Source organism: Vibrio sp. R78045 (genome assembly GCF_042466085.1).
Lineage (GTDB): Bacteria > Pseudomonadota > Gammaproteobacteria > Enterobacterales > Vibrionaceae > Vibrio > Vibrio cyclitrophicus.
Window position 1 is genome coordinate 1 of the sequence record NZ_JAXHBS010000007.1, and the last position, 55,866, is coordinate 55,866.

67 protein-coding genes (1 of these 67 only partly in view) are annotated in these 55,866 nt (G+C 44.5%); 33 read left to right on the forward strand and 34 right to left on the reverse strand.

Features of this window, described 5'->3' with window-relative positions; genetic code table 11:
- The first annotated feature begins 142 nt into the window (after positions 1–142).
- The 7 genes from SJY39_RS01980 to SJY39_RS02010 all read left to right on the forward strand — a co-directional run bounded on the left by SJY39_RS01980 (position 143) and on the right by SJY39_RS02010 (position 4,214).
- Entirely contained in the window at positions 143–418 is a 276-nt protein-coding gene (locus tag SJY39_RS01980) for a hypothetical protein (protein WP_235612458.1), read from the forward strand.
- Between the two features lie 398 nt (positions 419–816).
- Positions 817–1,104: a hypothetical protein gene (locus SJY39_RS01985; protein WP_154723703.1), complete on the forward strand. Its 288-nt coding sequence runs from the start codon at positions 817–819 to the stop codon at positions 1,102–1,104.
- A gap of 498 nt (positions 1,105–1,602) precedes the next feature.
- On the forward strand, positions 1,603–1,983 hold the full coding sequence (locus SJY39_RS01990) for a hypothetical protein (protein ID WP_154723722.1): 381 nt from the start codon (positions 1,603–1,605) through the stop codon (positions 1,981–1,983).
- A 3-nt stretch (positions 1,984–1,986) separates the two neighbouring features.
- Positions 1,987–2,373: a hypothetical protein gene (locus tag SJY39_RS01995; RefSeq protein WP_154723702.1), complete on the forward strand. Its 387-nt coding sequence runs from the start codon at positions 1,987–1,989 to the stop codon at positions 2,371–2,373.
- Positions 2,374–2,458: 85 nt separating this feature from the next.
- Entirely contained in the window at positions 2,459–2,794 is a 336-nt protein-coding gene (locus SJY39_RS02000) for a type I restriction endonuclease subunit M (RefSeq protein WP_154723701.1), read from the forward strand.
- Positions 2,795–2,849: 55 nt separating this feature from the next.
- Positions 2,850–3,293, forward strand: coding sequence for a lytic transglycosylase domain-containing protein (locus SJY39_RS02005; protein WP_154723721.1), 444 nt, complete (start codon positions 2,850–2,852; stop codon positions 3,291–3,293).
- A 561-nt stretch (positions 3,294–3,854) separates the two neighbouring features.
- Positions 3,855–4,214 carry a hypothetical protein gene (locus SJY39_RS02010; protein WP_102332424.1) on the forward strand — a complete coding sequence of 120 codons (360 nt, stop codon included), beginning with the start codon at positions 3,855–3,857 and terminating at the stop codon, positions 4,212–4,214.
- A 27-nt stretch (positions 4,215–4,241) separates the two neighbouring features.
- Here the strand turns inward: SJY39_RS02010 and traI are convergent, their stop codons facing one another.
- The 19 genes from traI to SJY39_RS02105 all read right to left on the reverse strand — a co-directional run bounded on the left by traI (position 4,242) and on the right by SJY39_RS02105 (position 26,160).
- Positions 4,242–10,019, reverse strand: a complete 5,778-nt coding sequence (gene traI / locus SJY39_RS02015) for a conjugative transfer relaxase/helicase TraI (protein ID WP_390241240.1) — start codon at positions 10,017–10,019, stop codon at positions 4,242–4,244.
- Positions 10,020–10,136: 117 nt separating this feature from the next.
- Positions 10,137–10,295: a Hok/Gef family protein gene (locus SJY39_RS02020; protein WP_321166794.1), complete on the reverse strand. Its 159-nt coding sequence runs from the start codon at positions 10,293–10,295 to the stop codon at positions 10,137–10,139.
- Positions 10,296–10,507: 212 nt separating this feature from the next.
- The gene (locus SJY39_RS02025; protein ID WP_390241243.1) at positions 10,508–10,945 is read right to left on the reverse strand and encodes a hypothetical protein; all 438 of its coding nucleotides are present in this window, start codon (positions 10,943–10,945) and stop codon (positions 10,508–10,510) included.
- A gap of 134 nt (positions 10,946–11,079) precedes the next feature.
- Positions 11,080–13,122 (reverse strand): type IV conjugative transfer system coupling protein TraD, encoded by a 2,043-nt coding sequence (gene traD / locus SJY39_RS02030; RefSeq protein ID WP_390241245.1) that lies wholly within the window; start codon positions 13,120–13,122, stop codon positions 11,080–11,082.
- Positions 13,123–13,271: 149 nt separating this feature from the next.
- A complete protein-coding gene (locus SJY39_RS02035) occupies positions 13,272–13,715 on the reverse strand; it encodes a hypothetical protein (RefSeq protein ID WP_372195495.1) in 444 nt (147 codons plus the stop codon).
- Positions 13,716–13,805: 90 nt separating this feature from the next.
- A complete protein-coding gene (locus SJY39_RS02040; RefSeq protein WP_154724104.1) occupies positions 13,806–14,342 on the reverse strand; it encodes a hypothetical protein in 537 nt (178 codons plus the stop codon).
- Between the two features lie 155 nt (positions 14,343–14,497).
- The gene (locus tag SJY39_RS02045) at positions 14,498–14,947 is read right to left on the reverse strand and encodes a hypothetical protein (protein WP_235612599.1); all 450 of its coding nucleotides are present in this window, start codon (positions 14,945–14,947) and stop codon (positions 14,498–14,500) included.
- 90 nt (positions 14,948–15,037) lie between these two features.
- A complete protein-coding gene (locus SJY39_RS02050) occupies positions 15,038–15,574 on the reverse strand; it encodes a hypothetical protein (RefSeq protein WP_390241248.1) in 537 nt (178 codons plus the stop codon).
- A gap of 152 nt (positions 15,575–15,726) precedes the next feature.
- The gene (locus SJY39_RS02055; protein WP_235612597.1) at positions 15,727–16,182 is read right to left on the reverse strand and encodes a hypothetical protein; all 456 of its coding nucleotides are present in this window, start codon (positions 16,180–16,182) and stop codon (positions 15,727–15,729) included.
- An 89-nt stretch (positions 16,183–16,271) separates the two neighbouring features.
- Positions 16,272–18,983 carry a conjugal transfer protein TraG N-terminal domain-containing protein gene (locus SJY39_RS02060; RefSeq protein WP_390241251.1) on the reverse strand — a complete coding sequence of 904 codons (2,712 nt, stop codon included), beginning with the start codon at positions 18,981–18,983 and terminating at the stop codon, positions 16,272–16,274.
- A gap of 21 nt (positions 18,984–19,004) precedes the next feature.
- Positions 19,005–20,369 (reverse strand): conjugal transfer protein TraH, encoded by a 1,365-nt coding sequence (locus tag SJY39_RS02065; RefSeq protein WP_390241253.1) that lies wholly within the window; start codon positions 20,367–20,369, stop codon positions 19,005–19,007.
- On the reverse strand, positions 20,366–20,791 hold the full coding sequence (gene traF / locus SJY39_RS02070) for a conjugal transfer protein TraF (protein ID WP_390241255.1): 426 nt from the start codon (positions 20,789–20,791) through the stop codon (positions 20,366–20,368). The genes SJY39_RS02065 and traF (SJY39_RS02070) overlap by 4 nt, the downstream gene beginning before the upstream one ends.
- Before the next feature lie 15 nt (positions 20,792–20,806).
- Positions 20,807–21,187, reverse strand: coding sequence for a hypothetical protein (locus SJY39_RS02075; protein WP_390241257.1), 381 nt, complete (start codon positions 21,185–21,187; stop codon positions 20,807–20,809).
- A gap of 142 nt (positions 21,188–21,329) precedes the next feature.
- Complete coding sequence (traF, locus tag SJY39_RS02080; RefSeq protein WP_390241259.1) at positions 21,330–22,142, reverse strand: type-F conjugative transfer system pilin assembly protein TraF; 813 nt, start codon at positions 22,140–22,142, stop codon at positions 21,330–21,332.
- A gap of 137 nt (positions 22,143–22,279) precedes the next feature.
- The gene (locus SJY39_RS02085; RefSeq protein ID WP_102332413.1) at positions 22,280–22,468 is read right to left on the reverse strand and encodes a hypothetical protein; all 189 of its coding nucleotides are present in this window, start codon (positions 22,466–22,468) and stop codon (positions 22,280–22,282) included.
- A gap of 135 nt (positions 22,469–22,603) precedes the next feature.
- Entirely contained in the window at positions 22,604–22,972 is a 369-nt protein-coding gene (locus SJY39_RS02090; protein WP_390241261.1) for a hypothetical protein, read from the reverse strand.
- Positions 22,973–23,050: 78 nt separating this feature from the next.
- Positions 23,051–24,793, reverse strand: a complete 1,743-nt coding sequence (gene traN / locus SJY39_RS02095) for a type-F conjugative transfer system mating-pair stabilization protein TraN (RefSeq protein ID WP_102332411.1) — start codon at positions 24,791–24,793, stop codon at positions 23,051–23,053.
- Complete coding sequence (gene trbC / locus SJY39_RS02100) at positions 24,786–25,475, reverse strand: type-F conjugative transfer system pilin assembly protein TrbC (RefSeq protein ID WP_102332410.1); 690 nt, start codon at positions 25,473–25,475, stop codon at positions 24,786–24,788. Before trbC ends, traN begins: the two co-directional genes overlap by 8 nt.
- Positions 25,476–25,566: 91 nt before the next feature.
- Positions 25,567–26,160 (reverse strand): hypothetical protein, encoded by a 594-nt coding sequence (locus SJY39_RS02105; RefSeq protein WP_102332409.1) that lies wholly within the window; start codon positions 26,158–26,160, stop codon positions 25,567–25,569.
- Between the two features lie 34 nt (positions 26,161–26,194).
- On the opposite strand from SJY39_RS02105, the gene SJY39_RS02110 reads away from it, so the two are divergent.
- Positions 26,195–26,707: a hypothetical protein gene (locus tag SJY39_RS02110; protein WP_133154278.1), complete on the forward strand. Its 513-nt coding sequence runs from the start codon at positions 26,195–26,197 to the stop codon at positions 26,705–26,707.
- Here the strand turns inward: SJY39_RS02110 and SJY39_RS02115 are convergent.
- The 14 genes from SJY39_RS02115 to SJY39_RS02180 all read right to left on the reverse strand — a co-directional run bounded on the left by SJY39_RS02115 (position 26,633) and on the right by SJY39_RS02180 (position 36,827).
- A complete protein-coding gene (locus SJY39_RS02115) occupies positions 26,633–27,205 on the reverse strand; it encodes a hypothetical protein (RefSeq protein WP_102332408.1) in 573 nt (190 codons plus the stop codon). The two genes, SJY39_RS02110 and SJY39_RS02115, sit on opposite strands and share 75 nt — an antisense overlap.
- 13 nt (positions 27,206–27,218) lie before the next feature.
- The gene (gene traU / locus SJY39_RS02120) at positions 27,219–28,220 is read right to left on the reverse strand and encodes a conjugal transfer pilus assembly protein TraU (protein ID WP_102332407.1); all 1,002 of its coding nucleotides are present in this window, start codon (positions 28,218–28,220) and stop codon (positions 27,219–27,221) included.
- Positions 28,221–28,230: 10 nt separating this feature from the next.
- Entirely contained in the window at positions 28,231–28,893 is a 663-nt protein-coding gene (gene traW / locus SJY39_RS02125) for a type-F conjugative transfer system protein TraW (RefSeq protein WP_102332406.1), read from the reverse strand.
- 124 nt (positions 28,894–29,017) lie between these two features.
- Complete coding sequence (locus tag SJY39_RS02130; protein WP_390241266.1) at positions 29,018–29,347, reverse strand: TrbI F-type domain-containing protein; 330 nt, start codon at positions 29,345–29,347, stop codon at positions 29,018–29,020.
- A gap of 37 nt (positions 29,348–29,384) precedes the next feature.
- Positions 29,385–31,922 carry a type IV secretion system protein TraC gene (traC, locus tag SJY39_RS02135; protein ID WP_102332404.1) on the reverse strand — a complete coding sequence of 846 codons (2,538 nt, stop codon included), beginning with the start codon at positions 31,920–31,922 and terminating at the stop codon, positions 29,385–29,387.
- A 2-nt stretch (positions 31,923–31,924) separates the two neighbouring features.
- Complete coding sequence (locus SJY39_RS02140) at positions 31,925–32,305, reverse strand: type IV conjugative transfer system protein TraV (RefSeq protein ID WP_102332403.1); 381 nt, start codon at positions 32,303–32,305, stop codon at positions 31,925–31,927.
- A gap of 7 nt (positions 32,306–32,312) precedes the next feature.
- Positions 32,313–33,716: a TraB/VirB10 family protein gene (locus tag SJY39_RS02145; protein WP_235612517.1), complete on the reverse strand. Its 1,404-nt coding sequence runs from the start codon at positions 33,714–33,716 to the stop codon at positions 32,313–32,315.
- A gap of 2 nt (positions 33,717–33,718) precedes the next feature.
- Complete coding sequence (traK, locus tag SJY39_RS02150) at positions 33,719–34,444, reverse strand: type-F conjugative transfer system secretin TraK (RefSeq protein ID WP_102332402.1); 726 nt, start codon at positions 34,442–34,444, stop codon at positions 33,719–33,721.
- On the reverse strand, positions 34,441–35,001 hold the full coding sequence (traE, locus tag SJY39_RS02155) for a type IV conjugative transfer system protein TraE (RefSeq protein ID WP_102332401.1): 561 nt from the start codon (positions 34,999–35,001) through the stop codon (positions 34,441–34,443). Before traE ends, traK begins: the two co-directional genes overlap by 4 nt.
- Complete coding sequence (gene traL / locus SJY39_RS02160) at positions 35,001–35,306, reverse strand: type IV conjugative transfer system protein TraL (RefSeq protein WP_102332400.1); 306 nt, start codon at positions 35,304–35,306, stop codon at positions 35,001–35,003. Before traL ends, traE begins: the two co-directional genes overlap by 1 nt.
- Positions 35,307–35,348: 42 nt before the next feature.
- Complete coding sequence (locus tag SJY39_RS02165) at positions 35,349–35,663, reverse strand: type IV conjugative transfer system pilin TraA (protein ID WP_235612515.1); 315 nt, start codon at positions 35,661–35,663, stop codon at positions 35,349–35,351.
- Positions 35,664–35,993: 330 nt separating this feature from the next.
- Positions 35,994–36,140, reverse strand: coding sequence for a hypothetical protein (locus SJY39_RS02170; RefSeq protein ID WP_154723720.1), 147 nt, complete (start codon positions 36,138–36,140; stop codon positions 35,994–35,996).
- A gap of 2 nt (positions 36,141–36,142) precedes the next feature.
- Positions 36,143–36,391, reverse strand: a complete 249-nt coding sequence (locus SJY39_RS02175; RefSeq protein ID WP_154723719.1) for a hypothetical protein — start codon at positions 36,389–36,391, stop codon at positions 36,143–36,145.
- Between the two features lie 247 nt (positions 36,392–36,638).
- Positions 36,639–36,827: a TraY domain-containing protein gene (locus tag SJY39_RS02180; protein ID WP_136987354.1), complete on the reverse strand. Its 189-nt coding sequence runs from the start codon at positions 36,825–36,827 to the stop codon at positions 36,639–36,641.
- Positions 36,828–36,992: 165 nt separating this feature from the next.
- On the opposite strand from SJY39_RS02180, the gene SJY39_RS02185 reads away from it, so the two are divergent.
- The 5 genes from SJY39_RS02185 to SJY39_RS02205 all read left to right on the forward strand — a co-directional run bounded on the left by SJY39_RS02185 (position 36,993) and on the right by SJY39_RS02205 (position 41,434).
- On the forward strand, positions 36,993–37,646 hold the full coding sequence (locus tag SJY39_RS02185; protein ID WP_154723718.1) for a S24 family peptidase: 654 nt from the start codon (positions 36,993–36,995) through the stop codon (positions 37,644–37,646).
- Positions 37,647–38,043: 397 nt separating this feature from the next.
- The gene (locus SJY39_RS02190; RefSeq protein WP_154723717.1) at positions 38,044–38,868 is read left to right on the forward strand and encodes a hypothetical protein; all 825 of its coding nucleotides are present in this window, start codon (positions 38,044–38,046) and stop codon (positions 38,866–38,868) included.
- Positions 38,869–39,980: 1,112 nt separating this feature from the next.
- Complete coding sequence (locus tag SJY39_RS02195; RefSeq protein WP_081324705.1) at positions 39,981–40,133, forward strand: Hok/Gef family protein; 153 nt, start codon at positions 39,981–39,983, stop codon at positions 40,131–40,133.
- Between the two features lie 201 nt (positions 40,134–40,334).
- Complete coding sequence (locus tag SJY39_RS02200; protein WP_102445868.1) at positions 40,335–40,703, forward strand: phage protein; 369 nt, start codon at positions 40,335–40,337, stop codon at positions 40,701–40,703.
- A gap of 164 nt (positions 40,704–40,867) precedes the next feature.
- Positions 40,868–41,434 (forward strand): recombinase family protein, encoded by a 567-nt coding sequence (locus tag SJY39_RS02205; protein WP_154723716.1) that lies wholly within the window; start codon positions 40,868–40,870, stop codon positions 41,432–41,434.
- Between the two features lie 255 nt (positions 41,435–41,689).
- On the opposite strand, the gene SJY39_RS02210 is transcribed toward SJY39_RS02205, so the two are convergent.
- Positions 41,690–42,016, reverse strand: a complete 327-nt coding sequence (locus SJY39_RS02210; RefSeq protein ID WP_086716329.1) for a hypothetical protein — start codon at positions 42,014–42,016, stop codon at positions 41,690–41,692.
- 145 nt (positions 42,017–42,161) lie between these two features.
- On the opposite strand from SJY39_RS02210, the gene SJY39_RS02215 reads away from it, so the two are divergent.
- The 20 genes from SJY39_RS02215 to SJY39_RS02310 all read left to right on the forward strand — a co-directional run.
- Complete coding sequence (locus SJY39_RS02215) at positions 42,162–42,401, forward strand: CopG family ribbon-helix-helix protein (RefSeq protein WP_102341036.1); 240 nt, start codon at positions 42,162–42,164, stop codon at positions 42,399–42,401.
- Entirely contained in the window at positions 42,391–42,675 is a 285-nt protein-coding gene (locus tag SJY39_RS02220) for a type II toxin-antitoxin system RelE/ParE family toxin (RefSeq protein ID WP_086716333.1), read from the forward strand. The genes SJY39_RS02215 and SJY39_RS02220 overlap by 11 nt, the downstream gene beginning before the upstream one ends.
- 285 nt (positions 42,676–42,960) lie before the next feature.
- Positions 42,961–43,248, forward strand: a complete 288-nt coding sequence (locus tag SJY39_RS02225) for a hypothetical protein (protein ID WP_154723715.1) — start codon at positions 42,961–42,963, stop codon at positions 43,246–43,248.
- Positions 43,249–43,890: 642 nt separating this feature from the next.
- The gene (locus tag SJY39_RS02230) at positions 43,891–44,520 is read left to right on the forward strand and encodes a site-specific integrase (protein ID WP_017086664.1); all 630 of its coding nucleotides are present in this window, start codon (positions 43,891–43,893) and stop codon (positions 44,518–44,520) included.
- A gap of 203 nt (positions 44,521–44,723) precedes the next feature.
- A complete protein-coding gene (locus SJY39_RS02235) occupies positions 44,724–45,467 on the forward strand; it encodes a hypothetical protein (RefSeq protein WP_102258076.1) in 744 nt (247 codons plus the stop codon).
- 50 nt (positions 45,468–45,517) lie between these two features.
- Positions 45,518–45,703, forward strand: coding sequence for a hypothetical protein (locus SJY39_RS02240; RefSeq protein WP_017086662.1), 186 nt, complete (start codon positions 45,518–45,520; stop codon positions 45,701–45,703).
- Positions 45,704–45,712: 9 nt separating this feature from the next.
- Positions 45,713–45,949, forward strand: a complete 237-nt coding sequence (locus SJY39_RS02245; protein ID WP_154723714.1) for a hypothetical protein — start codon at positions 45,713–45,715, stop codon at positions 45,947–45,949.
- Positions 45,950–45,963: 14 nt separating this feature from the next.
- Positions 45,964–46,173, forward strand: coding sequence for a hypothetical protein (locus SJY39_RS02250; RefSeq protein WP_017107329.1), 210 nt, complete (start codon positions 45,964–45,966; stop codon positions 46,171–46,173).
- A gap of 472 nt (positions 46,174–46,645) precedes the next feature.
- A complete protein-coding gene (locus tag SJY39_RS02255; RefSeq protein ID WP_154723713.1) occupies positions 46,646–47,335 on the forward strand; it encodes a ParA family protein in 690 nt (229 codons plus the stop codon).
- Entirely contained in the window at positions 47,332–48,522 is a 1,191-nt protein-coding gene (locus SJY39_RS02260) for a ParB/RepB/Spo0J family partition protein (protein ID WP_154723712.1), read from the forward strand. The genes SJY39_RS02255 and SJY39_RS02260 overlap by 4 nt, the downstream gene beginning before the upstream one ends.
- 55 nt (positions 48,523–48,577) lie before the next feature.
- The gene (locus SJY39_RS02265) at positions 48,578–49,165 is read left to right on the forward strand and encodes a hypothetical protein (protein ID WP_154723711.1); all 588 of its coding nucleotides are present in this window, start codon (positions 48,578–48,580) and stop codon (positions 49,163–49,165) included.
- Positions 49,166–49,774: 609 nt separating this feature from the next.
- Complete coding sequence (locus SJY39_RS02270) at positions 49,775–50,251, forward strand: hypothetical protein (protein WP_154723710.1); 477 nt, start codon at positions 49,775–49,777, stop codon at positions 50,249–50,251.
- A 15-nt stretch (positions 50,252–50,266) separates the two neighbouring features.
- On the forward strand, positions 50,267–50,719 hold the full coding sequence (locus SJY39_RS02275; RefSeq protein ID WP_154723709.1) for a hypothetical protein: 453 nt from the start codon (positions 50,267–50,269) through the stop codon (positions 50,717–50,719).
- A gap of 9 nt (positions 50,720–50,728) precedes the next feature.
- Positions 50,729–51,016: a hypothetical protein gene (locus SJY39_RS02280; protein WP_235612460.1), complete on the forward strand. Its 288-nt coding sequence runs from the start codon at positions 50,729–50,731 to the stop codon at positions 51,014–51,016.
- Entirely contained in the window at positions 51,003–51,299 is a 297-nt protein-coding gene (locus SJY39_RS02285; protein WP_136987297.1) for a hypothetical protein, read from the forward strand. Before SJY39_RS02280 ends, SJY39_RS02285 begins: the two co-directional genes overlap by 14 nt.
- Positions 51,300–51,336: 37 nt before the next feature.
- Complete coding sequence (locus tag SJY39_RS02290; RefSeq protein WP_154723707.1) at positions 51,337–52,689, forward strand: DNA sulfur modification protein DndB; 1,353 nt, start codon at positions 51,337–51,339, stop codon at positions 52,687–52,689.
- A gap of 67 nt (positions 52,690–52,756) precedes the next feature.
- Positions 52,757–52,981, forward strand: a complete 225-nt coding sequence (locus SJY39_RS02295) for a hypothetical protein (RefSeq protein WP_136987253.1) — start codon at positions 52,757–52,759, stop codon at positions 52,979–52,981.
- A gap of 199 nt (positions 52,982–53,180) precedes the next feature.
- Positions 53,181–53,666 (forward strand): DNA repair protein RadC, encoded by a 486-nt coding sequence (gene radC / locus SJY39_RS02300; protein WP_154723706.1) that lies wholly within the window; start codon positions 53,181–53,183, stop codon positions 53,664–53,666.
- Between the two features lie 162 nt (positions 53,667–53,828).
- Positions 53,829–54,125: a hypothetical protein gene (locus tag SJY39_RS02305; protein ID WP_154723705.1), complete on the forward strand. Its 297-nt coding sequence runs from the start codon at positions 53,829–53,831 to the stop codon at positions 54,123–54,125.
- 328 nt (positions 54,126–54,453) lie between these two features.
- Positions 54,454–55,866 carry the 5' portion of a ParB/RepB/Spo0J family partition protein gene (locus SJY39_RS02310; RefSeq protein WP_390241281.1) on the forward strand. It continues 303 nt past the right edge of the window, so 1,413 of the gene's 1,716 nt are visible here — the first part of the coding sequence; the start codon lies at positions 54,454–54,456; the stop codon falls past the right edge of the window.

Below are 55,866 nucleotides of genomic sequence, written 5' to 3' on the forward strand. Positions count from 1 at the left end.
TGCAAAAACATATTGCGAAACCAAAATGAATGGCAATAGGTAAATGCAATCAGGGAATTTTTGCTTAGCGTAGGATAATTTACTAATTCCCTACCTACCCCCCATTACAATATCCTTAATTGTAATGGATTAGGATATATGTGTGCTAAAAGTGGATGAATGGGTGTGTGAAAAAGGCGACGAAGAAGATTATATCGTCGAACGTTTTGAAATTAGGGTTAAAGGTAAAAAACCGCTCGTATTGAATGAACCCACTTTCTCTCAAATCGTGTTTGTGACGCAACAATATGTGAATTTGTCTTTGCCTTTAACAAAACAGATCGTCAGTAAGAGTGTTTTAGGCTCTGTTGAACCATTAGTTCTTAAAGACCATTGTGCATTAGTTAATTACCTGGAAGCCTCAATCGCTTCTCAATGAATTTAAACCTTTGGGCGTTCTCCCTTCGGTCGGCTCATTCCGTCGTTTCACTCCTCCCGCGATAACTTATGCCACCCATATCGAGCCAGCTCGATGTGGCATTAAGTTCCTGCGAACAATCACCCAACGCGTGGCGTGATACGCTTGTCTGACACCCTGATCTTTGGTGAAACGCTTTTGTTACTTCAACTTCATCAACAAACCCTTACGGTCAATGCCCTCGCTCTGTTTTCTTCTTGTTCACACTCTTCAAGCTAGGTCAAAAATAAGAGCTCTACAACTCACCACTCGCACACTCGCTAGGCAAGTGGTAGAACCCTGATTTTCAACCTTGAGCTTACGTGTAAACATGATGAAAAAAACACCGCTTTAAGGTATTATCCAATAAGGGAACGATAATGAAGAATCATATGAATCAAGATAACAATAACGACATCACTCAAAAAGACTTGCTCAAACTGTTGTTTGACCAAGCTCAACATAACGCCACGCGTGAAGAACTCATGGCGCTAGAGAATCGTACTAGTCAACGCTTTGATAAAATCGATGAGCGCTTTGAAAAGGTCGATGAGCGCTTTGAGAAGTTAGAAGCTAAATTCGACAAGAAGTTTGACCGTATGAACTGGTTGCTTGTCACTACCCTTGTCGGTGTTATTGCTAGCCTTGCTATCCAAGTTCTTAAATAAACTATTATCCCTGCCTTTTTAAAGGTGGGGATTTTTTGTTAAATCCTCATTTTGAACTTTTGAACTTTTGAACTTTTGGGCGTTCTCCCTTCGGTCGGTTCATTCCGTCGTTTCACTCCTCCCGCGATAACTTATGCCACTCATATCGAGCCAGCTCGATGTGGCATTAAGTTCCTGCGAACAATCACCCAACGCACTTCACTCACTGCGTTCGCTGCGCCTCGTCATTCTTCCTCGTTGCCGTTCGTCGTGCCTCCTCTCAAAAGCTTTCACTGCCGTCAATTAAGTTCGAGTAAGGGCTTGTTGTCTTATGTGCCGATTTCCCTTTCGACTCGCATCATTTGATGGCGCTCGCAGGCTGTTAACCCTCCTCAAATCAGAACCTTATCTGCAAGGGTAAATGAACGCTACGCGCCCCTGCAGAGAAGAACCATGTTTGAGGGATGGACAGCCAAGCGGCTCCATAAAAGTGATACTCAAACAAAAAGGAAACTCCAGATGGCACAACGACAATCAAACCCAACTCTCCCTAAATTGCCGACCAGCGACCAGCGTTTCGCCGCTGGAGACGAAAGCTCACCAAAAAATGATATCTCTTGGCGTTTGTTGCAAAAACTACCGTCTTATATTGAACCCTCGAAAGTGCTTAATTTGGTTTTAAGAGTTGAATATTTCGGCTCGTGGGAAACGCCTCGTGACCAGTGGAAAACCGGTTTTTCACTCATGGCAACCACTTCGAACGGTAGTGAAAAACACGTTAAAAATTACCTATTATCACAACATGCTATTTCAGCGATAAAACAAGAATGTGACGCGATAGCAAAAGCATTAAAAACGACTTTTATTGATACCACTCTTAATTTCAGCATTGAGGTTTAAATTATGAAATATCTATCTCATTACACCCAACAAGCTCAAACCGATTTATTCAATGAACTAGGCGCATTTTTCGCTTTCTCTAATCAACAGTTCAATGATGCTAAGAAAAAAGGTATTGAATATGTGTCGCTTGGAATGGGAATGATTGTGCCTGAAAGTAACGCTAAAAACTTAGTGGAGCGTTTAGGTCAAATCCAAAAAGAGGGCATTAAACAAGATATTGAAGAAAACGGCAAACAAGGGATTATCCGACGCGAGTTATTCAATCATGAATGTTTTTATACTAATGATATTTGTGATTGTGTCGAAAAGCTCGAAGAGTACGGTTATTCATACGATGATATTTATGAAGTGTTTAATCATATTCGTAAAACTGAAGATGTCTACTAATCGCAAATAAAAGCGCCTTGATAATAGCACTAACTAATATCAAGGCATATCCATTTAAACTAAACAGTAACAATGAGTGAATAAAATGAACACATTAAATACTACCCTAACGAAAGAAGATTTAAAAGCGAAAACTTACGTTTGTACGGCTGTGCCGTTCGAATTAGGAAAAACAGTAATGACACAAGGTGTAGCTTCATTACTAAACCGTAATATTGGTGCGAGTCTTAATGTTTATTTGCATCGCCATAAAAACGGTGATTGGGGCGATACTCCCATTGAAGATAAAATTATGAATGATGAGGCAACCAAAACAGGCGAGCGTATTATGTCGAGTTATCATTTTTGTGATGATAAAATTTGGATTATTACCGAACGAGATAGAAGCGTAACAACTGTTTTACTACCGAGTGAATATTAATCACTTTCAATATGCGATAGAATGGAGTCCTTGTTAGGACTCCATTTTTTTGATTATGAAAAAGTTATCTTTGCTACTGTTATTGTTTCCAACCGCTGCGGGCGCATTCTGTTTTGATGAGGCCGGATCTCATTATAATGTTGATCCAAAATTGTTACGGTCGATTGCACAAGTTGAAAGCAGTTTTGATCCCAACGCTTACAATGAAAATAAAAACAGGTCGGAAAAAATTGTAAGCCGTGATTTTGGGTTGATGCAAATTAACTCTAGTTGGTTCTCTCGACTCGCTGAATTTAACCTAAACGAAACAAACATATATGAGCCGTGTTTTAATGTTTCATTAGGCGCATGGGTATTAAGCTCTAACTTTGCCAGTCATGGTTATAACTGGAACAGTGTCGGGGCATATAATGCCGGTTTTTCTAAACGTACCGAAAACGCTAGAAAAATATACATCCAAAAAGTGCAAAGTGTTTATTATTCCTCAACCCTTAAATAACTAGCTGTGCACTAATTTGGTGCAATGCTAGATCCTTAGCCTTCTTCCTTTTCCGCTTTCCATTCCTTCCCAAGTTTAGATATAGACTCCCGACTCAATCGCCAACGGTTCGGCTTTAGGTCTTGCGAACGCCCCAAACCCTGAGCTAAAAACGTAAGATAGCCTGGAGTTCTATTGACTTGTTCGCACTCTTTAAGATTCTTCCACACACCTCGCTAAATCGAAAATCGATTTAAATGGTTGTCTGTAAAAATATAAAACCAATAGAAACAAGAGCTTAAAACCTTCCCAACCATTAAAAGTAACCTCAAAAAAATTTTCAAAATCTCAACTAATTAGCCGCTGAAATCTCAATTGGTAAATATGCAATCTCAATTAAATGGCATTTATCCCTTTTGTAGTAAGGCTCTGCGGGGTGTTTAAATGGGTTTTAAATGAGTTGTCATTCAATTCTTATTTATCCCTTTTGCAGTAAGGTTTAAAGTGGGTGTTTTGTTGATTGCTTCAATGTGATTATATTGATATATTATTGAGATTCATTGAACTAAAAAGGAGAGGATAATGGCCCGCTCTTACCCTTTACAAAGCACTTTACGCGGCAAGTTAGAGCAAGACTTCATTAAATTTAGAGATCAGGAGCGTCTGAGTGATTCTGAAGCTACTCGTCAACTGTTGACGTTAGCACTGCGTATTAAGCTCAACGATAGTGACGATGGTAGACCGTCGAATCGAGAGTTGATGGAAGAGATTTATCGTGTGGTTCGCAACACATCAGCGGTCAGTGATGTGACTCATGGTCAAACCTTTGATGGTGAAAAACTATTTCGAGTCAAAGACGAAGCGAAAACATTTAGGCAACAAGTTAAAGCCGATGTTAATAACAAAGTGGATACCTTTCTTGCAGGCGAAAAAAAAGGATAGCCTGTTAGGGCTATCCTTTTTATTGTTTTATCTTTCTAATTCCCGCTCGATTTCTCGACCCATCGGCTCGTGATGTTTATTATCAAAGTCGAGTCCTTGTTGCTTTGATGACTCTTGTGGCTCGAACTGCTCTAATGCTTTACTGTCTTGATCTTTACCATATTGTGAAATAACGCTCTCTTTTTTATCATTGAGTGTGTCAATCGGTAGCGATTCTTGGTTTAATTCTTGCCTTTCATCGACACCTTGATGGTGGTATTTATCCATACACGCTTGGATATCAGTGAGCATGTTTTCAGGCGAGACGAATTGTATGTCTCGACCTGCAAAGTTGGCCATTATTTTTTCAATGTTATTGGGGTTTAAATCTGTATTGCCGTGGCTAAGAGCAATGATGATTTGTTGGCGAAGTTCATCGGTTGATATATTTTGAATGTCATTCTTATGATTCACATTGATTATATCGTATTGGCCTTGATGCGCCTGATTAATCGCAAACGAATTTTCAATTGATGTGCTAATAATCGTCGTGTGCAAATCATGGCCTTGATGAAATTGTGTCAGGTGTTTGGATTTTGTGCCGAGGGTTCTAGGGTTAATATCAAGTGTGTCGTCTTTATTTCCTTGAAAATCCAAATAGGTGACTTCAATCGCTTTGGTGTCTCCGTCTTTATTGTGGATGTTGGTTATCATGGCAGGGTGCAAGCTTTTATCTTCGGATGAATAAACGCTTTGATGAAAATGGACGTGCTCGCCTTGTGGCTGTTCAATACCCAACTTATTCAAGTAGGTTTCAGCTAAGGTTCCTTTCAGTGGTTGGCTCGTCTGTACATATTCTTTCGCCCTTTCTTCAAATTGCGCAATATGTTTTGGTGTGGTTTGCAGTAATTTGTCATGTTTACTGTTTTCCTCTAGTTGATATTTATTTGGCTCATTAAGCATATTATGGGCTTCTGCCATGGCTTCTTTGTAATTCATCTCTTTATAACTCATTACTAGGTTAATCAATGAGCCTTTTTCGCCAGTAGTGTAGTCTTTAAAATACCCTCGATGTTCGCCCGTTAATGACACTTTTATGGCTGATTTGCCAATGCCGAAAGTGAGGTAGTCACGGTCAGACTTTGACTTGTTTGGCTGTCCAAGTAGGTTGATGGCTAAACTTTCCGTATATTTTGGTAGCTCCTTATTGATGTGCGTTTTAAATTGGTTGTAATTAAAGTCCCCGTTATTATCTTGATAACGAGTGTCCTCATGGGGCAGGGCGTTGTGATTAAAATACGTCGTTGATTGGGGCGGTATAGTATTGAGCGTTTCGATGGCGCTGTGTTTATTGACCTCTTTTGATAGCCAGCTTTTCATCATGGCTTTAGGGTTATCGGTAAAGAGTTTAACGTGAGTGCTCGCACGACTTAAATCAATGTAAGCCCGTCTTAAGTTGGTCAATGCCCCCATTCCCTTAATCGCTGCTATCACGTGTTGATAGGTTGCCCCTTGCGCCATATCAGCGGTGCGAGTGTAAGCGTAGTCCCAATGGCCGTCTTTTAGGGCTTGAGGGTTGATGGCTAACGTTTGTCCGTCTTTTGATTGGGCGGTGATTTCCTCGTTTGTGGCACTGAGGATGTGGTATGGCACATTGGCTTTGATGCCCCGCTCTTTATCGGTAAAGCGAGTCATGATTTTATCGCCCGTTGAGAGCGGCTTTTCCGATTTGGCAAAGAGACTTGTGAACTTATGGTCTTTGTTGCGTGGTAAGAATGGCTTCTCAATACCGCTCTCTTGGTCTTTGACCATCACCACACCATGTTCAGAATCGACCTTGGTGATAGTGCTGTACTCCCCTGGCTTGGTGCTCAGTATGAGTCCTTTTTGATACGGCATCATGGTCGAGAGTTCCTCTTTGCTGTTGCCCGTTGAGCGTAGCCTTGTGGTGGTGATGTTCTCTTTGCCTATCTCTGTATTTTTCATCAGGCCAGCGCGAATGTGTTCAGTGATTTTGTCACGATCATTGTTTGTGTAAGCAATGATAAGGGTGTTGTCTCGCGTTTCTGGTGTTCGTGCTAGGTAATCTTGCGCGACCGCGTAAGGCAGCTTCTCTGTCGCAGTGAGTTGCGCTTTGGCTTTGTCTTTCGCGCTCTCATCCAGTGTGGAGACAATATGTTGCGTGTTGCCTTGTGTATCGGGAGCTTGTTTAGCCAATTTATCGAGGGCGCTGTCAGGCTGCTTATCAACGATGTTGTGTACTGCCCCAAGCAACGTTTCGCTTTTCTGGCGGATAATGTCGGTCATATAAGCGATGTCGATACGCCCTTGGCTCATCGCAAGTTCGAATGGCTTACCAGCACTGAGTGAGAGAAGCTGCTCTTTATCGCCAAGCAGTACGGCTTTGGCGTCGCTTTGCAAGACAAGATCACTTAACTCTTTGGCTTGTCTGTTACTGACCATCGAGCTTTCATCGAGGAAGAATAGGGTGTTCTTGTAGTCCTCTGGTGAGGTTGTGCCGCGTCTTAAATCCGACAGTAGGCTTTCAAGGGTTTGGGCGTTAACGCCTTTGCTTTTCAGTTCGCTGACCGCTGCGTGCGTTGGCGCAAGACCTATCACCTGTGAGGGTTGGTTTCTGCTTGTTTGAGTCGCCTGCTGAATCAGTTCAATGTTGGACTCAAGCATGGTGGATTTACCCGTTCCGGCTAACCCTTGCACGGCCACAAAGCTGTCTTTGGTGGTTGAGATAAGCATAATGCTATCTCTTTGACCTTGGGTGAGGCGTGGCTGCGTATCAAGATAGTCTTGGACTTGTTTTGATGACGCGTAAGGGGTGTGTTGGTCTTTACCTTGATCAATGTTCCGCAATATATGCTTTTCTGTCTCTAGCGCCGCTTGGGTTGTCCAGCGTGTGCCATCGCTGTATTCGGCAGAGAGGACGTCACTGCGTTTGGCGAGCTCTGTTTCAATTTGCTCTTTCACAATCGGTTGATTGGTCTCTTCAAAGGCGTAGCGAATGGCTTCGACCACCAGTTCTTTTTGCGTGAAAGCGGCCTCTCGCTCAGAGAGGTGATTAAGAGCAAAGTTCACCGCTTTTTCTTGTAGGGGTGACTGTTGCTCTTTCGTCAGTATGGAGAGCGCATACTTGATGTCGTGCTTGAGGGTGGTTTCGGTGGTACTCGATAGATACCGGTCATTGATGCCTTGTGTGTGCATCACTTGCTCAATAGCTGAGAGTTTCACTTCGCTTTTTTCGAGCATGGTTTGCGCTTTGTCAGGCTTATCAGTAAATACATCGATGCGCGCGCTTTTTTCGCTGAGGTCATGAAAGAGCTCTTTTGAGAGCGTAAAGGCTTTACCTGAAATCAGGGTGTGCGCTCTTGGCTCAATATGGTTGGTCGATTGCACGTAATCGTATTTCAGTGGGGCCTCTTTCAATGACTCCATGGGTAAGGTTTTCGCCTCGCCTTGTGTGTCGGTGAGGGTGAGCGCTTTTTGAGATATGTCCGTGACCACGTAACGCTCGTTGGCATTTAAACCGGCAGGAAAGTGTTTGCCTGTGGTCGTGATGCGTTCACCTTGGTTAATGTGCAAGGTTTCGGGTTTAAAAACCTGCATGTTGAGCGCTTTAAATTCGGCCGACGATGGATTAAGCGTGTATTCCTCGCCATCGTTTTTGCTCTGTACATGCACGCGGTTTTCTGCGATGTCAGACTTTGATACGACTAACTCTTGAGGTTTGCCGTCTTCCCAATGGCGAAGCGTCATGCCAGGTTTGTAGTGCTGCGCTAATTCTTGTTGTGGCGCTGATAAGTAGTGAGGCTGGCGCGTAGACAAAGTGATGCCTGTACGGGCGAGTTGGCCATCGTTTTGTAGAGAGGTGCGGATAGCCTCTGTCAATCTACGCTGCTCAAGGTTAGAGCTTGCCAGCACTTGTGTTGCGTCTTTGTTTGAGAGGTAGGTGTAGGCTCTTGCAATGGTGCGCGTGTCATGTTCATGTAGGGCGACTTTGCTGTCGCTTTGTTTGCTGTTGACCCAAGAGTGCGAGACGACGTTACCTTTGCTGTACAGGTCTATCGCGTTATACGCTTTAAAGCCTTGGCGACTGGAGGTGTTGTTTAACAAAATCAGCTTACTGCCGGACTCATTGGCTTTCTGGCTTAATGCTATCAATTCATTGGCGCTCATTTTATTGGCACTGTCGACCAAAAGCACATCTTTGTTGGTCATGGGGGTATCTGAGTGCAATAGGCTATGAGCAGAGTGGCGTTGCTCAGGGGTGAACAGGTGCTTTATCCAAGTGGCCACGGTGTGACTTTCACGCTCAATGGTTTGGCTGTGTCGTTGTTTGTCTTTGGCGTTTTGCGAGATAAGGTGAACTCGTTTACCCGCATGGTTGCCCACATTGAGTAGGTTTTGGGCGATTTGCTCACTGTGGCCATAGACGTTGACCACATGGAACTGCTTAGTGGACTCGTAAATACCGGCGACTTTCTCACGGTTGCCTTGGCTTAGGCTCAGCTTGTCGAGCGTTTTATCACTCACAGGCGTTCGCATATGGTGCGCCCGTCCTTTGGTGACGTCCATCAGTGTTTTCTCATTATCTAGCATGGACTTTGTGGTGTACTGACCTTTTTCAGCCAGAGGGATAAGTGCGCCGTCTTTCACCCATTGGTCGGCAACGACTTTAAGGTCAATGGCATTCGCTTGTACGCCCCCTTTGGTAAAGTCAGAGGCCGCCAGTTCAATCACTTTTTCTAACTTCAAAGCGGTGTTGATTTGGCCTAGGTGCTCCACAGCGCGGTGAAAGGCTTCTTTTGTTACTTGTTCAGGGTTGTGCTCTTTCCCTGCGACACTCAGTGCATTTTGTACCAGTTCTTCGGGTTTATAACCGTTGTCTTTCACGGTTTGCTGCCAGCGAGCATTGAGCGTTTCATCACTCTCAAAGGTTTTGGCTTTGCGAGTATCGAGGTTCGCCACGTCTTTTGCTGCGCGGGAATCAAAACCTAAGTCCAGAGTTTGTTGGTCGATTTGTTGTGAGCGAGTGGAGAAGGCATCAACGAGCACTTGAGGAACGCCTTCGATGTCCATTTGTCCATTGCCGAGGGAGCGTGTTGTATACCCCAGTTCTTGAGTTGTTTTGGCTAATTGGCTCTGGTATAAAATCCCGTAGTATTTTTGGAAGTTGTAGATGCGTTCACCTGTGCCATTAATGACGCCGCCCTTTTGTTTGAGACTAGAGGCAAGGGCGCGTAACTCTCCTTCCTTATCACGTGTCATGTTAGCGGCGAGGGTGTGGGAATGGATTTGTGGATCGTTTTCGCGGCTGGTTTTATGGCGCACCACGGCGAAGGCCATGTTCTCGGTGTTTTCAAACTCTTGAGTGCCTTTCTCATGAGTCACTTTGACTTGAGCAACGTCTTTTTCAATTTGGTCTAAAACAAATTTAACCGCGTTATCATGCGCATCAATAAGGCGAGTATCTCCACCAACAAGTGCAAGTGTGCTTAATCTTTTGGGTGCTGAAAAAGTGAGGTCGATACCAGGGCGATGAGTGTTCTCCCGTTTCCCTTTGATGGTTTCGTCGCCAAGGTGTCCAGATAGTACGGACTCAAGTGTTTTTTGGTCAACAGGCTTGCCGAGTAATCCGGCTTCTTCGGTCAGTTTGCCGTGCCAAAACGTGTTTTCACCTTGTTCTTTTTCTTTGAGGTAATAATTATCACCGTTATTGTCGAGTGAGAGGGTGGATTGATTGAGGTCTTGCTCTTCTTTTAGGTAGTATTTTGAAGCGCCAGAGGCGGATTTTAGTGGGCTGATGGACATCATATTTAGTGTTTTCCTTGTGTTGGAAATCACCAAAAGTAGCTAGGGGAATGGGGCGCTTAGACGTATGCAGGCGACAAGAAAGGTAGCGGCAAAGGCTAAAGCCTTTACCGCTTGACCTTAACGTCTTACTTCGTAGGCAAATCTTATTTGAAGGTCATTGTTTGCCCCCTTGTAATGAAATTCACACAGTGAATCTCGAAAGAGAGCGGTTAATAACACAGTGGTCACGCAGACCACCAGTAACGCCCCAAGGACGGTTTTCTTCGGCATAATCATTGCCTCCTGTAGAGTTAAGAGGCTATTATCAAGTTGCTAAACATGGATAGGGCCTCGTTTGAATTTATAGTTCATTCGGGGCTTTTTCATATCTGCGGTTTGGCAAACGCTTAAACACAGATAGTCTAAGCGCCCAGAGGCCTTGTATCAGAATGGGGAATGGTGGCTACGTTTGGTGAGTGATTAAATTTATTTAGATATTAAGTGCTTATTTAGGTTGTGGGATCTTTGATGCTGCCTGAAGGACAAGCCAGTGTTAATTTGTGTTGGATCCGTAATAATATAAGTTCGCCTTCGTCCAAAGAAAACAACTTTTCATGCTGGAAAGTGTCAAGTGGCTCGCTTTTAAAGCCTGTGTCATTTGAGCGTAAAATGGATATGTATTTGAGCGTGTACTCGCACGTCATCTTTACCTCTTGAAAATCGCGTGTTGTACCAATTTTCCCTAATGAACTTAAGTGTTGCGCGTAGTCGGATAACCACATGACATCGAATCCCTCCTGTGGATCTTTGGGGTCATATTGGCCAGAGTATGGGCTGTGCCGACGAAGGGCGGTAGAAACGTCAAAGAGGTGCGATAGCAACTGTGTAAATTCGACCGTTAAATCGATAATTTCAGTTCTTTCTTGTTTTAAGGTGGTATTACTCATGTTAGCAATTCCTTTTAAAAATCATCGAAAGGTAGGAGGTATGGGGAATAATATTGGCATCCAGAGCGTCTTCTAGCGGTGGTGACTTTTATGAGTGTACCGTCAAGCAAGTGAGGGGTTTTGTTCAGCATTGATTAATCATCGTACATCTCTCCAGTATCTTGTTGTGTAATGGACGCTTCTTCGGTCTCTCGTTGCAATTCGTCTTGAGTTTGCTCAGCCAGTTGTTGGTTCTGCCCCTGTTTCAATGGCGGTGTGGATGACTTTGACGTTTTCGTCATGGTTTGTTTTTGGCTTTCTCTTGCTTGCTGCTGCTCGGTTTCGTTCTCATAAGTGCTTTGTTGGATAGCCAGTAAGCGTTTTCTTTGCGTTTCATCGAGTTCATGCAATGCAATTAACTCATGAAAAATCAAGGCTTGGTCTAGGCTCTCCATCTTTTCACCACCAGGAATAACTCGCTTCATAAACGACGGCTGAATGTTGCTCATTCGGTCGTACTTTAGTTGGAGCTTAGTGATTAACATGGAGTTCGGAGTGCGCAGGTAACATTCCAAATCATCCAGTCCTTGGATTTCAGCGGGGGAGACGACAGGGCGCGTTTTGTTTTGATGGCCCAATGACACACCATCACGCAGTGCATTTGCGCCGTAAGAAATATTTTCTCGAGATATGTCAATCTCTTGCTCACCCAAGTCGTCAGAGGCGACGGTTGCCATGGCTTTTGAGGGTGCGCGGAAGAAAAAGCGCGTATTCAGTAAGTCAAAAATAACTCTAGCCGCATTGTGGCCATAAGTCGTTTCTAGTTGAGCATAAGACTGCAATCCGAGTAGATAACAGCCACCAAACTTACGCACTTCTGAAATGATGTGCGTAAGCTCTGGTAGCTTATGCAAGGTTGGCATTTCATCGATGATGACCCAGATACGACGGTCTTCGTCAGGCTCCATCCCCAAGATGGCGTTAGAGGCAATGGCAAGCCACATCGATATCAGTGGTCTGAGCGCAGTGTGCTGTCTTGCGTTACTGGAGAGAAACAAAAAACCTTGCTGCGATTCATCTTGTACCCAATCAGTGATGGAAAACCGCGCCCGTTTACGGTTTCCTTGACTGTCTTTTTCATCGAGACCATGCAGGTAGCGCAAGGACTTAATGTAAGTTGCCAAAACCGACTTGATGGAAATGGCGGTCTTCTCGATGCTTTTCGACACAAGAGAGCTGGCTTCCGTGCCTTTTAAGTGCTCATCCAGCTTTGAGAGCTCTGACATTAAGATGAGATGGAGGAGATTTTCGACGCTGCACTCGTGTTTGTCATCGAGCATCATCTGGTACGCAGTGGCTGAAAAAATCGTTCGCGCTGAGTCTACCCAAAACGGGTCGCCTTCGCCGTGTTGCGGTATTAACGCTGCCGCCAAACTCTCAAACTCAGGGGCATCTTTGGCATCACTCCAAATATCCCAAGCCGCGCAGCGTTCATCAAACGGATTTAAGATGACGTCTTTGTGCGGATCATAAAACTTACTCACAAAATCGCAGCCTTTATCGTAGATGATGGCTTTGTCGCCGCGTGCGCGTATCCAACGCAGAAGTTTACGAATCGCCACTGACTTACCCGCGCCCGTTGTTCCGTCGATTAAAAGGTGTTTAACCTCAAATTGAGAGACAAAAAGTTTATGACCGTCCAAAGCGAAAGGAGACATTTTTTTCTTCTTTTTAAGTTCAGCGGTGACGTCTTGTGGCTCTGCCAGTCTAAACCCTCGAATGTGATTATCTTCGCTTTGCTCTTGTCCTTTCTTCCTAAACCAGTTGTTAATCAGGACGAAAAACAGGGTTGATGTAATGAGGTAAACCAACATTCCAATGAATAACGCTTGTAGAAACTCTTGGTGACTCTGTGCAAGTGTTGGGTTATGGATTTGCTGTCCAAGGGTACTGCTGTAACGCTGTCCCTCCCACTCGACCACGACGTTACGGTTTTCGCTAAAGCCGAGTTTGTTAAATAGCCAAAAAAGCGTGTAGTAGTACGTACCGGTTAATGTGTTGGCTGAGGTAATGATGTAGGTAGTGATAAGTCCGAGCAAGCCTGCAATGACATTGACGTACTTGATTGTGGTCACGTTCACTTGCCACCACATACGGATGTTATGGAAGGTGATTTGACCGCCACGAGTGGTAGACATAGAGATATTCCTTATGGATAGGCATAGAAAAAGCGCCCACTGAAAGAGTGGGCGCTTTTGGTTGGTATGATGAATGAGAATGAAGACGGTGGCTTGGAGGGGCCAGTTAAGAAAGAAGCGTCTTATTCTATGGATGCACTAGGTTGTCATTACCACTGCTTTTGTACAGGGCAAGGGTATTGCTCTTTAAGAGCCGCCGCGAGATAGCTTGCGATCGAGCCACTAACAGTTCCATATTTTTTCATGCGAGGGTCGAGATCAATACGGTTATTCATTAATGCCATGAGATCTTTGGTTTTCCAATTCCATAAGGTCTCACGATTGGCAGGGTCACTCATTGGTAAGCAGTAGTCAATGCGTTGGTTGCGGGCATCTAAACGCGTGGTGTAAAAATCTACCGCATCGGCAGCGGCTCGAACGCTCACTAATATGTATTTGTATTCTTGGCTGTCGGTGTTTTGATAATGTTTAATGTAGTAACGCATCGAGGCGGGGTTGTTTTTACTACTGATATTTTCATCAAAGGGGTTTGCCGCGAATCCTGAAAATGAGCACAGTGCGGTTAATCCTAATATGATCCATTTTTTCATCATTTACTCTCCGTCATTAACCTGTATATATTACCAGTAATTGTGCAAAGTGTCATCGTTTTTGGTGTCAGGATTCACCGTACTTTCGCTTGGTTAAGTTCGCGTCTGTTTGTCGGTCTCTTGCAGTGAAGCGGGCGCGTCCACATGAGCGCTGGTGCGCTCAAATTGCTCGCGCGTATCATCGACAATTTGTGTGTGCGTTTCAGGGGTATAGTATGTCTCCGTGCCACCCCGTTGCTCATGTTGGTTTAAAATGGCCTCACTGGTCTGACCAATCGCTTTCCCCTTGTATTGCTCGCCAACCATCTCCTGCCACTCGGCTTGAGTCGGCTCAGCATTAAAGTGATTGTCGTGCGCCTCTTTTGACGGCACGCTGGCCAGCACAAAGTCTTTAAAGGCGTCGGTCTGTTTAAATTCTTCCCACTCATTAGTGCGAGCTTGACGAGCTTCGCCGTTATTGCCAGTAAGAATTTGTTGCGCTTTTCCTTTTTGATCCTCGTATTGACCCTCAACAAACTCCTGAAACGGCACTTCCAGTTTCTCAGTCAGGCTGGCCACTTCGCGCTGCTCTAGGCTGTTGGCTCGGCTCAACGTGTCTACCTCTTGCTGCGATTTGGTGGTCGTATTCATCAGTTGCTACGTCTCACCAAAGGTAGACATAGAAAAAGCGCCCACTGAAAGAGTGGGCGCTTTTGGGTTGGTATGATGAATGAGAATGAAGACGGTGGCTTGGAGGGGCCAGTTAAGAAAGAAGCGTCTTATTCTATGGATGTACTAGGTTGTCATTACCACTGCTTTTGTACAGGGCAAGGGTATTGCTCTTTAAGAGCCGCCGCGAGATAGCTTGCGATACTGCCCCCAATACCAAATTTACCGTACTTTTTCATGCGAGGGTCATGTTCAATACGGTTATTCATTAATGTCATGAGATCTTTGGTTTTCCAATTCCATAAGGTTTCGCGATTGGCGGGGTCCCTCATTGGTAAGCAATAATCAATGCGTTGGTTGCGAGCATCTAAACGCGTGGTGTAAAAGTCCATACTATCCGCTGCTGTACGTACTGTGGCTAATAAGTATTTGTATTCTTGGCTGTCGGTATTTTGATAATACTCAACGTAGTAACGCATTGAGGCAGGGTTGTTTTTGCTTCCTGAAAGTTCATCAAAGGGGCTTGTCGCTAAGCTTGAAAATGAGCACAGTGCGGTTAATCCTAATACGATCCATTTTTTCATCATTTACCCTCCATTATTCACCTGTATATATTACCAGTAACTGTGTAAAGTGTCATCGTTTTTGGTGTAAGGATTCACCGCACTTTCGCCTGGTTAAGTTCGCGTTTGTTTGTCGGTCTCTTGCAGTGAAGCGGGCGCGTCCACATGAGCGCTGGTACGCTCAAATTGCTCGCGCGTATCATCGACAATTTGTGTGTGCGTTTCAGGGGCGTAGTATGTCTCCGTGCCGCCCCGTTGCTCATGTTGGTTTAAAATGGCCTCGCTGGTCTGACTCAGCGCTTTCCCTTTGTATTGCTCGCCGACCATCACCTGCCACTCGGCTTGAGTCGGCTCTCCATTAAAGTGATTGTCGTGCGCCTCTTTTGACGGCACGCTGGCCAACACAAAGTCTTTAAAGGCGTCGGTTTGTTTAAATTCTTCCCACTCATTAGCACGATCTTGACGAGCTTCGCTGTTATTGCCAGTAAGAATTTGTTCAGCTTTCCCTTTTTGATCCTCGTATTTACCCTCAACATACTCCTGAAACGGCACCTCCAGTTTCTCCGTCAGGCTGGCCATTTCGCGCTGCTCTAGGCTGTTGGCTCGGCTCAACGTGTCTACCTCTTGCTGCGATTTGGTGGTCGTATTCATCAGTTGCTACGTCTCACCAAAGGTAGACATAGAAAAAGCGCCCACTGAAAGAGTGTGCGCTTTTGTTGGTATGATGAATGAGAATGAAGACGGTGGCTTGGAGGGCCTGTTAAGAAAGAAGCGTCTTATTTTATGGATGCACTAGGTTTTCATTACCACTGCTTTTGTACAGAGCAAGGGTATTGCTCTTTAAGAGCCGCCGCGAGATGGCTTGCAATACTGCCCCCAATGCCAAATTTACCGTACTTTTTGAAAGACGGATCGTGTTCAATGCCATTGTCAATTAATGCCATGAGATCTTTGGTTTTCCAATTCCATAAGGTTTCACGATTGGCGGGGTCACTCATTGGTAAGCAGTAGTCAATGCGTTGGTTGCGAGCATCTAAACGCGTGGTGTAAAAATCTATACTATCAGCAGCTACACGAACTCCAATGAGTAAGTCACGATATTCATTACTTTCTGGGTTTTGATAATGTTGTACGTAATAACCCATCGTTGCGGGATTATTGCTGCTACTAAAACGATCTATTTCAGGGATCTGATTGTTCGCAACCCCCGAAAATGAGCACAGTGCGGTTAACCCTAATACGATCCATTTCTTCATCATTTACCCTCCATTATTGACCTGTATATATTACCAATGATCGTGCGAAAAATCATCGCTTTTGGTGTAGGATTTACCGCACTTTTGCCTAGTTAAGTTCGCGTTTGTTTGTCGGTCTCTTGCAGTGAAGCGGGCGCGTCCACATGAGCGCTGGTGCGCTCAAATTGATCGCGCGTATCATCGACAATTTGTGTGTGCGCTTCAGGGGCGTAGTATGTCTCCGTGCCGCCCCGTTGCTCATGTTGGTTTAAAATGACCTCGCTGGTCTGACCAAGCGCTTTCCCCTTGTATTGCTCGCCAACCATCTCCTGCCACTCGGCTTGAGTCGGCTCGCCATTAAAGTGATTGTCGTGCGCCTCTTTTGACGGCACGCTGGCCAGCACAAAGTCTTTAAAAGCGTCGGTTTGTTTGAATTTTTCCCACTCATCAGCGCGACCTTGACGAGCTTCGTTATCACTGCCAGTAAGAATTTGTTCTGCTTTCCCGTCTTCTTTTTTATATTTACCCTCAACATACTCCTGAAACGGCACTTCCAGTTTTTCTGTCAGGCTGGCCACTTCGCGCTGCTCTAGGCTGTTGGCTCGGCTCAACGTGTCTACTTCTTGCTGCGATTTGGTGGTCGTATTCATCAGTTGCTGCGTCTCACCAAAGTTAGCGGCAAAGCCTGTTGCGTAAGCCCCTGCTTCTGAATGGCGTTCATCAGCCGTGAGGCGGTTGCTCGCATCAATGCTCTGGTTCGCGCCAGAGCGGTAAGACTCAATCGCGGCTTGGATTTGACTTTGTTGCTCGCTGGTTGTGTTGCTTAATGTCTCACGGTCTTCTTCTGTCCACTTTTGACCGGTCGAAATGTCGATGCCTGCTTTGACAGGACTCAACACCCCCACAACGCCGCCCAGAGCTTCGGTGTTCACCCCAAGGTTCCCATCAACCCCATTGTAAGCCGAATGCATATAAGCGTTGGTTTTCTCTTCACTCCACCCTGTTATCGCCATTACTTGCTCTGTTGATTGGCTCATTTGCTCTAGCCCTTTAGTGGCCGCAGCGCTTGCTCCGTGTCCGTGTGTTAAGCCGTAGCTTTGGTTTTTGCTGACGGTGTCTTTCCAATCAGCCATAAGCTGCGTGCCGCTTTGCGCACTATTAGAGAGCGCGGCTTGGTTGGAGGATAGATTGGTTTGGGCTTGGTTGTAGGTATCTTGTACCGCTTCACTGTACTGGCTGTCCCATTTCATATTCCACTGGAAGTTTGAGGCGGTAGGGTTAGTGTCGTACACCGTTTTATCGCCATATTGTGTGGTCAGCATTCCATCCGAGCCTTGCGTGGTGGTGCCGTGCTCTTTGAGTAAGGTGGAGGTATCGAGCTTATTGCCATTCACATTATTAAATGTGTGCGTTTGCATCTGCGTGTTGCCGTGGCTGATGTCACCCGATGAAGCCGCTGCCGAAGTGCGGGCGTTGGTTTGATTAATCATACCTGCCAGTTGGTAGTTGAGACTGCTCATCATCGCGCTAGCCCCTTTGGTTAATGCCATCGCTATCGCAGGCGTTGACATCATGAGGTAGCCAGTAATCGCAGCGTAGCGTGTATTCACATAATCAATCCCATTCATGTTGGAGAGCGTAATGCCATGCAGTCCCTGTGTGGCGCCGTTGGTTGCGCTCTGTAAAAACCACATCATAATCGCATTGAGGATAGTGAATATCATCGGCCACGTCGCAAGAAAGAAAAAGCTGCTTAAATAGTTTTTTAATACGGGCAAGGCCATGTGGGGCAATAGTGCAATAATCACAACGATAGAGCCGAAGCAAACAAACAAAATGAGCGCGATGGAGTGCATCATTGGAATGAACTCTTTGGCTTGCAAGCCGATGTTCGCCCACATGCTGGTTGTTTGCATTTGGTTGGCGGTGTAAGCGTAATTTGCGGCGACACTATTGCGGTTATTTTCAATGTTCCAGCGCGTCATATTGATGGCCATATTTTGCTTGAGAATATCGACCGCGTTATTACTGACGCCAATTAAATCTTGATGGCTGTTTTCAACGGCATTTTTTAAAAATGACAACTCAATTGAATTTTCTCGCCCCAAAATGTAAGCGCCCAGTTTGTTGATGGTTCTGTCCGCCTCTGCGTTAAATTGAGTGACGATATCAGGAAAGGCGGCTTGGCAAGTCTGGTAAGTGCCGCTTGGGTTGTAGAGGCCGCGCACTGGTGACATGGATTGCCCCTGTAAAAAAGCGAGCAAGTCGTCGGCTTGTAAGATGTCTTGCATCGTGTATTTCTTGTTGATGCGGATATCGCCCACAATGCAGTTGTGATAAAAATCTTTCCAATATTGCTGGAGAGAAAGGGTTTCGGCGTTGGTGCTGCGCACCAGAGTGTAAAGCTCAGAGCCAAAGACCATTCCAGAGGTGCTATAACTTCTATCATCGGTTGAGCTAAACACGGTTTCTATGCCGTGGGTGAGGCCGTGCATGAATGTGGTGGCCGCCCATCCTGGTATCGCGACAATGTAGGGGACATTATCGACCGAATAAGAGTGCATCGGATTTTGCGCGTCTTGGATTTGGACGGTGGCTTTCATGCTGATAAGAAACGTCGGAATGGCCAGAAATATCACAGCAAATCGCATCACATGTTTGGCGTCTCGATAAAGAAGAAACAGGGTCGCGGAGATGATGAAAGAGAGTTGTAAGGCCGTTTCAACCAAACTCCCAAAAGTGGTGGTGGTGAAAAACGTGGCGACCGCATTTAATGCGTATTGCATTTGAGCGCCCGCCCCGTAGGTATAAAAATCCAGTACCATGGTTGTACATCCTTTGTTTCTTTAATGCCCAAAGGCGAGGTTCGCGATGGACGCATCACTGGCGGCTTGGTCAAGCAGTGAACGTTTTCGCTTTAAGCGCTCAGTCAGTGCAAGGTGTTTATTGAGTTTTTCTTTGCTGCGTAAACGCACCGTCTGTAAGTAAGCTTGCACGGTATCGATAGACTCAAAGGTGCGCGCGACATCAGCAGGGTTGACTGATGAAAGGTTGGCGATGGATTGATTAACCATCATGACCATGTTGTTTAAATACGCGTACAAGATATCGGCGGCGATGCTTTCAGAATACAAATGACTTTCTGGTGAGACGTTTAAATGCGCGTCATCAATGAGCATGGCAAAAATAGGGATATCACTGAGTTCAATGAAGCTTTTTTCTGCATCCGTGATGGACGTATCGGCCTGTAAACTGGCGTAGAGGGTATCGATGGTTTGACGTACCTTGGCGTTAAAGGCTTGGCTTTCGGTTAACGTTATGTTTCCAAGGCGCATCGTTAAGCAGGTATCGGTACTTTGGCAGCGGTATAAATCCAAAGTGCCGCCTTTGAGCATGGTATCGATGGCGGTGTCGTTACCGACAATCATCGACGGAATGTAACTTGGTGTCCCTTCTGAGTTATAAATGACAGTCCCCGTCAGGTTCATAATAAATTCAGCGACCTCTTTGTTGCTTTCTAGGTAACTGCTTTTCATTAACGCATCCCACACCACGTTTAAGTTGACCTTAATGGCGTGAGCGGTCGCCTCGTCAGTATTACTGGCTAGCGTGCTTTGGTTGGTGCCGACGCTGCTGCATTCGTGCTGCGCTTCTAGCCAGTCTGAAAACGCATTGCGCTGTGTGCCGAGTGTCGCGCAGGCGTGACGCTTGGCTTCACCGTCCGCAAAGGCGGCCAAGCCAGAGACCGCCGATTGCGCAATTTGGCAAGAGTTCATTGAGGTAGTGTTGAACTGGTCAGCAATGGCTTGCAGCTTATCGCGGTTCGCTTTGATGGCAGGCGCCCAAGTCTGCAGCGCTAAGTCCACGGCAAAGGGAACGGCGTTGGCGATGACCGATTTACCAAATGAGACCAGTTGGTCAGAATTGATGTGCGAAAATCCCCCCATGAACGCATCAATCCCGCCACACCCTGCGCTGACGGAGGGTAAGGTGATAGACGCCAGCTGAATGTTTTGAATTTTCGTGCGTGAGAACAGGCTTCCTGCGTTGTAGTAAGTCGCCGATTGTCCCTCATAAGCGCTTGGGTTGGTGATGTTGCTATTAAAGCCTGAGTCGTTAAAAAAGTCTGACATGGAGCTGCCTAAACTGGCGTGCACTTGCCATGAGCAGCACGCCAGTAACACGACAGAGCAAGGTTTTAAAAGGTTCATCGCAAGCTCTCCATGGTTGAGGCGCTGGCTCTGATGTTTTGGTAGCTGCTCAGTAGGGCTTGATAGCTCACATTCCCCTCGCTGATGCGAACGTATTTACCCGTATTGACGTTGATTAAAAAGGTGGCGGGGGTAATGGCGTTTTTGGTATCACCAAAAAAAGCGGTGGTGATGTCCGGTGTTGCTGGTATCGGCGTGCTGTAGCCTGGAATGGGTTGCCCATCGAAAGAGAAGTCATAGACAGGGAGTTGAGTTGCCTGCTCAAACTGTTTCATGGTGGGCGCAAATTGATGGCATTCACTGCACTGGCTGAAATGAAACAAAACCAAAGCGTACTGACCCTCCATGGTGTTTTGAGCGTGTGACGTTGAGGTGAGCGCAAGCAGCACGCTCAATAATAAAGTGCGAAGTAAAGAAGTCATTGGATTGTCCTTAAATCAAAAATCGCTATTTTGTTGAGTGATGGTGTGATTCGGAGGTGTTATGGTTGCCATCAGCAGTAAGGCGAAGCAAAGTGTGTTTATGACGCCTAAAGGCGAGCGTGCTTCAATGAGCGTCAGTATTGCGATGGTAAGAGTGAGCAATATAACGGTGAATGTTGACGGTGGTTGAGGGCGTTTCTTATATACCCACCATCTCAATAAATACAGAGGTATGGTGAATAGTGCCGCCACGATAAAATGAACAACGTTGAAGGTTTCTAACTCGTTGGTGAGTTGTATCCCACATATTGCGATAAACAGAGATAAAGCAACAAGAAGGTCAATGAAAGATAGGTTTGATACAGTATTAAAAGGTTGATATTTTGAGCACTTCATCAATTTTTCCTTTTTAAAGCGGAGTCGTGATTATGTTTGATGGTTTAATCGGTCCAGCGATAGTGGACGTGTATTCACGCCATCCAGTCGGTATCACCATTGTGCTTGCGTTTCTTGTTTTGTGGATGGTGAAAGGCGGTCGTTAAAAGTCGCTATCTTGATAGTCAGTGGCGACGTTGTGAAAGCGAGAGAGCAAATCATTTTGAGAGATAAAACCGTAAGCGAGGGGTTTAAGCTCTTTGGTGTGGATGTTGGCTAGCATTAAGGCAGGCGTGTAACGCACTTGTACGCGACCGGTGTTATCGATGTGATTTTCTTTGATGACGTCAAAAACGTGTCCATCTTTGCTTATGCCTACAAGGTCGATGTGGTAACGATTGGCAAAGTCTTGTACGGAGGGGGCTAACGTTTGAGAAAGGGCGTCGTTGCCCTCGTAGACAAAGTAAATCCCCCAACCTTCTTGAACAAGCTGGCGAACGCTGGCTTCGTTCTTAACCTTAATCGTTTGATAATACGTGTCTCGTGCAGCTTGTTCTGTGGGGCGGTCTTTGGTGTATGACAACTCAGGGTTTTCGGTGATGAGTTTCTTGAATGTCATGCCCGTTTGTGTGGTTTTTTCATCAATGAATTTCTTAAGTCTCATCACCTTAAGGTTCTTTTCCTCATCCGTTGGATTGATGGTGGCGTCATTTAATGCCTCGTCAAACTCACGGTGAAACCACTGCATTTGTTCGGTAGCGCTCATCACCGTCGAAACACTGTTGGGTGGCAGGGCTGGCTCCTCTTCTTTAGGCTTTACTTTTTGGGGTTTGGCTTCGTTGTACCATCGCCAGCCTTTGGGTGTCTCGCTGGCGAGGCTGTGAAAGGTAAACAAAGACAACAACACGACCGATAGGGATTTGATTATTAATCGGTTAATTGAGTTGTTCACCGTTTTTGTGGATAAATGTGCCATGGTGGATATCTCATGATTCGATGGTTCAGTGTCGCTGTGTGGTGGCCATTTTCTATTATGGCCAAACTATGGCGCTGATAGATTTTGCTCAGCATCTAGGCGATGCCACGGCGTGTTCATTGCTTTCTCCTTGTCTTCTATTGCCAAAAGCGCAACATCTTCTCAGTGCGCGAGTTAAAGAGCGTCCAAAGTGCTTCATCATTGCCGTGTTCTTTCTTATGCAACTGCATGTCTTGTTTGAGTTTGTAGAGTGCTCGTTTAAATAAGATGTGCCGGATGAGGGTGAGCGCAAATCCGGTTAAGGCCAGTAACAGCAATGAATACATGATATTTCCTTATATTATTATTGGTTATGCTTTGGGCTCTTGATAGGGTTAATGAGATAGATGTTGAAGGTGCGATATGCATAAGTTGGCTATTTGGGCGTTTTTTGTGGTGATCATTATTTTATTTTGGTCAAACTATGGCGTTGGTGACTGTTTGCCTAACGATGAGTTTTGCTCAGCATCGAGAGGGGGATTTTCCAATTTTGTGGATAAGCTCTTTGCTTTGTTTTGAGCGAAGACGTAAATCACAATGCTTATACCTATGAAAAAATGCAGTAAGGCTGTGTACTCCAAAGACAGTTGCCAGAGACATTTCATAGTTTTTTGCCAATCAGAAAGTGAGAATGTTGAATACGATTCTGGAATGGGGTAGTAAGCAAAAGCGTAATACACCACCCCAATGAAACAGAGTATTTGTATCGATATGGTCACGACTAACGGTAGTATGATGAATTGAAATAGTGTTTTTAAATATCGCTCTAAGCGATGCCACGGTGTGTTCATTGCATTTTCCTATATCAATGAATTACTTATTGTGTGAATAAGGAGCTAGGGTGGTTTGTGCTCCGTTTTTAACAAACATTATTGCTCGTAAGCGCTTTGTAGGCGGTCTTGGATTTCTTGTGCTGAAGGAATGTTTGTACCGTCGTGCATATCGTCGTAAAAATCGGAGAAATCCAATATCTCGAAGTCTATTTCTTGGAGTTGTTCAGGAGTGATAGCCCCGCAAATTGGGCTTTGTGCAGTGCCGAGACTGATGCCAAGTTGACCCTGTGAGCCTTGCTCTTGGATGATGCGAGCGAGCTTGCTGTCGAATACGCAGTACGTTTTTTTCTTACGGGTACACACACCAAGAACCGAGCTGGCGCAATAACTTCCAAGCGAGATAGTGATGCCTTGCTCTTTGGCTTGTCCTAGCGCTTTTTCTTCTTCATTGCATTCATCCAGTCCGAGGCTGGCTCCCCAGCCGCTATCTTTGCAACAATCAGCAAAACCAAAGGCTTTGTCGGTACACTGCATTCCTTGCCCCGTAAATATGACCGGGGGATCGCCAAGCCCATCAGCGGCTTCGGCGAGCGCCGCCAGGGCAGACGCACTTTCATCAAAGCTGTCATCAAACGTCGCCATCTCTTCAAAGCAGTCACCATCCAGACAAAAAGAAGTCTCACCGCAAATAAGATTTGTCGCACTACAGGTTTGTTCAGGGCAAGACATATTAAACTCTTGCTCTATGCAAATGCCGTTTTGCATGAGGCTGCACGCGCTTGAGGTCGTGGTGCAGTCCGTAGGGAGAGAAGCGCAAGTGTCAGGGCGGTCGCATTGATGGTCGAGTTGGTATTTCCAGCAATCGAGCGTGGTGGAGACGCCATTAATGACTCGTGTTTCTGGACCTTCGATGCAGGTACGGTGAGTTTGTTTACACTCACTGGTGAGTGAGCATGTGGTTGACCAAGATATGATGTTTTTTATACATTGCCCTCCAGAGAGGGTGTAGCCTGAATCGCAGTGCAACGTGACCGGGTACGAATATTGTGTCGTTTTACAGACCTCATACTCGGTTATATCATCAGCATCATCTTCAGTTGTATAGTATTTACGCTCACCTAACGAAAATTCACCGTGATCACCAGTATTAAATTGGTAACCACTATATTCTATGCCGTCCCATATATAGGTGATCCAGCCACTTATTTCTATGGCTTTATTGTTCTTGTTATACCGACATACATTCGAGGTTTTATTACATGTTAGACCGTTTAAAGTATAACCGGATAGGCATTTTTTATGGGTCGTTCCCAATGCCACTGTCGCGGTTGGGAGTTCAAAACAAGGAACAAGATCATAAGTTGGTTGAAGGCAGCTTCTTGGGATGTAATCGATATTACATTGAGTACCGCTGTCGCAATCTGCGTATTGATTCGATAAACCGTGGCTGATTTCATAGGCGTTATCAATGCCAAGGGTGGCGAATCGATAGGTGTCATCGTTTGGGTCAATGTGAGCGCTGTTGTTGTTAAACCCCTCCTGCACCGCTTGAGCCTGCTCGTTGTTGTAATACTCGGTTGTGGATTGGTCAGTGATTTGAGCGTCATTCATGCTTGCTTCATCTGGATTTCGAATTTGATTGTCGCAATCAGGATTGTTGTCGCTGCAAAAGTCAGATAAATCGATGCTCATCTCTGCGTAGGCCTCATTTGGCGCATTTTTCGCCCAATCCACATGCTCGTAAAAGGTGTGCTCTTGTGAGGCGCTTAACGCGTGAGTGGCGATAAACAAAGTGGCAAAGAGAGGGAGGTGGTTAAAGATGCGTTTGAGTTTACTCATTGGGAGTGCCTTGTAAAACGCGCTGAGCAATATGCCCGACGTCCCCTTGACTTAAAATATTCAACGCGCTCGGTATCGAGATATTCCCGTGAACGATGTCATAGTCATTGGCGGCGCAGTGAGTTTCACTGCACTGATCACTGATGGCGACAAAAGCCGGTACATGAGTGATATTAAACTGGTTAAACCACGCGGGGCTGATGGCAATGCCGCTGTTAATGGTGCGTCCGTCCGGCCTTTTTAATAACTTCGTGATGCGTGAAGCTGTTGGCACAAAACCCTCTGGCAACACGCCTCGAATAATGAGAGGCACCTGGTAGGTCTGACTTTGTTGTAGTAATTGCTGGAACGCGTGGTCTGGCATCGAAAGTGACACAAACGCCATGACACCGTGCGCTTTTTTGTGAGGATTGGCCTGTGGTGTGCCCAGTACACTTGCCAGCGGTGAGTCTTGCAATGCTTTATCAAGGTGTTGATGCATCGTTAACGCTTCGTGTTTATGTTGCTGACTGCGCTCAATGATGGCGGCCAGTTCGTTTGGGTGGTTCGGTGGCTCTGTTACGGCTTGCTCGCGCTTGGCGAGGGCTTTAAGCTCCTCTTGAGAATAACCTATGTCGGCAAGGGATAAAGGGCTTGCGAACAGTATGACCAGCGCAAATAAGATTTTGGCACAAAATGGCATAGAGCCTCCTTTGTGTGCTATTTCGTTGAGTGAAGAGGCGACGTCAAAACTATCGACGCGGGTGTTTAAATCACAGGCTTGAACGCACCGGCTACCTTGCCAACAATGTTGAGTCTCCTAATCTCTTCTGGATCTTAAACGCGTTAAACAGCGTTTGGTGAGCTTTCTCGATGTCGTCAATGGACTGATACCTCAAGGGCAAAGGGCAAACATTGCTTTGGTAACGTTTCCTTGGCAGATATCGGCATATGGTGTAATCATCGATGCCGTATTTTCGATAATGCTCAATCAGTGCGACATCAAGGCACTCACCTCTTTCGTGGCATTGGCTGCACCAACCCGCGTCGGCTACCCTGTAACCATAGTGCTTAAATAATCCAGGAGCACAGTTGTCACATATCTGACTCGGAAAGGCTTGTTGGTCGTTATGCTCTATGGCGCAGTAAATATCATCAGGGTTGATGATGAGTTTCGATAGCGGGGTCAAATGATCGTGAATGAGCGTTTTTCTGTCACGGCGCGATAAGCGAAGTGGCTTGAGCAGCGCTCGGATTTGATGTTTGTTGTTACTGTTCGCTTTAGCAATAAGGTGTATTTTGTGCGTTTTGCATTGTTGCAAGAAGGCAAGTAGTGAACTCACCGATGACGTTGGTTTTGACGAGAGAAAGGGAAGAATATTTCTCATAATGACTCCAATTTTTAAATGAAAGAGGACTTTGATGAAAACCGAATTTACTCAGGCGGAAGTGGCGAAACTTCCTTTTGCTCATCACGTACTTCGTCAAGGGATTCAGAGTCATGACAAAGTACCTATTGATGCCGAAGGTAATCATTGGCACGTCACGGATGTGCATCTTGCCGATGTTGTGGGAAGTCTAGATCCCCGATATGCCGGCAAAACGTGGTTGGATTTATTTCCTTGCACAGATGCCCCTTATGGTCTTAAGCGTTGTTTCGAGCGTATGCGAGATCTTCAAAGAACGCCGGATTACTATAAGTCTGAAGAAAAGAAACAGAAGTATGAGTTTTGCAATATTGATGGTGAGCTTTATATCGATGATGGACATCATCGAACGGTGATTGGTCGTGTGTTTTTAACCGCTAATGGGGTTGAACCCGTTATGAAAAATGTTCTTGTGGCTTATTACACCAGAGGGTTATTTCACCGTATTCGTATTTTGCCTCGCCGCCTCAAACACGGGTTGATAAGCCATTTCAATGTCTTTAAGTGATTGGTGCTTGAGCGGCTCACCTCTTGGGCTCCACCGAGCTCTTGGTAGTTTGTGATGGATGGTTTCATCATTGATGCCGTGTTTTCGATAATGCTCAATCAGTGCAATATCAAGGCATTCGCCATTTTGATGGCACTGACTGCACCAACTATGGTCAGCCACGCGATAACCGTAGTGTTTAAATAATTCAGGGGCGCACTTATCACACATTTGGCATGGAAAGGCTTGTTTCTCATCATGATTCATGGACGTGAAAAACTCAGCAGTACCAAGATTGGAAGTAGAGATAGGCGTTAAGTGTGCGTTTAACCGTGTTTGGGTGTCGCTGCATGATAAATTGAGTGATTGGATGAGCGTCTTAATTTGATGCTCAATAGAAGAAGTCTGAAATAAAAAGTGGATGCCTTGTATGCGGCACTGCTGTAAAAACTCAATGAGCATGTCGTCAGAGGTTTTTGGTTGCCTGTTTGGGGATAAAAAACACAGAATTTTGTTCATATCGAATCCTAATTTATAAGAAAACACAGTTACGTTTTCGCCAGTTTACAAAACCAAAGTTACCGCCTGTTGTGGGGTTATCTTTACCTTGCTCCCACAAGGTTGAGGTCGTGCCGTAGGGGTAGCAGTTACCCGCATCTCCAATCGGCGCCGCTAATTGATATCGATAGCGACTTTTTGGCAAGATAGGCTCCGGCCATTGGTAGCAAATGGCGCCATCTTCTCCTCGCGTCTCCCATACGATACCTTGACGGTGCAATTTAAAATTAAACCGCTGCATCGTTAGTGTGGCGACTTGAGGCCCGGTATGTGAGTAATCGTTATTCCCCGTCAGTGGATACGCTCCTCCCTGTGAGCCTAAACACCAAAAGAGCGCATCAAAAGGCAGCACTCGCCCCGTCGTCGTCGCCATCGCTTCTGTGACGCAGGCTAATTGCGTCATGGGATCACCGAACAAAATTGCTTCGGGATTTAAAATGAAAGACATTTCATCATCGTCCCAAAAGGGGTCGAGTTCGGTTATGTACGCGACATCAAAGTTGTCGGTTGCCATACAAGCAGCGGATTGCATCAATTGCAGCCAGTAAATCACCGGATATTTGTACCAGTGCACGTGATAGAAAGCGTCACCGCTGGTCTGACTACTTGAATCGTGCTGAGCGCCCCCGAGTTGCTGACTGTTACTGGTGCTCAGTTGCATTCCCATGTTCACCATGCAATAAGGTACGCGAGTCACATCCACGAGTGAGTAAGGTTCCCAGTAGCCTATATTTAAGCCAATCTGCACGAAAATAGGGGGCGGTTTCGGGCAGTACGAAATAGGCATACTTGGATTGGAAGTGTCTGGATATTTCGATGTAATCAAAGGGACGCTGCCTAGTGTCATCGGAAAGAGGCAGCTCCAACAAATATCCGATATTGGATTTAAAAAATGGCCTGTGCAGGCTGCGGACGTGGCGTTCGCTTGCCAAGGCAACGTGAGTAAGCAAACCAGTAATAACCCATGGGCTTTCATCGGTTTCTCCTTAAGGTGTTGTAAACGAGGTCACATCAATTTCAGTCACTTTCCAGCGCATGCCATCTTGCTCTACGATGGCAGGGGTGTGTGTGAGTTGAAATTGGCGACTGTAGTTTCCTTGTTGGTCGAAATAAATACGCGCATCAAACTGATTGGCAATGTCTTCAGGACTGCCGTTGGTCAGTGTCCACTTGATGGGTTTGGGTGTTTGATATTGCTTTGCCCAAGCACGCTGTCTTGGGTCGTCCCCATCAAAAAACACAATCGCGTGTTGATACTCAAATTGCGTTTTGGGGATATCAACTGGCCAAGTCCTTGTATCAAAAGGGTTGATGACTAAGCCTTTGGCATAGAGGGTGTTGCCAAAGCTGTCTTTGACATCAGTGGCCAGTTTCAGTGACGGGTCAATGTAGAAAATGCGCGGGTTGGTGGTGGTCGTTAACCCCTCAACCGGTGGTGGTCTGCGTACATTACGTTCGACCTGCTCGACAAAACCTTGTTGCATCCTTGCGGTTTCGCCCGTCGCCTCTAAGTGTTTTAAGCGCGTATCAATCCACTCCAACATGTCGACTTCCCCAATGGGGAAAAGCTCACCATGTCGTCCTAAATCTTGACTGTGAGCTATGGGGGTGAGTAACAATGCGCTAATTAAATAGAGCGTTCGAGTCATGGGTGCTCCTTAATTTGGATTATTCATTCGAGAAATCCCCTCTTCGAGTGGTGCTCCTTTTCGTTCAACAAGGGCTTCGCCCGTTATCGCAACGAAAAGCGAGCTCAGGTGAGGCAACGTTATTTTATGCCCCGTCATGATGGCCTTTGAGTTTGTTAATGAGATGACGCTGTATGACGTCAGTTCTGCTTGGTGTGCCGCTGATGACCGCGCCAGGCACCACAATAACGAGGTTTTGCTCTTGGGCGTACTCATCCAAAATGCCCCTGAGTTGGTGGTCGAAAGTGCGTAACATGCTTGTATGCTCATTATCATCTAGCCCCGACTTAATCAGCGCCTCTTGGTAGCTGTCGAGGGTTTGTTTGATATCAAAAGTGACGATTTGCGGTTGGGTTGCCGTCGTTAACACCACGGCGACCAGTGAGGTTAATGTTGTTGCGGTAATTAACATCATAATTATGATGCTTGGTGAAATTGATGATGTTTTCACATTACGCCTCTCTATTCACTCGTGAATTAAACAGGTTGATTTCATCCCCATAGAAATGCTCCGCTGTTTTATTCACGGCGTCCATGAGGGGTAAGCCTTGTTTCATTAAGTTTTCACAATACTCAAATTCATGCGGCTCAGTAGACAGACACGCACGGGTAAATGGGTCGGCAAAAAAACGGTGAAAGGTTGTGATGCCGCCGGTTTTTAACATTACCGAGCTATAACCTGCGTCCGAGGACTTTTCAAAGCTCTTGATGACAAATTGTTCGTATGGGGAGAAGTGCTTAGGGTTTTCTTCAATGAACTTTGTCAGTCCACTTCCTTGTCGCAACGTCAGGTGAATGTCGGAGTTGTTGTACGCGGCCAGCGCTTCGGGTGTGCTGTAGAAGTCGCTGATGCCTTGTGTCACGGTGCAAAAGGAGCCACCAAACTTACGCGCGGTTCGATAACCTGTGTTGATAAACTCTTGCGCTTGGGCGTTCGAACCCGCCATCAATGACCAGGCCTCCTCGATGATGCACATCTTAGGCGTCGAACGACTACCTGAGAGGTACATCTGTTGAGTAATGGAAGACATGAGCGCAAAAATAACTGGTCGCATGATATCTGACGGAAAACCATCCAGCTCTATCGTCGTAAAGTGTACGTCAGGGTTCAGCATTGAGGGGTTGTTAAACGTGTCACCATAAATTCCGTCTGAGCGATACTTATTTAACTGCATGGCGATATCCGATATGCGGCGGTCATTATCTTGCTTTTTGGCGGTGGCAAAGAGTTCGTCTTGCACGTGGTCAACCAAGGTTTTGCCTTTGTGTTTTTGCCACGCATTAATAATGCTGTCAGATAAGATGGCTTTCTCGAAGTCGGCCATTTCGTGCGACGGGCACGCCATGGTGGCAAAGAGTCCCGTGATCGTATGCAGCGTCTCTTTAAGGGGATTGATTTTATCGCCGTTGTCGTCTGTAAATTCACCTCCCATCGCCACGCGCTCAAGGTGCGTGAAGGGGTTAAGGTAAATTTTATCGGCTGTCATGTAACTGCCATCAACCATCAAGGTCAGCTTTTTAAAGCTCTTACCTTTGTCGAGAACCCAGACTTTGCCGTTCATTGCATGAATGGTTTCGGCCAACTTTTGTATCAAGAAGGATTTTCCTGCGCCAGAGCCGCCTGTGACTGAGAGGTTGTAGTTATCAGAGCCGCAATTAAACGGATTAAACCAGTACGCTTGTTGGCGCATCGTCGGAAGCATCATCCCCCCACTTAAGTTCTTGGCGTCCATGACAAGGGGCAGTAAGTTGGCGACGTTGGAGGATTTTACGGTATGGATGCGACCGGCTTTGTCGCAGTCTTCCCAAAAGCCATCGGTCATCGTGAAAGGTAACGTGGTCATTAATGCCTGGCTTTGCAGCATCGAGATGGACTGCATCTCCAGTCCCCCTGAGCGAAAGGCGTTAATGGCGGTGATGCGATGTAAACGCTCCTTTTTTTTATTGGTGAAGAGGGTCAGCGTTAAATGCATCGCTGAAATGCCATTGATGCCGTCGGAGATTTCATCGCGAATTTGCTCGCGCTCTTTAAGCTCTTTTGGTGCTTGAGGAAAGAAAAGCGCCATGGGCGATTTCAATGTTTTTTCAAGCTCGCCAATACGCGCGCCATTTTTATTGGCGAAAGCGCCCTTATCTTGGTTGCGAAAGTTCAGCGTCATGAGGTGGGGGCATTGGACGTTCTTTGCAACGTTCCTGACTGAGGCGAAGCAGTCAGGCAAGGAGTAGAGGCGAAATGAGCGCGGGGTTTGACTTAAACCCAACGACACCACCCTTGGCGTGAGCACTTTTTGCGCTCGATTGCTAAAGCGAAGGTCGGTGTGGGTGCGCTGCACCAAAAACTCAGTGTCGCGTGAGAGAATTTGTTTGTAAATCATCTCTTCTGGCGCGTAGCGTGAGGTGCTTGGTGTGTTTTTTGTCGCATCGAAGTTTAATATGCCCTCAACGTAGTTGATGAGCCCTTCGGGGGTGAGTGGCGTGAGCGTCAATCCGGTTTGAGACAGTGAGGTATGCAATGCTTCTTTGCAGTCCATCACCGCGTCAATGTCGTCTTTGCTCGATACAAACAGCCAAGCGTCGTAATCTTTGATATCAAAGTAGTGTTTTTGGCGATGAGAAAAGCCGTTGTGCGCAGCATAGGTGGCGTAGTCGTACTCTTTCTTTGCAAGCTCAGCGCAGATGCCACCGCGAGCTGATTTAAGCTCGGTATTTTTCTTAATCAAGTGGTTGACCTGATTGTGACCCAATAAAGAGAAGTGGTAATCCCACTTATTTCCGGAGGGTAAATCCATGATGATGCGGTTAAACCCTTCGACAACATCATCGTTAGCGCCTGCCAGTATGCTCAACTTAAAACCAAAGCCGACCCCTTTTTTATTATGAAACAAGCCGGTTTGTGTGTCGTAAGTTCGATAGGGAAGCTCTGAGTGCAGGTGGTTGTATTCTTGTTTTGCGTCGCGGTAGAAACTTTTCAAATCGGTTGATAAGGTCATGGCTAATCCCTTTTAATCGATTGGACAGGGCGGCCTGTCCATGTCGATTCATCCAGTAAAATATACACATCCATCGTATCGAGATACGCCTTGGCATCATCGGAAGTGAAGGGGAAAATCACCACTTTGCGCACCGTGTCTGGGGTGCGGGTTGGGTGTCCTTCACGATCTCGCCTTGGTAGGAAAGCAAACGGATTGCTTGCAAGAAGGGTGGCATCGAGTTGGCCTTGCTCTGCGGGCGCATCAATATTGTTGCGGATTTCATCCATGCTTTGACAGCCTGGTGTGCCTCCGATTTTTTGGCAGCTGAACTCATCTTGGAATCCAGCAGAGCACCCTGTGAGCGCGCCGATAAGCAGCGCCATAAAAAGCGTTTTCTTCATGGTGTTGTTACCTTAATTGTGGGGTCAGTTCGTTGGCGAGTGGGTTGAGCGTTATCGTCTCCATGATGGTGCTCGGCTGAGTTTGTTCATTCGCCAGTTTTTCTTCATAGCGCTCGACGCCCTCATCATCGAGAGGAAAACCTTGAGTGAAGACGATGTTCACAAGTCCCCCCGGATTGATTTCGATGAATGGGTGGTAAAGTTCGGCAAGGGCAATGTAGTAATCTGATAATTTACTGCCTACTTCGGAGGTGGCGTTGCCCAATAAGCTTAATCCTACGTCTTCGCTGTTGATGCTGGAGGTTGAGCCTAGTGCGGAGGTGGACGTTGTGCTGGCCAATCCTGCCCCTGTTTCTCCTAATCCCGTCAGGATGCCGGAAATTCCCGCCATTTGGATGATTTTGCCGTTGCGTAAGAGAGATGTGCCGCGAATGCCGTTACGGCCAAAGTTAAAGACGGTGCCTTGCACGGGAATATCGAGAATGTTGCCATCACGAATGCAACTTATCGTGTTTGTGCGAACAACACCGCGACTCGATGACAGGTCACCATAGACACTGCCAACGATAGTGCAGTCCATCAAGTGTGTTTTTTCGCCATTGGGTAAGATGCCCTCATGCACGGTTTGGAGCACAATCGGTGCGGTATCACTTTGTCCGAACACGCCGGCATTGGCGTCTGCGCCCCCGGTAATTCTAGCTGTGACAAACGTCCCTGAGGGGACGTAGTTCTCCGTGGTGCGTCGGTAGCTCTCTTTTTCGCCAGACTCCCAGTGAAAATCAAAAGAATCGATGGCTTGACCTTGGTTATCAAAAGAAACGGTGTCTGAGGCGGTGTATTGGAAATCGTCTTTGTGTAAGTCATCGGTGGAGTAAGAGGGCGCTGGTTTTGGCGGTAAGGGTCTTGAGCCGAAGTTATCACCCACAAGTGTTTGCGCTGTGTCGCTTTGAGGCTCATCTAGCTCAAACGCACTTTGGTGGGGGGCGGTACGCGGCGCCTCACGGCTGTCTCGAAGCGCTTCGGTAAGCTCGTTGTTTTGTTTTTTTAATTGCGCGACGGTATTTTCATTTGAACTTATCAAGCGTGTCATGGTTTGGTTAAGCCTCTCAACTTCCTCCCTTGTATCTTCAATCTCTTGCCGCTGGATGGTTAACGCTGAGCGGTTGTCCTTTTCAGTAAAGTCATCGTTAATGATTTCCCCGAAGTCGGGCGCGGGCGCTTCTGTTTTTGACGATGTAGAGAGGTCTGTACGGGGCTTTTTAAAGTGTTTAAAGGCAAAGAACATCGAGGCTAAAATGACCAGTGTGACAGCCGTAATGATTTGATTGCGTTTTTTACTCAGCTCATTGGCTTGCAATCCTGCGTCTAACTCAGATTCTTTGGAAAACCACCGCTTAAGTGATTGCATCATGATTAGCGCCCTCCTGTCACAAGGTATAAGTGGGTGGATTCGCCGGGGGGTAACGTGTACGCGTCAAGTGAAGCGCTTCGACTGGCGTAGCTGTAGAACTGCGCCTCGGTAAGCGTGACGGTTTCGTTGGATTGATTTTTTACCTGATAAATAATGCCAGAGAAGGGCCGTCCAGAAAAAAGCGTTTGTGGGATAACGGCTAAAGGACTCTTATCTTTTGGTAGCGTTTGGGGGTCAATAAGATGCAGATTAAAACCGGGGACGGGCGTTTTCGTGCGCTGCCATTCAATCATCTGCTTGGTAAACTCCCCAAGCGCCAGCGGGTATTCGATGTCTTTTTCGAAGACACTTTGCTCTGATTGAGTGCGCAGAGGGATAAATTCACTGACCACGGCTGGAACGGCTTTAGGATTGACGAAAAGTGAGAAGTTTTGCCCTTTTTCTGTGAAAACGTGCGCCGTGAAAGGTAAGGCGATGTTGATTTTAACGTTGATAGAGCCAGATTGGTCTCGCTGGCTGCCTTTTGCTATGCAAAATCCTCTTGGGCACTGGACGTTAAGGATTTTATCGCCCCTTACGACAAGGCGGTTGGTATTAACAGAAGATAGAGGCAAGACGATAGTATCGTTTTGCGCAAAGTGATAACGGTTGGCGGTAACGTTCTTTGCTTGAGTGATTAAGGGGAAAAACAACGTGGCCAAAAGCGCGACGTTCATCATGTTCTTCATAGTGGCACCTCTTGAGCGATAGAGTGAAGTTCAATCAAACCGAGCGGATAGTCGGTTTGGATGATGTAAGTCACTGGCTCTGGTTCGAGCTTTCGACCAGCGATGGTTTTGTTGAGCGTTCCTTTGACTCGAATTTTCATTTCATCCACATTCGAGGCGATGTTGTGCACTTCAAAAAAGCTCGTGACGTCGTTATCAATGATAAACCTCGCTTCGCGCATGAGTTTGTCTTGTAGGCCGCTCCAATATTGAGAAGGGACATAGGTCATGAGTTGATTAAATTGACGTTTCACGTTAGCTGGTGTGACATTGAATTTCAGGTGTACCCACCATTCGGCCATCAATGCAAGATAGGCTTCATCAACCGCTTCATTCGATACGGTAAATGCGCGGTCGATGTGTGGCGGTACGAGCGTGCGTTGCACGGTTTTGTTTTGACTCATTAACGCAAAGCCCAGCCCGACGGTGGCAACAGAGACAACCAGTATGGCGGACGCGAATACGTAATTTAAAAAGCGCGCGGCTTTGAGTGCCTCGCCGTTGTTTTTGTTGAGCATCAGTAAATCCAGTATTTTTTTGTCGATGAAGGCGTGCGTTTAAACACGGTCTTGTTCGCATTATCGTCACCAAACCAATACATGAAATGGACGATGAACCGAGAGCCAAAGCGGATTTTTAAGCTTCGGATGCACAGGAATAGGCCGATACAACCTGCGATAGCGACAATTTTGTTGAAGTTAAATAGCAGCGCAAAGACCAATATTGAGGGGAGTATTTCGTCAATAGGAAACCCTGCGATATTGATGCCTGATTGCAGGTAGTTGGGAAACGTAAACAGGGCTTGCTTATCTTGATAGTCCATGGCGTGATGGGGCGGATTGCTCCGCCCTCTCCTCTTATCGTATTACAAACCAACCAGACCTTTGCCGATTTCCCAGAACACGACCCCGACGAAAAAGCCGATAATGCCGCCAACCCAGTTCTTTTGGATGATGCCGACAATGACGCCCCCGATAAGCCCGGCCGCGAGGATGTAGAACTCACCGGATGAGCCGTCGCCAACGGTGTTAATCACGGTGTCTTTTCCTGCAGCAAAAAGGTCGTCAGCAAAAGCGGCGTTCATGGTTGCGAAAAACACCGTGAGCGCAATGCACCAGTGTTGGAACGCGCTACGAAGTGAGCGGTGGGTTTGATCTACCGCAGTAGTATTATTCATCATTGATTTTTCCTTGATTTACAGTTTTGCGTCCATTAATTCATGTTTGTTTGCATGATTGGACGCGTATTGAGAGCAGTAAGAAGCTGCTGGATATAGCAACGAACAAGCGTTCGAGGTATGAGGTGACAATCATGTCGAATGGATGATTGATTAATTAAGGGAGCTGCGGATAGGCAGGCTCTTTTTTATTGAGATAGAAAGTCGAGGTAACGAGCGATGTTTTTTTGGATGCATTACACATCAAAGAAGAAGCTCTGCAATGGTCTACTTCAACCACAGAGAGCTTGATAAATTTCGCCGTTAAAACCAGGGGGTGACGCTTTTTCTGCATTAAAGATATAGGGCTGTTTTCTTATAACTGGCCACTACGGACTGCATGTCTTTTTCAGACAAATTAACTAATACTTTAAAGGCGGCGCGCTCAGTAAACCCAAAACGCATCAACTTTCTGACGTATTTTCGTGTGAGTCGAGTCATCGTCAGGTAGCCTCCTTTGTATTTGCGGTATCTTTTCCATCAAATAACCGCCCTAAAATTGTTTCTAAAAAGTCCCAATCAGAGTCTTTAGAAACCGTTCTATTTGCGGTTAACTCTTGCACTCTGCTGGCTACACCTTTATCCCACGAAGCCTGAGAGACGGCTTTGTCGGCATGACTGATTGGAGCGCGAGCACACAATGATTTGTTGGGTGTTTTGCCACAAAAAGTACGAACACGATTTCTCTTCATTACTGACCTCCAAAAGCAGTACAAAGAATAAAAATGCGCTATCACGTTATGCTGATCGCGCGTTCAGCTCCCGCCACGCTTACTAGGCGTTGGGTGTGATTGATGGATTTTGAGGCATCCATCTTCGGTCTCCCTAATATCAATAGCCACGTTTACCAACGATGCTACGAGTGCGGGACGACCTACCACGGCGAAATTGTTAAAGAGCGCTTACCAAGTCCGAAGAACGGACTTTACACGGTAAAAATCATGAAAGTTCGCAGTCTCTCAGTAACTGAGTTCGCAGCACTTTCGGGAGTAAATGAAACGCTTTTAATATCAAATGCGCTTCTTTTCTTTTGCTTCGACCGTGCGTTCTAGCTGATTCGGTGAGCAGATTATTGGTCACAATATCTAACTCAAAGTTAATCGAAACGGTCTGTTTTTTATTGTTCATATAAAAACCACTTACATGATCATTTGATCAGGTGTGGTGAATAATAAATGAACAAAAAATTAAAGTAAACAAAAATGAGCAGTGTAGTAAACAATAATATCAGCCGCAGTGAGAGATAAGGACGGAAAATAAACATAGATTACTTAACCAAAATGTATCAAAAAGATGAGATTTAGTGACCGTTTGAAGACGCAGCGAAAGTTGAAAGGATTAACCCAAGAAAGCATTGCTCAATGCTTATCTCTAACAAAAGTAGCAATATCCCGATGGGAAAGGGGGCATAGTATTCCATCTGGAGATGTTCTTAATACTTTAGCTACGATATTAGAGGTAAATGCTGAGTGGTTGCTGACCGGTAAAAATGAAAATGAAGGCGTAATATTAGTAGATTTTTACAAAGATGTTTATGCTAGTGCAGGCAACGGAAGTTTAAACGAGAATGAAGGAACCGAACAATACCCACTATCAGCAAATATTGTTAATAATGAAGGCGCTAATAACCTCTGTTGCATAAGAGTAACAGGACAATCAATGATACCAGTGCTTAGTGATGGCTCAATTGTCGCCTTGAATATTCAAAAGAAAGCCATACGTGATGGAATGATGTATGTTATTAGACAAAGAGATTTACTGCGAGTTAAAATATTAATAGAAACACCAGGACAAATAATCATTCGCAGTTATAATCACGAATTTAAAGATGAATTTTTTATAAAAAACACTGAACCTGAAGAAGGTTTAGTCATCATAGGGCAAGTTGTTTGGTATTCATCTTATCTAGGAAAGCTAAAAGTAAACAAAAATACCTTTGATGAATGAGGCTAAATGTGGGATTATTTAAGTGTTCAAAGTAAAAGTGCATTACATAGCACACTAACTACATAGACTTCTATGTAGTGTATTTTTTGAATAAGAATGTGTTGGGAGTGAGACCTCGACTACATAGCATTCGCATAGAGCCGTTCTCCCACAGGTGAACGGCTTTTTTGTGCCTAAAATTTACGGTTTGATCTTCAAAGAGATCTTCTGTAGATTAGAGTTTCATTGTTTGGACTCTCAATCTAAACAACCCTAAAAACCCTGTGGAATCAAAATATGAACCAACGACAATTCTCGCGCCCTAGGTGCGATCTATCTAAGCATACTCTCAGTCCAAGCTATTATGTCAGTGAACCTATTTCACTGTACGAGTGCTTGAGTTCTGTTGGGGTGTGTTATGTCATTCTCTGAGCAAAATACCCTTCAAACTAAATCGCAATACGACAAAGAATATCGTGCAAAACGCAAAGCTCGTAAGCATGAGTTGATTGCTTTGAATCGTGAGATTGTCAGCCGTGAGCAGGAAACGAACGCTAACTTTGGTTTTGGTTTTTCTAAACGTCGTTTATTACGTAGTGGTGAATGGGTTGAACTGCCAACCGAATACGCTTTTATCTTAAAGGGCTGTGAAGAGTTTATCAATAATCCTCAACGCTTCCCTGGTTTGTTTGCTTGGGGTGGTGCTGCTATCAATAATATCCAGTGTCGAACTTTGGTCGCCAAGGTATTAGCGTGCATTCTCACCAATACCGATCTTATTGGTGGTCGAGTTGGCCAACCTACTGAAGCGGGTTTGAAACCGATTAGTTACGATCAGCTGCAAGAAGACTACGCATTGCGTTTTGGTGACTTCATTTCTCCTAAATCCTTTGCCAAAGTGATTCGATACTTACAAAGAGCCTCTTATCTTGCTACTGAACGTATTAACGTTTGTGTGAATGTCGAAGAAGGGACTGTGCGAAGCGCTGCTTCTTATAAGCAATTCTCTGCGACGTTCTTTAAAGACTTAAAGGTTGTGAGCTACAGTAATATTTGTGAGCTTATTATCGCTTCGCGTAAACGTATGGAGCAAAAAGGTTTACGCTTTGAATGGCTGAACTTTCGAACCATTGCTTCGGGTATTCAAGAAATCTTTAATGCGACGAAATTAAACCAAACAGCCTCTTTTGTTTCAAGCCTATTTACTGGCCCCAAAAAAACCGTACAGCTTTCCCCTCATTAAACAACTGAATGTATCCGCTTAATGGCGGAGGCGGAGTCACGCCTGTTCTATAGATATTCATCAAATTAATCGCTAAATCAATGTAAATATCAGATTTAATTGTCCTTTCCTGTTGTTCTTAACCAGGAAACTGTGGATGTAGTAGAGAAATTTCATTTTTTTATAAAAGGTAGTGCAATAAGTTACCGTTAGAAAACAGGTCAAAAATGCGGATGTAAAAACTACTGCGGTTATGAGTACTCCGTAGTTAAACTTTGTATGTACATAAATATATAAATGAATATTAGAAATTAAGGTTCATGCTGACTGCTATATGCTTGCATGTAGAGTCAGTATGAAGCCGACAAAGCGAAGCGACGTCAGCTTATCACCCACGTCAAATTGATCGATCCAACTAAAAACTAAAAGTACCTCCCATCAAAAGCATTTAATATCATCGAACTAAAAAGTAACAAAGAAGCTTTTGACGGGCCCCACACCCAGCATAAGCTCTACAAACAACATAGATTCAAACCAATAGCTGGCTGCGCTGTGCCTTTCTTTTGTCATACGACAGGAACCTATCGCACATAAACTCCTAATCCAGTGGAACCCCCACAAAAAGAACCAGTATTATTCAACCAACAACGCATATCTTACTCGCTTCGCTCGCGCATTCTTGCACGGCGACGGGCAATTTCTGTGCCAGTTACTTTCATCAATCCGTTAAACTTCATCTGGAACGATTAGAGCGTTTCTTACTCGCTGCACGAGTGCGTTCTGGTATTCGTCGTATAGCGACTCATGGGATCATAAAGGATCTTATTTCACTTGCGGAGATCTTAATAAAATCAAAAGGATTGGGGTATTACGCACATTTCCCCGAAAAGTTCGTTGATGATATTTATGGATTCGAAAGAAGCGGATGGGTGGTTACTACAGGATTAACAAAGCGTTACTGAGTCATGGTATACTGTTTGCGGGTGCTCTTGGCTGTTTGTCATGAGCAATCATTTAACCATTTTTGTTTGTGGCAGATAGACAAAAGCCCCGTTAGTTAATAATAACCAACGAGGCCTCAATCATGACTCGACAACTTGATTATAGCCTCTTCAACGAAGGAGGCAAGCAAAATGCCAAAAAGTAAAACCGCCCTGATGGGACTAACGGTCGTCTGTATGACGATATTGTGTTCGCTTTGGATTGTACGAGATTCACTCTGTGAATTTCGTTATGAAGATAAGAACGTAAACTTTCTAGCTACGCTTGCCTACGAAGTGAAATAATGGCTGGACAGGAAGGGGCGCAAGCCTCTTCCTGATTCAGTGTTGTGATTCATGCCAAGGTGCACCCAAATCTTTTCTCTCATCAAAACACGCTCATTATTTTACTGCATCCTATTTTTCGCAGCGTGTTATGTCTGCTTATGTTCAATCGTGCATATCTCCTTGAATCAGTGCAACCTCTTGTATTTAGAGGTTTTATCATTGAAGTATCGCGAAATGAGTAAGAATTACATTTTTCGAGAGTTAGAGTGCCAAATGACAAAGGAAGAGGTTGCTGAACTGTGTTTTAAAACTGTGAGGACTGTCACGGGATGGGATGAAGGAAAACCAATCCCGCCTGAGTGTAAAAGGCTTATGCGTATGGCCAAAGGTCGGGAACTCAGCGTAAGTGATGAGTGGGAACAGTTTAAAATGTTATACGACAGTATGGAGCTGCCAACTGGCCAAGTAGTGAGGCCACAACAAATCTTAGCAGGAATTGCGCTTTTGGGGATTCAGTCTGAGTTAGAAATTAAAACTTCCACTCACTTGCTTGGTCTAGCTAGGGCGATAGCAAATATTAAGAAATAGGGGTTTGAGGTCCAACGGAACGGCTTTGTACGCTAAGGGGGTTAACTGTCTGATATATCATAAGTTATCAGACACTTTAAAATGGCATAGTTAATATGTCTATTAAATCGATATTTTGAGATAATAGACACCCACCGTCCGACAATCGATTTAGGAGACACTTCATGCGGCTTTTTGGTTACGCACGAGTATCGACCAGTCAGCAATCTCTAGATATTCAGTTCAAGGCACTCAAATGTGCCGGTGTGAAAGTGAGTCGTATTTTTAGCGACAAGGGATCTGGAAGCAATACGAATCGAAAGGGTCTAGAACTATTACGCCTCAAAGTAGAGGATGGAGATGTAGTTCTGGTAAAAAAACTGGATCGTCTTGGGCGTGATACTGCCGACATGATTCATTTGATAAAGGAATTTGAGGAGCAAGGTGTTGCGGTGAAATTTTTGGATGACGGTATCAGTACAGAAGGCGAAATGGGAAAAATGGTCGTCACTATTTTATCCGCAGTAGCCCAAGCAGAGCGTCATCGAATTTTGGAGCGAACAAATGAAGGACGACAAGAGGCTAAATTAAAAGGTATCAGGTTCGGTAGGAAACGTACGGTAGACAGAAATAAGGTTCTGTCTATGTATAGCCAGGGGGTTGGCGCTACAGCGATCGCCAATCAATTAAAAATTGCACGTTCAACAGTCTATAAAATCATTGATGACATGAAAAAAGACTTCTCAACGTGAAGGCGGATTTTAATAGTTGTCAGCCTTAGCGTACGTTTTCGTTCCATTGGACTTCAAACCCCTTGAAGTGCTTTAACGATATGGCTATCATGAAAGGACTTAACGGGCTTCAATCGTTTAAGTATTCCGAAATAAACCGCCCTGCAAGGCGGTTTTTTCACATCTAGGGCAAAAGGTTACGACTTAACGATAAAGATCTCAACGATCATTTTTGTGATCACCTTGTTCACACAACAAAAAACGCCTAAATAGAGTCTAAAATTGATAATCCTCATAGATTCCATAAATCCCGTCACACATTCTTTTTTTCTGATCAATTTTAAAATCTAAATAAAACACCTCCATTGCTTTAAACATTTTATCGCGCTCATATTTCATCTTGCTTGCTGGCATTTTTTCAATCTCATACTCTTGAAGTAGCATCAGCGATTCAAAAAGCGATTTTTTTATATAGTCATTTTCGTAGTAGCTTGCACACGCTGCGGTATATCCGGCAATTTTTCCATCTTGATATTCATTTTCACCGTCAGAAAAAACAGGAGCAGCAAAAAACATTAGCGCGATAATTAATTTTTTTTTCATTGTTAACCTTACTCGAACAGTAACGGCCAATGGCCGAAAGTAACAGGGAACCCACTTAAGAAAAAATCCTATCAAGTCTACAAAATTTAGTAGTAATGATTACTTTGTATTACAATGTAATTAACGCAATACAAGGAGGCTTATTATGCCATCTATGTCAGTCAGAATCCCTGAAGATATCGAACAAAAACTAACACTACTTGCTGAGTCCACGGGACGAACAAAGTCATGGATTACCAACCAAGCAATTCAAGATTACTTAGTTCGTGAGCTTTGGCAGATAAATGAAATCAAAGATGCACTGCATGAAGCTGACTCAGGACAGTTTGCTAACAAGGACGATGTACAAGACACATTTTCTAAGTGGGGTGTAAATGCAGATTAAGTGGCTTAAAAAAGCCTTAATCAATTTAGAGCAGTCTGCAGAGTATTTACACGAACATAACCCACAATCATCACGTGAGTTTGTTCAAGAAGTCTATGACTTGACAAATCTTCTAAAAACCAATCCTGCGATGGGTCGTCCTGGTCGAGTCTTTGGAACAAGAGAGCTTGTCCTAAATAAGTTTCCCTACCTAATACCTTATCGAGTAAAAAATAATTGTATTGAGATTTTAAGAATATTCCCTACTCGCATGTCTCAACCAGAATTTTGGTAAGTATAACTTGAGGCTAATCTTGGTCTGAGACCAAAGTTTTCACTACCGGCATCAAAAATAAGATCTTCATAATTTCTGTTATGTTCACTCACGTGACTGCGTAACGAAGAACGGCTCCCTATTGGGAGCCGTTTTTGTGTCTAAATCTGGGTACGCACTAAGTTCAGTTACGTTAAATGTAGCAAATTTTTCAACATAAAACCCATACGATAACTGATACTTAGTTGTTTAATGATGCAACTAACCCCATATTGATTAATGAACTAATCACATAAGAAGAATATCATGCCATCACTTTCTTTTGACCCAAAAACGGGTGAAACCAAATTAGCCGAAGGAACATCTATATCAAGCGTATCTATAAAGAACGTCCAAGATGTAAGTTCTTACGAGATAATAGAAGACAATCAAACTTTAATTCATAAAGTAAAATTCAATGAAAGTAGTTATTTCACAGCAAGTTATGGAAATAATTCAGTATCAGTGAACTCAACAGAATGCACGACTAACGTTTCAGACGATCCAGATAACGAAAGTGCGGTCATATTAACCATATCCCCTAATAAAAAATAAACTATCACTCCATCCGAAGAGTTAGGACATATTTCTCACCGACTTTCCTTATCGTTTCAAAAGGAAATTCGGTGTTCATTATGTACAATATGTTAAATAGGCTACTTTAGTGCAACTTTTGCAAGCTTCACTTGCAAAATCGAGAAAAGAGATAAAAACCTACCCTCTTTTTTCACTTTCCCCCCTAAAAGCATTCTGAAAGTTAATTACATAATTCCACCAAATGTTAATGATTTGTAATTCATTTTTGTTTCGCCTGGTTTTTTGATCTTAATCCTCAAAATGATCAGTTTTCTCTATATTAGTGATACTGACGCCGCTTCGCTCTGTCGGCTTCATACTGACTCTACATGCAAGCATATAGCAGCCAGCATGAACCATACGTAAACAAGGACTCATTAAACTATTCATGAAGGCGTTTGTTGTGTTGAGCATTGGTAAACTTTTGGCAAAACTTACCAACGGTTAAGCGAAAGTTTACCACCACTCTATCTAGTGGCTTTTACGCGCACCGGTTACACCACATCTTGTGCTTTATCCGTTTTCCCCCAAAGCCAGCAATTCCAATCCTTAGATCACTGATTTCTAAACTTGTCACTGTTAGCGTGTGTGTTTATTCATGCAAAACAGGAAAATGCACACATGGCACTACCAACGCTCATCGAGGACAAAGACAAAACTTGGATCTTTAAAGTCATTACACAGACACCAGAGCCAGAGCTTAATGCGTGTCTAATGGGATTTTTCTTGGGTAGTGGAATGACAACACTAGAGGTATGTCGCATCCAAGTTCGAGACATTGTTAAGAAGAACGGACACCTAACAAAATGCTTTGCCATTAAAGGCGATGTGAATCGAGATTTTTATCTGTCCAACATTAAGCTACAGAATCTTATCAAGAACTACATTGAGCAACGGCTAAAAGATGGTGATCACCCCGATCAATACAATGCTTTTGATGCTGATGAACCATTCTTTAAGCGTAGGAATGGCGACCATTTTAAAATCAAGCATAGAACCACAGAGAAAGGTAATACGACTTACCACTGTAATGCTTTAAATAATCACATCAAACGATTGTTGGCTGATTCTGGTATTGATCAGCCTAGTATTCTAAGCGGTAGACGCACGTTTGCTGTAAGGCTTAAACGTCATGGAGTAGACGTTCCGACTATCCATTTGATGCTTGGAAATAAGAGCCTTGAAACCACGTTAAGACTTATAGAGACAGATACTGTGAGTATGCTAGCAATTGCAGATATGGCTTTTTAAAATATGCTAGACATATATGACGGGTGTATGTAGTGTGCTTTTATTAGCTACAAACAAGTGAGCCACCCTCGAAAGGGTGGCTCTTAAACTCGCTACCTGTTGTCAATACTGTTTCCAGCGGAAGAGGACAGGGCTATCACAACAAGAGGATTAACCTCAGTTGTTTCTAATAATACACAACCTTGATACAGAGGGCAAATAATTTGGATTTGGAAGAGATCAAGCAAGGACTTTCTACAGAAAAACTAGAGACCTATCGTCAGGTGCTCGACTGTAAATCTGATAGTGAGTTGATAGCCGTTTATATGGCGATGCAAAGTATAATGTCTCAGTTTTTCTCAGTAGTTCAGCTACTTGAAGTGACATTGAGAAATTCAATCCATAAATCAGCAACAGAATGCTTTGAAGATGATGAATGGTATAAGCGAATTCCTCTAAGTCAAGAGTCTCGAAAACAAGTCGATTTTGCAGAACAGCAGTGTTTAAAGGATGTAGGCGCTCGATATACCAGTAACGATCTTGTTTCTCGATTACCGTTTGGATTTTGGGTTCACATGTTACACCGAGACTACAACAACCCTCGCAACAGAGATCATAACCTATGGCAAACACAGTTGGATAAGTGTTTCCCGAACGCTAGAGAGAAGAGAGTTAAACTCAATACATTATTTCAGAAAATGGGAGCATTAAATAAGTTCAGGAATCGTTTATTCCATCATGAGCCAGCATGGAAAGGTAGATCCACTCGAAACCGAGTTGATGCTATTGAGTTTCTTCTAAAAATGTTCAATGAGCACACGGACGCTATTTACTTACTATCCACTTCTAAACGAGAGCTTATTACAGTGTTAGGGTTTGAAGAAAAATTCAATCAAGAGTGTAATATCAAAAACTTAGAACGTTTTGAGTCGTTGTTAGCTCCTGAGAGTCGAAATACTGGCGATTAGTGAGCTAGACATATTTGACAGGTAATTAAATTGGAATATACTAGACATATATGACAGGTAGAAATATTACAGAGTTTCAGCTTATAGCAAACGCTAAAGGTTGGAAGTTTGAAGAAATCGCAAAACGTTGGGGTAAGTCCGAACGCCAGTTATCACGGATAGCAAAGGCGGGTGAACAGCGTGACTTAGACGCTGTGAATGGCCTACCAAACAAAGACAACGAACAAAAGGGATAAAAAGACATCATGTTTTTTGAGTTCTTTGATTGGAAAATTAAAGCAGGAATAATTATTACCGTTGCTCTTATGTTGGGTAGCGTAATCAGCTTCATTGTTGCGTGGACAGCACCAGTACCAACCGATGCATTATCAGCCGTAACCAAATATCTAAATTATCGTTGGTTTGCTTTCTTTGTTGTAAGTACTTTCTCTATAGGTGCGGCAACCATGAAGTATCACGATAAAACATTGAAACGTTTTTAATAGGAGAATTGGCGATGAGCTATCCAATGTTAGACAGTGATTTAGAAGCTCTCAAACAAACACCTGAACTTCAAGGTAGAGCATTTGGTATTTCTAGAATCCAACGTTTCATGGGGTTCGGCTACAACCGCGCAGCACACCTAGTCGATGCCGCAGTTGAACTTGGTGTGCTTACTAGAGATCAAGACTCTGATTGGTTAGTTAGGCTAACAGAGCAAAACTAGAGGGAAAAGAGTGATTCGTATGAAAGCATTCAAAAAAGCAGTACACGCCGTTAGGGAAACTGGTGAGGTTATGGTTGGTTAATTAGTTTTTATTACTATGTATTTGGGAAACCAAACGGTACATCTAAAAACACCAATCACATAGCAGTACAGAATGAACAAAACAGAACTCTAGGGTTAGGTGAAGCTAGCTATCAGCAGCAAGTAATCAAAAATACTACTTCTGCACAGTTCAGAAATCATAATGGCAGCTAAGGGGAATTTAGGTTTTGTTTAGGAGGGTTTGGGGAACGGTGAACTCGCCCCAACGACTGTAAAGTGGGATGATTGCAAAAGTTGCAGCGCTGCAACTTTTACGGACACAATGCATTTAATTGTTGTCTTTTGCGGTCATTTTGCATATTATCCTTGTGTGGCAAGGTTTCCTTGCTGACATTAAGCCCATTAGGGCATTACCCATGAGGATGACAAAATGACTGGTAAGATTGTAAGTGTTGCCAACTCTAAAGGTGGCGTAGGAAAATCGACTAAAGCCGCTAATCTCGCTATTGATGCTGCTAATAAAGGCTTGAATGTCTTGTTAGTGGATAGTGAGAAGTCGGGAACAATGCTCGATTATGGAAATAGAGACATCGAAAACCTAACTGTGATTAATGGTTATGAAAAAGCATTTCCTAAAATGTTAGATGTGTATCGTAATTCTTACGATTTGATTATGGTTGATACCGCAGGTGTGAACGCTGACCTACAAGGGGATGATGATAATTTTCAAGAAACGTTAAATCATAAGATTCTGACCAAAACAGATCTATTAATCATTCCTGTCGAACCGAGTCCCGTGGCAATTCGAAAAACATATCGCTTTATTCAAACTGCTGAAAATTATCTAGAAGCAGCTAGGGGCAATATGCAAGCGATTATTGTCGTCAACAAATATAGCGCTCAAACAAAATTGTCTCGTGAACTTGTTCGAGACCTCCCTACCCTAACTGATATCCCTGTTTCTAAAAATCGTATTAGAAAAGCTGAATGTGTCATGCAAGCTGAAATCGATCTGTTATCGGTTAATGAATACGCACCAAACGAAAAGGTCGCTTTAGATATTCGTTTGTTTGAGAAAGAGGTGTTTGAACTATTGGGATTTGAAGAGGTTAAATTATGAATGGTTTTGTTCTTAAAGCGGCTGATACAGCTCAAAAAACATTAAATCAACAAGCGGATTTAAGTGCCCTACCCCCAAAGCAACAAGTACGAAAAATTGAGGTAGAGGATGAGATACTGTTAGTGCCTTGGGAGTTTATTCACCCAGATCCAAATCAACCAAGGAAGGAACGAGATCCTGTAGAGTTCTTGAAAGTAAGTAATTCCATTAAGCAGACTAAGGGTAACACTCAACCAGTCATAATTAGGAAGCACCCTTCTATTCGAGGTGAATACATGTTGGTTGCTGGCGAAGGACGTTGGACTGCATGTAAAGAGCATAACTTGAATGTTCGTTCTATCTTGAAACAAGACTTTGATGATGAACTTTCAAATCCTGAGCAAGCTTGGAATAAGCTTTTCGTACAAGTATCAGAAAATGTTGGCAGAAATGATCTATTACTTGTTCGTGAAGCTGAGTCGTTAGAACGACTAGTGAGTACTTATACTGCTAAGTTGCCCGCTAAAGATGTTGGGAAAATGCTTGGGTATGATAAAACGAAAACATCACGCTTAATGAAACTCGCATTAGCTCCTGAATCCATTAAGCAACTCTCTTTAGATGGTGTTTCGCAAAACATAAACATGCTTATTTTGTTGATGGATTTGTATTCACTTGTCGATGAATCTGCTTTCTCAAAATACTTATTGAAAGTTCGAGAAAAAGAGCTGTTTGAACGTGGACTAAGAGAAATTGTCCGAAACTTGAAGCCTTCAAAAAAGTTGAAAGCAACACAGCCCCAACTGAACAATGGTGAAGTTGATCCATCGCCTCTTATTACTAAAGCGTTAACCAATACAAAGTGCGAAGATAAGTTAGCCACAATAATACACTCTCATTTAAAGCGTGCTAAAGATGAAGGGTTCAGTATTAACGAAAAGGCAATTTCCGAGCATCTGGAGTCTATGACCCCTACCTCTCTCAAAACACTCTCTGATTTTGACACCATTGTTGATCAATGTGTGGTGTTGTATGAGCCATCAAACGATAAGAGTCAACCCTCCCCTCCAAGTAAAGAACGTCAGTTTTTAGAAATGGAGTCATTTGAACAGGTTGATGGTGACTTGTTGATTCGTATTAAAGGGCAAAAACAACCATTAAAAATCAACAAGAATGATGTTCAAGCCTTGAAAGCAATCGTTATTTAATGTGTGACAAGAAATACCGCCTTAATTAGGGCGGTAATAAAGAGAGATAGTAAGTATGCGAACCATTTTTGAACAAGCAGTGAACTGGAAGCAGCCGACTGTAAAAGAAGTTGAGTTAGTCATGATAAAAGCCGCCAGTAAACTAGGTTGTGACGTGATAAATCTTCACAAAAATTTTGGTGTTGATGCGCGAACATTTAGACGTTGGAAGGAAAATGCTATTGATAACCCTGACCAAATAAGCTCTATTAAGTATTCAGCATTCGGATTGCTTGTTGCTATTGCTACTTGCAATATTGTTGATAAGGATGGCCATCGCATAGCAATAGGGGGAGATATTATCTTTACTTCCGGTAAGAAGTCTTTAGAGCCTGTGAGCAATGAACTTTGGCGATTAATACTAAATAACTATGTCTATAATGCTCAAAGCTTTGTTAAACCTAATGAGAAAATCGTAAAGTTCTTTTATGGCAAAGATTCCGTCACTGGCCTCTTTCGTCAAGATGTCGCTGATTTACTTGGCTACAGTAAAGATCATTTTGGTAGGCTTATTATGAGAATGAACTTTGGTACATGGGCGAGTCTATTGTTATGTATGGGAGTACCCATTAACCAACTTTTTGACTTTAATCGACCTAAATAATATCCAATGTTGAGTTCGTGTTGGTTTGTCCGTCATAAAAAGTTGCAGCGCTGCAACTTTCTAAATTTTCTTGTGTAATGTTAATGCTTTTTATACTTACTCTATTTTCTTACGGAGAGTTTTTGCATTAAAAATGTGAAATTGATTTGTGTCACAAAGGCTCTTGAGTACATGCTCTTAAACCTTTGGGCGTTCTCCCTACGGTCGGTTCATTCCGTCACTACGCTCCTCCCGCGATAACTTATGCCACTCATATCGAGCCAGCTCGATGTGGCATTAAGTTCCTGCGAACAATCACCCAACGCACTTCACTCACTGCGTTCGCTACGCCTCGTCATTCTTCCTCGTTGCCGTTCGTCGTACCTCCTCTCAAAAGCTTTCACTGCCGTCAATTAAGTTCGAGTAAGGGCTTGTTGTCTTATGTGCCGATTTCCCTTTCGACTCGCATCATTTGATGGCGCTCGCAGCGCTGTTAACCCTCCTCAAATCAGAACCTTATCTGCAAAGGTAAATGAACGCTACGCGCCCCTGCAGAGAAGAACCATGTTTGAGGGATGGACAGCCAAGCGGCTCCATAAAAGTGATACTCAAACAGAAAGGAAACTCCAGATGGCACAACGACACTCAACCCCAACTCTCTCTAAATTGACGACCAGCGACCAGCGTTTCGCCGCTGGAGACGAAAGCTCACCAAAAAATGATATCTCTTTGTCCGAGGCTCAAATCGGCTTCATTCAACTGATTGATCGTAAATCTAAGCAGGTTATCGCACAGCGTGAAGGCTCAAATAATGAAGCGTCATTTAAATACCTAAAAACGAACGTGTGGAACATGAGCAAGGACGTGGCTATGCAATTTGTGATGCAAACCGATCATGTTCATCCGAATAAGTTTTTCAGTGCGGTACTTAAACATTCGCTGGTTAAGGTCTACCACAATCAGCTTACTAACAATGAGCCTGTAGGTGTGAGTCCATCTTGGGAAGGAACGGCAGATTCAGTGGATGAAAACGAGACCATTATCAATAGCGAACAATGGGATGCTTTTGATTCAGAAGGTCATTGGATCGGTACTTCGGAATTTTAAGTGGAGGGATTTCACATGACACAGTTATTTGGTAACACCGCAAATATGCCGCTCCGTCAGCAGCTTAAAGTGATGCGTCAGTCTGAAGAGGTGGCGAGTTCGGCCACTACCTCTTCACAACGTTTAGAGCTAGCTCAACGTCTACATCATTTAAAAATGTTCAGTCGCGGTCAAAGTTCTGAGCAAGTAAATGATGTGGCTGACTTAAAAGGGTTGAGAGTTCGTGAAGCGATAAAGACTCAGTTTCCTGATATCGGTCAGCGTGCATTTCAACGTCATGATGTTTATGAGTTGTTGTTAGAGCTAGGTAACGTCGTGGAACTTGGCCAATGGCGTTTACACGAGAGCGCAAAAGAGATGGTCATGTATGCCTCTTACGGCTCTGTGTACCCAGGCTTGCGTTTTCAAAAGAGTGGTGAGGTTTTTCATTGCAAAGGCTTCAATTTCGATATCCGTTTAGCTTCGTAAGGAAGAGTGATGAAAAATAATAATATTCCAGTGACTTACGACACAAACGGTCGAATGCAATATCACCCAGACTATCACCCCAATCATGGTTTGCCATGGAAGACCAGCGAACAAAAGTACCTGATAGACCGTTACGTGGTGGATGGGCCTGAGCAAGTGAGTTTTGCGTTAGGCAGAACCATTCATACCATCATGGCGAAAGCTTGGGAGTTACGAAAACTTGGTGTTATGCCAAAGCCAACCAAAGTGCCGCACCATCGCCGTGTTCAAAAGGAGAGTCAGCATGAAAACGCCTAACTATTTTGCAGCGCTCTCAGAGTTAACTCGTCGTGACTTTAGGAAACAAGCGGTTATCACACCTAAGTCCCGTTTTGACTTTTACGACGAGGGCAAAAAATGCAATGTCCATAACTGGTCAAGTGAGTATCAAGTACATGTCTATCACTGCTTGAGCGATTCCGTTGTGGACGGCAAGCCGTTGTACTTCGTTGAAACCTATTCCATATGGGGAGATTGGCTTTGCAGTGAATCTTATCGAACCATCAAAGAAATGAAAAAAGCCTGGCATGGCCAGCTTTAAGAAACATCATCATTTAATTGTTTTAGAGGTCATTATTATGTCTGAATATTGTTTCGAAATCCCTGCGATACGTGGTATCCAAGCTGGACGTGAGTTCTTCACCATCAACGCCCCCTTTGGTGTGTTGCAACGGTTGGTAGCGTTTGATTCCGGTAATGTATTGGCGCGCTCTCAGCGTGACGTTAATCTAACTCGCGCGAAAAAGGTCTCACAATACATTCAAGATAATCTCGATACTTATGTGTTGACGTCATTGACTGGTGTGATCAATGAACGTCCTGAGTTTATCGAGTCAGAGCATGCCAATGTTGGTTTATTAAAGGTAAGCATGGACAGCGAAATATTGCTCTTTGATGGTCAGCATCGAACCACAGGCATCATCGATGCGATTAAACAGAATGTAGAGTTGCGTGGTCACAATATCCCCTTGATGTTGTTTTTAGATATGTCATTGCCTGAGCGTCAGCAGGCTTTCTCTGACATTAACGGCCACACTGTGAAGCCGAGCACAAGTATTAGTGACACATACAATCAACGTGACGATTTACCAAAGCTTGTAGTTCACATGGCAAACAACTTAACCGTCTTCGTTGGTTTGGTCGACTTTGAGCGTAACGTGATTGGTAAAAATAGTGATTACTTGTTCCCTGTCAAAATTCTGAAAGACGCAACCGCTCGGTTGCTTGGTGTCAAAGTTAATAGCAAGCTAACTGATGAGCAATGCGAAATAGCACGAGAGTTTTGGCAAGCGTGTGCCAAACCGCTACTGTGGCAAACTTTTCGTTGTTGGGATGACTCCGCCAATGAGTTTCGCACTAGTTATATCTCTTCGCATGGTGTGTTCTTGAATGCGCTAGGGTTTGTTGGTCAATGTTTGTTGGCTCAATATGGCAACGTGGATAAGCTGGCTGAGTTATCTACGTTGAATATCCGTCGTAACAGTGATGAGTTTGTTGGTCGCTGCATCGATGCAGTCACCGGTAACATGCTGACTAATATCACCGCCATCAAGCTGACCGCGATTAAAATGCTGTGTCACGTTGACTGTCCTGTCGGGCCTGAGTTGCAAGCGCTGGAGCGTCAATATTTCCCTGAGACTGAGTTTCCATCGGCTCTAGAGCGTGGTACCTCAACATTAGATGAAGTGTTTGATGAAGTCGAGCATCGAAGCGTACACCTTTATGCGGATATGGTTCGAACGAAGTGGGCGGATTTAACCGAAGCACAAATCGACAATGTATGTGACCAAGTTGAAGTGGTTGTTATGGGCTTTGGTGACACGCTAGAAAGCGCAAAAGGGAACGTGCAGTGCATGATCAATAAGATGCGCAAATCTTCCACTGTGTTAGGCACTATCCGAGCCAACTATAAAAAAGTCATTGCAGAGTAAACCCGTTGTGCGAGCTGGCTATCAAGTCAGTTCGCACCGATTCAGCCAAGAGATAGGAGTCCACAAAATGAACGTTCGTTCACTTTTCCTGAAAATCCAAGACCTCTCAGAGCAGGCCAGCATCGAGAGTGGCACGTCTTACGAAGAATACATTCGCCTTTTTACGTTCTACTTTGAGCGCAGTTTCAAGAGAAAGTCAGTGGAGGCATTGAAGATAGCTGGCGAGTTTGGGTATGACGTGTCGATGCGTCAGCGTGTGACGGCACAAGGTTCGAATCGTCGCCGCCGATAACCAGGCTGTTTGGGCTTTCCGTGCTCTTTCGTCTATCACGCCTTCTTTTAAACCGTCTCTCACCACGCTTTGTTTGCAAGGGAAGTACACGCGATATCCCTAAAGCAACAAGTTGCTAGGGCTATCGCCCCTTGTCAAAGCGCAGCGATGGAGAGAGGCCGGACAGTCAGGCGATAACGAAATGAACAAGGAGTAAGCCATGACTGCATCAATTACCTACACCAACAACGCACTTTTTACTGCCGAGGAACAAGCAACCTTGGCACATGCCGCAGACATCCTAAAATCCAAACTTATCATCAGTGAGCAACCTGCGCTGACTTCTCCAACTTTGGTGAAAACCTTTTGCCAACACTCACTTGCAACCAAAGAGCATGAAGTGTTCGGTGTTATCTTCCTGGATAACCAACATCGAGTACGCTCTACCGCTGAGCTGTTTGCTGGTACGATTGATGCGGCTTCAGTTTACCCTCGCGAGGTGGTTAAGAAAGCATTAGCTGAAAACGCCGCTGCCGTTATCCTATTTCATAATCATCCGTCTGGTATGGCTGAACCAAGCCAAGCAGACCGTCGAATTACGCGCCGACTGGCCGATGCACTATCACTTGTTGACATCAAGGTTCTTGACCACTTTGTTGTCTCATTCGAAAACGTGGTTTCCTTCGCTGAGCGCGGCTGGATTTAAGAGAGAGGCGGCTTAGCCGCCTCTCTTTTTATCGCGCGTTTAAGGTCGTAGGCTTATGCTCAAAAGGGATGTTGATAGTATCGCCCCGATACGCTTTGTGTGTCGGGAATGATCGTTAAGGGGGTTCTGACCGTGATGGAAAGTATGCATCTTTGAACTTGGATGTTTTTTTACTTTTTTGATTGCTATGCCTTAGAAAGTTGCAGCGCTGCAACTTTTGGGGTTTTTGAAGTCCGCTTTATTTTATGGAAAGGCTTGTTGCTTGAGTCTGTTTACGGCGTTCTCCCTGCGGTCGGCTCATTCCGTCGCTACGCTCCTCTCACGATAACTTGCTGCACTGATATCGAGCAAGCTCGATGTGCCGCTAAGTTCCTGCGAACAATCACCCAACGCACTCCACTCACTGCGTTCGCTACGCCTCGTCATTCTTCCTCGTTGCCTTTCGCTGCTTTCTGTTAAGAGTGAGTAATGGTTTTGAGCGAGTGCTCCATCAATGTTTGCCTTTTTCTTGTATGCACTGCGGCTTATCGACGCTGCTTTCTAAAAATCTCAACTCACTCCCTCATTTGCAAGGTAGGGCCGAGCCGCTTCGCGCCCTTGCAAAGTGCGGTTTTGAGCCGAGCTGGAGAAAGCAGGCGACAAGCGAAGTGATACTAAACAACAAAACGGAGAACACCTATGAACACTCTTACTCAATACCAAACTCACTCTATACAGGAAGCAACGACCAGCGTATCGCCGCTGGAGGCTCAGGCAACCTGCACAAAATGATATCTCTAATAATCAAATGCTACCGGTTTTATCTTTGGTGATGTCTGAGTTAAACGTGCGTAAAAGTAAAGCATCAAAAAGTGATGATGAATCATTACAAGCGTCAATTTTGGCTCATGGCTTAATTCAGAACTTGGTGGCTCTACCTATGGATGAATTGGGTTTGTATCCGATTATCAGCGGTGGGCGAAGATTGACGGCTTTAAATGCACTGATTGAATCGGGGCAGATTGCGAGTGATTACACGGTAGCCGTTAAAGTGTTAAACGAAGAAGAAGCAAAGGTGTATGCCACTGAAATTTCGTTGACTGAAAACTTTACTCGCGCTGCTATGCACCCTGTCGATGAATTTGAGGCGTTTTCTAACATGGTTGAAAATGGGGCAACGGTTGAGGCGGTCGCGCAACGTTTTGGGAAAACTCAGTTGTATGTACATCAGCGCATGAAATTGGCTGCGGTTGAGTCCGTTATCCTCGATGCGTACCGTGAGGGCAGTGTCTCTCTTGAGCGTGTCATGTTGTTCACCATTGCCAGTCCAGAGCGTCAAATTGAAGTATGGGAACAAGTAAAAGACAAGTCTTGGCACAATGATAATCAAGTGCGCAATATGCTTAAAGAGACAGCATTAGAGGCTTCAAGTCACTTAGTTAAATTTGTTGGCCAAGAAGCCTATGAGCAAGCCGATGGGATCATCACTACCGATCTGTTCTCTGACGAGGTGTACTTTGAAGACCGTTCGTTAATGGAGTCACTGGCTACTGAAAAAATGCAACTTGAAGCGGATAAGCTGATTGAAAAAGGGTGGAAGTGGATAGACATTCAGCTAACTCGTAGTTACGATGAAACGAAAGGTTACTTGGAGTTACAAGGTAACAAAGGTCAATACAAGAAAGCGGAAAAAGCCTTAGCAGGGTGCATTCTGACCCTTAACTATAACGGTGAGATTGTTGTGATTAAAGGTTTGGTGGCAAAATCTGAGCGTAAAGCACTGAAAGTCTTGCAAGCTGAGAAATCGAACAAAGCCACGGATAGCAAAAATGAAGATGGTAGCGCAAGTACGGTTACACCAGTAACAGAATACTCAAACGCACTGACAGAAGACTTAAAAGCGCACCGCCTTGTCATGGCGAAACATGCCCTCATGCAACAAAGTAGCCTAGCGGTTGATATTTTGCACTATACCCTATGCGTAAAAGCTCTTGCAGGGTTTCACTCAAGCCATGCTATTGATATTTCATTAAATCAAACCAACGTTGAGCCAAAGCAGGGCGAATTTGCTGAGAATCAAGCCCTTGCCCGTATCGAAGCGCACAAAGAAAACTTGGATACCTCATGGCTAGAGGTCAAATCTATCCCTGAACGCTTTGAGGCATTCGTTAAGCTCGATGCAGACGAAAAGCAAAAGCTAGTCGCTTTTGCCACCGCTTTG

Coding starts and splice junctions, on each gene's coding strand:
- SJY39_RS02225 (WP_154723715.1), top strand. CDS start 42,961: ATGCCATCACTTTCTTTTGACCCAAAAACGGGTGAAACCAAATTAGCC.
- SJY39_RS02205 (WP_154723716.1), top strand. CDS start 40,868: ATGCGGCTTTTTGGTTACGCACGAGTATCGACCAGTCAGCAATCTCTA.
- SJY39_RS02170 (WP_154723720.1), bottom strand. CDS start 36,140: ATGACTCGACTCACACGAAAATACGTCAGAAAGTTGATGCGTTTTGGG.
- SJY39_RS02060 (WP_390241251.1), bottom strand. CDS start 18,983: ATGGTACTGGATTTTTATACCTACGGGGCGGGCGCTCAAATGCAATAC.
- SJY39_RS02230 (WP_017086664.1), top strand. CDS start 43,891: ATGGCACTACCAACGCTCATCGAGGACAAAGACAAAACTTGGATCTTT.
- SJY39_RS02065 (WP_390241253.1), bottom strand. CDS start 20,369: ATGAACCTTTTAAAACCTTGCTCTGTCGTGTTACTGGCGTGCTGCTCA.
- SJY39_RS02275 (WP_154723709.1), top strand. CDS start 50,267: ATGACACAGTTATTTGGTAACACCGCAAATATGCCGCTCCGTCAGCAG.
- traD (WP_390241245.1), bottom strand. CDS start 13,122: ATGTCTACCACTCGTGGCGGTCAAATCACCTTCCATAACATCCGTATG.
- traF (WP_390241255.1), bottom strand. CDS start 20,791: ATGACTTCTTTACTTCGCACTTTATTATTGAGCGTGCTGCTTGCGCTC.
- traL (WP_102332400.1), bottom strand. CDS start 35,306: ATGGACTATCAAGATAAGCAAGCCCTGTTTACGTTTCCCAACTACCTG.
- SJY39_RS02165 (WP_235612515.1), bottom strand. CDS start 35,663: ATGATGAATAATACTACTGCGGTAGATCAAACCCACCGCTCACTTCGT.
- SJY39_RS02255 (WP_154723713.1), top strand. CDS start 46,646: ATGACTGGTAAGATTGTAAGTGTTGCCAACTCTAAAGGTGGCGTAGGA.
- SJY39_RS02210 (WP_086716329.1), bottom strand. CDS start 42,016: ATGAAAAAAAAATTAATTATCGCGCTAATGTTTTTTGCTGCTCCTGTT.
- traF (WP_390241259.1), bottom strand. CDS start 22,142: ATGGCACATTTATCCACAAAAACGGTGAACAACTCAATTAACCGATTA.
- traE (WP_102332401.1), bottom strand. CDS start 35,001: ATGCTCAACAAAAACAACGGCGAGGCACTCAAAGCCGCGCGCTTTTTA.
- SJY39_RS02195 (WP_081324705.1), top strand. CDS start 39,981: ATGCCAAAAAGTAAAACCGCCCTGATGGGACTAACGGTCGTCTGTATG.
- SJY39_RS02110 (WP_133154278.1), top strand. CDS start 26,195: ATGAAAACCGAATTTACTCAGGCGGAAGTGGCGAAACTTCCTTTTGCT.
- SJY39_RS02175 (WP_154723719.1), bottom strand. CDS start 36,391: ATGAAGAGAAATCGTGTTCGTACTTTTTGTGGCAAAACACCCAACAAA.
- SJY39_RS02045 (WP_235612599.1), bottom strand. CDS start 14,947: ATGATGAAAAAATGGATCGTATTAGGATTAACCGCACTGTGCTCATTT.
- SJY39_RS02145 (WP_235612517.1), bottom strand. CDS start 33,716: ATGATGCAATCACTTAAGCGGTGGTTTTCCAAAGAATCTGAGTTAGAC.
- traC (WP_102332404.1), bottom strand. CDS start 31,922: ATGACCTTATCAACCGATTTGAAAAGTTTCTACCGCGACGCAAAACAA.
- SJY39_RS01995 (WP_154723702.1), top strand. CDS start 1,987: ATGAAATATCTATCTCATTACACCCAACAAGCTCAAACCGATTTATTC.
- SJY39_RS02290 (WP_154723707.1), top strand. CDS start 51,337: ATGTCTGAATATTGTTTCGAAATCCCTGCGATACGTGGTATCCAAGCT.
- SJY39_RS02000 (WP_154723701.1), top strand. CDS start 2,459: ATGAACACATTAAATACTACCCTAACGAAAGAAGATTTAAAAGCGAAA.
- traW (WP_102332406.1), bottom strand. CDS start 28,893: ATGACTCGAACGCTCTATTTAATTAGCGCATTGTTACTCACCCCCATA.
- SJY39_RS02280 (WP_235612460.1), top strand. CDS start 50,729: ATGAAAAATAATAATATTCCAGTGACTTACGACACAAACGGTCGAATG.
- SJY39_RS02105 (WP_102332409.1), bottom strand. CDS start 26,160: ATGAGAAATATTCTTCCCTTTCTCTCGTCAAAACCAACGTCATCGGTG.
- SJY39_RS01990 (WP_154723722.1), top strand. CDS start 1,603: ATGGCACAACGACAATCAAACCCAACTCTCCCTAAATTGCCGACCAGC.
- SJY39_RS01985 (WP_154723703.1), top strand. CDS start 817: ATGAAGAATCATATGAATCAAGATAACAATAACGACATCACTCAAAAA.
- SJY39_RS02075 (WP_390241257.1), bottom strand. CDS start 21,187: ATGAAGTGCTCAAAATATCAACCTTTTAATACTGTATCAAACCTATCT.
- traK (WP_102332402.1), bottom strand. CDS start 34,444: ATGAAGAACATGATGAACGTCGCGCTTTTGGCCACGTTGTTTTTCCCC.
- SJY39_RS02085 (WP_102332413.1), bottom strand. CDS start 22,468: ATGTATTCATTGCTGTTACTGGCCTTAACCGGATTTGCGCTCACCCTC.
- SJY39_RS02010 (WP_102332424.1), top strand. CDS start 3,855: ATGGCCCGCTCTTACCCTTTACAAAGCACTTTACGCGGCAAGTTAGAG.
- SJY39_RS02185 (WP_154723718.1), top strand. CDS start 36,993: ATGAGATTTAGTGACCGTTTGAAGACGCAGCGAAAGTTGAAAGGATTA.
- SJY39_RS02285 (WP_136987297.1), top strand. CDS start 51,003: ATGAAAACGCCTAACTATTTTGCAGCGCTCTCAGAGTTAACTCGTCGT.
- SJY39_RS02240 (WP_017086662.1), top strand. CDS start 45,518: ATGACAGGTAGAAATATTACAGAGTTTCAGCTTATAGCAAACGCTAAA.
- SJY39_RS02220 (WP_086716333.1), top strand. CDS start 42,391: ATGCAGATTAAGTGGCTTAAAAAAGCCTTAATCAATTTAGAGCAGTCT.
- SJY39_RS02180 (WP_136987354.1), bottom strand. CDS start 36,827: ATGAACAATAAAAAACAGACCGTTTCGATTAACTTTGAGTTAGATATT.
- SJY39_RS02115 (WP_102332408.1), bottom strand. CDS start 27,205: ATGAACAAAATTCTGTGTTTTTTATCCCCAAACAGGCAACCAAAAACC.
- SJY39_RS02035 (WP_372195495.1), bottom strand. CDS start 13,715: ATGATGAAAAAATGGATCATATTAGGATTAACCGCACTGTGCTCATTT.
- traI (WP_390241240.1), bottom strand. CDS start 10,019: ATGATGTCCATCAGCCCACTAAAATCCGCCTCTGGCGCTTCAAAATAC.
- radC (WP_154723706.1), top strand. CDS start 53,181: ATGACTGCATCAATTACCTACACCAACAACGCACTTTTTACTGCCGAG.
- SJY39_RS02265 (WP_154723711.1), top strand. CDS start 48,578: ATGCGAACCATTTTTGAACAAGCAGTGAACTGGAAGCAGCCGACTGTA.
- SJY39_RS02020 (WP_321166794.1), bottom strand. CDS start 10,295: ATGATTATGCCGAAGAAAACCGTCCTTGGGGCGTTACTGGTGGTCTGC.
- SJY39_RS02250 (WP_017107329.1), top strand. CDS start 45,964: ATGAGCTATCCAATGTTAGACAGTGATTTAGAAGCTCTCAAACAAACA.
- SJY39_RS02090 (WP_390241261.1), bottom strand. CDS start 22,972: ATGAACACACCGTGGCATCGCTTAGAGCGATATTTAAAAACACTATTT.
- SJY39_RS02270 (WP_154723710.1), top strand. CDS start 49,775: ATGGCACAACGACACTCAACCCCAACTCTCTCTAAATTGACGACCAGC.
- SJY39_RS02040 (WP_154724104.1), bottom strand. CDS start 14,342: ATGAATACGACCACCAAATCGCAGCAAGAGGTAGACACGTTGAGCCGA.
- SJY39_RS02025 (WP_390241243.1), bottom strand. CDS start 10,945: ATGAGTAATACCACCTTAAAACAAGAAAGAACTGAAATTATCGATTTA.
- SJY39_RS02055 (WP_235612597.1), bottom strand. CDS start 16,182: ATGATGAAGAAATGGATCGTATTAGGGTTAACCGCACTGTGCTCATTT.
- SJY39_RS02245 (WP_154723714.1), top strand. CDS start 45,713: ATGTTTTTTGAGTTCTTTGATTGGAAAATTAAAGCAGGAATAATTATT.
- SJY39_RS02305 (WP_154723705.1), top strand. CDS start 53,829: ATGTTTTTTTACTTTTTTGATTGCTATGCCTTAGAAAGTTGCAGCGCT.
- SJY39_RS02140 (WP_102332403.1), bottom strand. CDS start 32,305: ATGAAGAAAACGCTTTTTATGGCGCTGCTTATCGGCGCGCTCACAGGG.
- traN (WP_102332411.1), bottom strand. CDS start 24,793: ATGAGTAAACTCAAACGCATCTTTAACCACCTCCCTCTCTTTGCCACT.
- SJY39_RS02260 (WP_154723712.1), top strand. CDS start 47,332: ATGAATGGTTTTGTTCTTAAAGCGGCTGATACAGCTCAAAAAACATTA.
- trbC (WP_102332410.1), bottom strand. CDS start 25,475: ATGCCATTTTGTGCCAAAATCTTATTTGCGCTGGTCATACTGTTCGCA.
- traU (WP_102332407.1), bottom strand. CDS start 28,220: ATGAAAGCCCATGGGTTATTACTGGTTTGCTTACTCACGTTGCCTTGG.
- SJY39_RS02215 (WP_102341036.1), top strand. CDS start 42,162: ATGCCATCTATGTCAGTCAGAATCCCTGAAGATATCGAACAAAAACTA.
- SJY39_RS02190 (WP_154723717.1), top strand. CDS start 38,044: ATGTCATTCTCTGAGCAAAATACCCTTCAAACTAAATCGCAATACGAC.
- SJY39_RS02295 (WP_136987253.1), top strand. CDS start 52,757: ATGAACGTTCGTTCACTTTTCCTGAAAATCCAAGACCTCTCAGAGCAG.
- SJY39_RS02005 (WP_154723721.1), top strand. CDS start 2,850: ATGAAAAAGTTATCTTTGCTACTGTTATTGTTTCCAACCGCTGCGGGC.
- SJY39_RS02130 (WP_390241266.1), bottom strand. CDS start 29,347: ATGATGTTAATTACCGCAACAACATTAACCTCACTGGTCGCCGTGGTG.
- SJY39_RS02050 (WP_390241248.1), bottom strand. CDS start 15,574: ATGAATACGACCACCAAATCGCAGCAAGAGGTAGACACGTTGAGCCGA.